A 51309-nucleotide genomic window follows, 5' to 3' on the forward strand; every position below is an offset into this window, starting at 1 on the left:
GTCGCCTTGGTAGGCCGTTACCCCACCAACTAGCTAATCAGACGCGGGCCGATCTTCCGGCAGTAAACCTTTCCCCAAAAGGGCGTATCCGGTATTAGCCCTAGTTTCCCAGGGTTATTCCGAACCAGAAGGCACGTTCCCACGCGTTACTCACCCGTCCGCCGCTGACACCCGAAGATGCCCGCTCGACTTGCATGTGTTAAGCCTGCCGCCAGCGTTCGCTCTGAGCCAGGATCAAACTCTCACGTTGAAGAGATTGATCTAAGCTGATCACAACTACTTGACAGAGGCTCACAATCATCCCGGCATCACTGCCCGGATGTGTGAGCTTCCGAAGCGTTAGACAGCTCGCTTCTCTCGTTGATCCGGCTCTCGCCGGACCCGCAAGGACAAGCGCCGTCCACGCTTCTCTTTCCCGTATTCACTTGTCAAAGAACGGCGCCTGCTTACACAAGTGCCATTTGAAGATCAACAAAAAACTACTCGGCGCTCGCCGACCGTTGCTTGCAGTCTTCAGTGGAAGTCCGTCCGAGCGGCCCGCCCTGGCCGGGCACCGCGTCGGGAGGCGCCGTATAGGGCGCCAGAAATCGGCTGTCAATCGCCCGTCTTCTTCGACCGCCGGACGCTGACGGGCGCGGTCGTCCGCCTGTGCGGACACCGCTCCCGGATCCGGCAGAGCCCCCGCGCGCAGAGACCCGTCGCCGCGCCAGCCTCTCAGCACACCCCTCCGTGATCCGGACGAGGGGCCTCGCTCCGGATCGCGCGTCAGAGCAGGCCGCACGATGAGCGCTCATGGAAACGATCCGTTTCGATAGTTTCCATTTCTGATTGCGCGTGCTTCGCTCAAGATGGATCCATCGGCGCGACGTCGGGGCCCTGCACGGGCCGCGGGGCGCCAGTGTACCCACGGAAGGACCCCGCCATGGCTGTCGAAGCATCCGGTGCCGCGAGCGAACTCGTTCAGGTCGTCTCCCTCCTGGCGGCCGGCGTCATCGCCGTCCCGCTGTTCAAGCGGCTCGGCCTCGGATCGGTCCTCGGCTATCTCCTGGCAGGACTGGCAATCGGGCCCTTCGGGCTCGGCCTGTTCACGGACGCCCACGCCATCCTCCACGTGGCGGAGCTCGGCGTCGTGATGTTCCTCTTCATCATCGGGCTGGAGATGGAGCCGTCCCGGCTCTGGGGCATGCGCCGCGCGATCTTCGGGCTCGGCCTCGCCCAGGTGGGCGCCTGCATCGCCGCTCTCACCCTGGTCGGACTCGCCCTCGGCTTCTCGATCACCGTCGCCTTCGTGGCCGGGACCGGCTTCGTGCTGACTTCCACCGCGATCGTCATGCAGCTCTTGGAGGAGCGCGGCGCGCTCTCGACGCCGAAGGGTCAGCGCATCGTGGCGATCCTGCTGCTGGAGGATCTCGCCATCGTGCCGCTCCTCGCCGCCGTCGCGCTTCTGGCGCCGGGCGGGAGCGCCGCGAGCGCGACGGAGCGCGCGGTCACGGTCGCCATCGCCCTGCTCTCGGTCTGCGCGCTCGTCGCCGCGGGGCGCTGGCTGCTCAACCCGCTGTTCCGCCTCCTCGCCGCCGCCAAGGCGCGCGAGGTCATGACGGCCGCGGCCCTCCTCGTCGTGCTCGGCTCGGCCCTCGCGATGCAGCTCGGCGGCCTCTCGATGGCGATGGGCGCCTTCCTGGCCGGCGTCCTGCTCTCGGAGTCGAGCTTCCGTCACCAACTGGAGGCCGATGTCGAGCCGTTCCGCGGCATCCTGCTCGGCCTGTTCTTCCTCGGGGTCGGGATGTCCCTCGACCTGACGGTGATCGCCGCGAATGCCGGCCTGATCCTGGTGGGCGTCGCCGCCTACATGACCGTGAAGGGCCTGCTCATCTACGGCGTGGCCCGGGTGCTGCGCGCCTCGCACGCCGAGTCGCTGGAACGCGCGGCCCTGATGGCGCAGGGCGGCGAGTTCGCCTTCGTGCTGTACGCGGCCGCCGCGAGCGCGGGCATCATCGACGGCACGACCAACGCCGTCCTGACAGCCACCATCATCCTGTCGATGGCGATCACGCCGCTGATGGTCGTCGCCTTCGATCGTCTCGGTCCCAAGGCCGTCCCGTCCATCGACGGCGTCGAGGCGCCCGAGGACCTCGTGGGCAGCGCCCTGATCGTCGGGTTCGGCCGCTTCGGCCAGATCGCCAGTCAACCGCTCATCGCGCAGGGCTGCTCGGTCTCGATCATCGACACGAACCCGAGCAACATCCGTCTCGCCGAGGGGTTCGGCTTCAAGGTCTTTTACGGTGACGGCACCCGCCTCGACATTCTGCACGCGGCCGGCGCCGCGACGGCGCGGGCGATCCTGATCTGCGTCGACGACACCGCGATGGCCAGACGCGTCGCGGAGATCGCCAAGGCGGAGTTCCCCCTGGTGCCCGTGCTGGCGCGCGCCCGGGATCGCGAACACGCGGTCGAGCTGATCCAGGCGGGCGTGGCCTACCAGATCCGCGAGACGGTCGAGTCGGCTCTGCTCCTCGGCGAGCAGGCGCTCCTGACGACTGGAGCCGAGCCGGAAGCGGCCAGCGCGATCCTGGCGGAGGTCCGGCGCCGCGATGCGGAGCGTCTCGATCTGCAGGTCCTGGGCGGCATCTACGCGGGTCGGGACCTCATTCACGGCAACAAGCCCGGCTCGGCGCACGCGGCCGGCTAGGCCGGTGACCGGTGACCGGGCCTCGGTGCCGTGCCCGCTGAAGGCTTGCTGGTCTCGGCAGACACCCCGGGCGGGCAACCCTTAGCGCGCGAGCGCGTGCCCGGAGCCTTCGGAGGACGGTGCGCGGGTCGACGGCGACGCGCCAGCCACAGGCGGGCATCCGGCCACGGAGGCATTCCGGGTCGCCGCCGCGGGCGAGCCCGGAGCACAGGTACGAGCGCCGCTCCAGCATCGCGGCGCCGGCCGGTGTGCCTGGGGAGGGCGACACGCCGCCGGCTTCCCCACGGCTTCCCCTCTCAACGCGCCAGTTGCGTCCCGAGCCCGTCTGGAACAAAATGTGAACCCTGGGTCAGGCGCGGCGACAGCCGGAGCGGTCAGCGACATGTCATCTCCGAGCTCCGGTCGCACGCTGTTCTTCTTCGAGAAGCCCTCGGCGATGCGCCAGTTGCAGCGCTTCTTCCGCTCGCCGAGCACGGTCTGCGTGGCCGCCGAGGGACACCTGCTGTCGGCCGAGGAGCCGGGCAGCATCCGGCCCGAGTGGAAGCCCTGGCGCTTCGACCTCCTCCCGATCGTCCTTCCCACGATCCCGGTCGGCTACGGCACGAACCGGTCCGGGCAGTCGCACGCACCGAAGATCGCCGCGATCCGGCAGGCGCTGAGCGGCGTGGACCGCGTGATCATCGCCACGGATCCGGGTCGCGAGGGCTCGATGATCGCGTGGGAAGTGCTCGAGCATCTCGGCTGGAACGGCCGGGTCGACCGGCTCAAGCTCGGCGCGCTCGACGAGGTCTCGATCCGACGCGCCTTCGCGGCCCTGGCCAAGGATCCCGCCTCGGGCGAGCGCGACTACGCCGCCTATCTCGAGGCGCTCTGCCGGCAGTACGAGGACTATCATCTCGGCCTGAACGGCACGCGGGCGATCTCGCTGCGCCTGCGCCCGCCCGCCTTCCGGGAGCCCTGGCGCTTCGGCGGCGTCCAGACGCCGACCCTCGCCATACTGGCGGACCTGGAGGAGCGGATCCGGTCCTTCGTGCCGCAGGACTTCTTCAAGGTCGCGCTGCACCTTAGGACCCATGCAGGCGCGGAGATCACCCTCTGGCACGCCCCGAAGGAGCGGATCCTCGATGCGGCTATCGCTGAGACGATCCGGTCCGCCGCGGCGACGTGGTCGGGCCCTCTGGCGGTCGCGCACAGGGATGTCCGGCGCGCGCCGCCCCGGCTGTTCTCGAAGGACACCCTGGCGCGACGCTGCGCCAAGCGGTTCGGCTGGGACCCGCAGCACACGGCCGGCATCGCTCAGGACCTCTACGATCAGGGGTACCTCAGCTACCCGCGCACGGAGTCGGAGCACCTGCCCGAGGGCCAGGCCGGCGATGCCGCCGCGATCATCGCGGCCGTCACGACCGTCCTGACCGACCTGAGCACAGTCGTTCCGCGTGACACTGCGCCGCTGATCCGTCGCGGCCTGAAGGGCCACTACGTCGCGGATCCGGGCGAGCACCACGCCATCGTGCCCCTGCGCAAGGCGCCCGAGCGCGGCCGTCTCAGCACCGATCAGTTCCGCTTGTGGGAACTCGTGGCGAAGGCCTATCTCGCCGCGCACCTGCCCGACGGGGTCGACGCGCGCACGAGCGTCACGGCGGATGTCGCGACACCGCTGGGTGTGAGGCGGTTCGCCGTCTCCGGCAGCGTCGTGCGCGCGCCGGGCTGGCGCGCGCTCTACGGCAGCGAGGCCGAGCTCGAAACGGATGCCGTGCCCGGCAAGACCAAGCGCGAGGCGGACGCCACCGCCACCCGCCTGCCGCTCGTGACCGACGGCGAGGGCGCCTCCGCCGCGACGGCGGAGATCGCCACCGCGAAGACAGAGCCGCCGCGGCGGATCACCCGAGGCGAATTGCCGGTGGTGATGGGCCGGCTGATCGATCAAGTGGACGATCCGGCCGCCAAGCGCGCCCTGGAAAACCCCGCCAACCCGAACGAGCCGAAGGGTCTGGGCACGGCCGCGACGCGCGACACGATCCTGCCCAAGCTCCTGAAGAGCCGCTACATCGCGCTGTCTACCGGCAAGGATCCGGCCATCGAGGTCACCGAGGTCGGCCTGACCTTCGTCCGCGCGGTGCGCAGCGTGTTCCCGGCCTACGGAGATCCGGTCGGGCGCGCCATGTTCGAGGCGGAGCTCGCCGAGATCGGACGGGCGGCCACGCGCGCCGAGGCGGTCGCGCGCGCGACCGCCTTCCGCCAGCGCACCCGCGCCCGCCTCGACGACCTGATCGCCGCGATCGCGCAGGCGCCGACGGTCAGCCTCGATCCGAGCCTGATCCCGGCCGGTCAGGGCGACCAGCGGCCGCCGACGCCGGCCATGGTGGCGTTCGCCGTGAGCCTCGCCGAGCGGAAGGGCGTGACGCTGCCGCGTGGCTGCAGGAGCAGCATCAGCGTCTGCCGCGCGTTCCTCGACACCCATGCCGGGCCGCGTGCCGGTCGGGAGGACGACGCCGGCCCCGCAGACGGCCGGCGGAGCCCGAGCGCGGCGATGGTCGGCTACGCGCGCAGCCTTGCCCAGCAGCGCGGCATCCCGTGCCCGCCGGACGCGGAGACGGACTTCGACGCGTGCCGGCGCTTCCTCGACGCGCACGCCGCGCGGCAAGGGCAGGGGAGGGACGAGGCGAACGCCGGAGGGGCGAAGGCCAAGCGGCCCGCGGAGCGGGAGAAGCGGCGGGGCCGTGTGGCCCGGACGCCGCGACCGGCAGCGGCACGCCGCCGGGCCTGAAGCGCCCCGGCGGGAGTGACCGGATCGCGGCGTTCGTCCGCGACGCCGACTTTGCCCCGTTTCGGTGGCGCCGGCCGCCCGGCCTGGCGCGCGCCTCAGGCGGCCTCGGGGTCCTCGGAGCGCAGCCAGCGCGCGATCGCGGCGACCACGTGGGCCTGCTCGACGGCGGTCAATGCCCGGCCGGCGGGGATCGCGTGCCACTTGGCCAGGCAACCGCGGCAGCAGGTTGCCGTCGCGTGCTGCGCCGTGAAGACGGGATGACCGCGAAAGGGCGTCTGCTTGCCGTCGTTCCTCGGCTCGGCGGACGCGAGGCGTCGCCGCACGAAGTCCCGCGCGTGGTCCAAGACCGTCGGGAGCCCCTTCTCTCGCAGGTAGACCCGATCGGCGATCGCCAGCCGGAAGCGTCGCCGGAACGCGGATTGCGGGAGACGGTCGAACACCTCGTCGAGCGCTCGCATGCGCGCAGATCCCGGTCTACCGATCGCCGGTCGGGCCGGCATGGCTTCGGCCCCGAGCGGTATTCCATGCATCCATCAGACGCCATCGCCGTCGGAACCGCGGGCTGGAGCCTGCCCAAGGCCTACGCGCCGCAGTTCCCAGAGGCGGGCAGCCATCTGGAGCGGTACGGACAGCGCTTTTCCGCGGTCGAGATCAACACCGCCTTCTATCGGCCCCATCGGGCGACGACCTACGCGAGATGGGCTGCGGCGGTGCCGGACGGGTTCCGCTTCGCCGTGAAGGTGCCGCGATCGGTCACGCACGAGCGGCGCCTCATCGGCGTGGATGAGCCCCTCGCGCGCTTCCTCGGGGAGGTCACGGGCCTCGGGACAAAACTCGGGCCGCTGCTGCTCCAGCTCCCACCGAGTCTGGCCTTCGACAGCCCGTCCGCGGCGACCTTCCTATCGGGATTCCGGCGGCGCTTCCCGGGCGACATCGTCTGCGAGCCGCGCCACGCCACGTGGTTCACAGAAGATGTCGACCGCCTGCTCGTCGGCCTCGCGATCGCCCGTGTCGCGGCCGACCCCGCGCCGGTCCGGAACGCCGGCATGCCCGGTGGCTGGCCGGACCTCGTCTACTATCGGCTCCACGGCTCGCCGCGCATGTACTACTCGGCGTACGAACCGCGCGTCCTGTCCCGGATGGCCGAGCGCCTCGGAGCGCACAAGGCCCTCGGCCGACGCGCGTGGTGCATCTTCGACAACACCGCGGAGTTCGCCGCGATCGGTGATGCCCTCGAAATGCTCGCGCGCGTCGAGACCCGACAGGGATCCGATTCATGAAACAACAGACATTGATCTCACAATTCTAGGGAGGACTTTCCCCCGCCGGCACAGCCGGTCTTGTCGGGAGAGGCGGCCCCGACAACGGACGCCGTCGTTCCTGAGCCAAGGTCAGACCCCGCAGTGAACCGAGCCGTGGCGATCCGAACGCGCGATGTGGAACCGCCCGGAGCGTGTGTGCCGAGGAGCCGGTTCAGGCCGATCGACCGACGTAAGCGGAGACATCGGGCTCCTCGGAGCGCCCATCGAACAGCTTCGCGGTGACGCGGCGAACGGCGGGCCTGCTCGCGACGTTTAGGGCCGCGTGAAGGAGACGGATGCCGATCCGCGTGCGCGGGTTCATGAGCTTTGGCGCGAGCTTCGGGACACCCTGCGCCTTCTCGACATAGGGGCGCATGACCCGTTCGTAAGCCGCGAAGGCCGCCGCGACCGTGTCGGTGCGCGCCAGCTCACCGGCCAGCACGCAGGCGCCGGTGACGGCCAGCGTCGTGCCGATGCCCGCGAGGGGCGTCGCGCACCAGGCCGCGTCGCCTGTGAGCACGACGCGTCCGGACGACCAGCGCTTCATCCTCACCTGGCGCAGGACGTCGAGGTAGAAATCGTCCGTCGCGTCCAGGCCCGCCACGACGCGCCCGGCCTGCCACCCGGCGCCGGCGAACCGCGCCCGCAGGAACGCCTTCTGGCGAGCGATATCCCAGTCCTGCTCGCCGCCGGGCGGCTGACGGAGCGTCAGCATCGCGCGCGTCGTGCCGTGCCGGTCCGGCCGCAGCGAGATGCTGCGGCCGCCCGTGGCGTTGAACCAGCGCCACATCCGGTCGTCGTCGGGGATTCTGGGAATCGTGAAGTAGGCGATGGTCAGATCCATCCAGCGCGGCGCGTTCTCTCCGGGAAAGACGAGCTCGCGGGTCGATGAGCCGACGCCCTCCGCCACGATCACCGCGTCGTAGCGTTCCGTCTCGCCGCCCGCGAAGGTGACGGCGACCGCGTCTCCGTCCTTCGCGAGGCGGGCCACACGGTCGCCGAAGCGGTAGCGGGCCCGCTCCCGGGCCGGCTCGTAGAGAAGGCGCGCCAAGTCGCCGCGCAGGATCTCCATCTCGGCGGTCGGGCCATCACCCTCGGCCCCGGCGACGTCGAACCGCGCGGCGACCCGTCCCCGGCCGTCGATCCAGGCCGTGCCCTCCTCGCCGGTGCCGCTGGCGAGGGCGGCCCGTTCCAGACCCATCCGGCGCAGCACCGTGCGACCGACGCCGCGCACATCGACGTTCTGCCCACCGTCCCGGAAGGCGGGCGCGCGCTCGACGACGGTCACGTCGAAGCCGCTGCGGCCGAGCCACCAGGCCACCGTATTGCCGGCGATGCTGGCGCCGGTGATCAGGATGCGACGCGCCATACGGAAACCACTCCCGGGGACCCAACAGCGCCCGGCGCAGCGGGTTGCCGGCGACGAGCGCGGCTCTCCGCGGCGGGACGCTCCCGTCTCGGCGGTGCCGGCGGTGGGATCGCCACCCGGCCGTGCAGCGCCGCGGAGGCGCACCCGCTCCGACCCGCGGCGGCGCCGATCCCCTCGACAGGTCTCGCCGTGTGCCCAACATGAGCGCGACGATCGTGCCGATCGTCCCGCGCGGGACGCGCGCGGAACTCGGTCTGGTCTGCTCAAGGCTGACGTGAGACCGGCGCAGGCAGGGATTTCAGGGCATGACAGGGGGACACGGAAAGTCCATCGGTGGTGTGGGCACTGGCGCGCGGTCGGGTGACGCCGGTGCGGAGACGCGCGGATCCGCTGCTCCGGCGCGCCACGCCGTCGCGCGGGCCGATGGCGGCCTCCCCGGTGATGGCCGCGCGCCCTGCGCGAGCCGGAGAGACCGGACCCGGCGAACACGGCGCGTCGGCGCGCTCTGCGCCCTGATGATCGCGGCGCCGACGGCGACGCGCGCCGAGCCGGTGGCGGCGCTTCTCCGGGACTGGACCACGGCCAACGGCCTCTGCCGCGGCGGCTCCGGCGACGATCCGCGCACGCAGGCGGCCTGCGAACGGCGCGACGGCCTCGATCGCCGGCTCGCCGCCGCGGGCTGGTGCTACGGGCGCCCGGCCGACACCGGCGCCCAGAGAACCTGGCAGCCCTGCGGCGACGGCACGCGACAGCCTGCACAGGCCGGGACGGAGACCCCGCAGGGCGCGGCGCGGCGCGTCCTGCTCGATGTCGCCCGGGGCCCTGCGGAGGCCGGGCGGGGACAGCCGGTGCAGTTCGTCGTGCACGCCCTGAACCGGGTCGGCCCCTGGGCCTTCCTCTTCGCGCGGATGCAGCGGCCCGACGGCCGCCCCCTCCCTCGCGCCGCGGACGATCTGGACTCGAACGACTACGCCGCGCTGCTGCGCCAGGACGGAAACGGCTGGCGGGTCGTCGACTTCGCCGTGGGACCGACCGACGTCGCGTGGGAAGGCTGGGACCGGCGCTACGGGGCGCCGGCCTCCGTCTTCGCGGTCCGCTGAGGTTCGTCCCCGCCGCATGAACGGAGAGACGCCCACGCGCCGACGCCTTCGGCTCTTCGCGGTCCGGCCGATCCGGGCCGTTGTCCCGGCGCCGGTGTCGGCTCCCGCCAGGACCCGGGAGGCCCGGGCATGATGGCCGCGCGGCGCTGGCTAAGCGCGACGGGGCTCGCGCTGCTTCCGACGACTTCCCAGGCCGCCCTGCCGCCGTCCTGGCAACGCGTGCGTGAAGTCCAGGCCGTCGCGGAGGCGGCCGCGCGGGTGCTGGGATCGCGTCCGATCGATGCAGTCGAGCGCGTCGACGGGGAGCGCTACCGCGTCCGGGCGGGTGACTGTCGGGTCACGGTCCGCGTCGTCGTCCGCCCCCGAGCACAGCCGGGACCGCAGACCTTCGACGCGATTCCGGACGCTCCGGACTGCCCCTAGGACCGCCACGGGCTTCATCCCTGCGCCGCGGCGTCGAGCGCCGGAGAGGCCTCGGAGAGGTCGCGGCCGCGCACCCGCGGCGCGGCGCTCGCCCATCAGACAGGCCGGCCCGGCGAGCCGGCGTGCATCGCGCCGATCACGGCGAGCAGACCGAGCAGAACCATGAGCACGGAGTAGTACTGCATCGGGATCCAGAACAGGGTGTGGCGCGGGCGCAGGATCACCGTCTGCCCCGTGCGCGGGTCGAGCAGTTCGCGGCCCGGCCGGCCGTTCAGCCGGGTGCCGAGCCACCAGTTGAAGCCGGCCGCCACCACCCACACCAGGATGACGCCCGTGGGCGTCGGGACGCCAAGGCGGGCGAGCGCCGGATCGAGCAGCACGCTGCCGATTAGGCCCGCCGCCGCGATCAGCGCCGTCAGCATTCCCCAGCCGGACCAGATGATCATTCCCGGACATCCCCTGTCTTGGCGAACGGTCCCGCCTCGCGGGACGCGGTTCCTCCGGCAGGCGCCGGCACGATGTTGCGATGGGCGGCCCAGTCGCGTTTTCGCCGGGTCGCGGGGATTGTCCGACGCCGAGACTGGTATCGACCGGCATCCCGCGCGGACCGTCGGTCGCCCTCCCGGCCGCGATAGCCGCGGTGCAGATCGGCGGTCATCGGGGTCCGGGCGCGGGTCGGGTCGACGGCGAGGCTCATGCGATCGGCGGATCAACTCACGTCAGGCATCGTCGCGGGCGACACCTCGCACGGCCCGGTCCCGCCGGCAAGCTGACCCCTGACCGAGGGGCGGGATCACCGGAACGGCTGCACGGCCGTCTAGACGTTCATCGACGACCCTCTCGTCGCCGCTGACCAGATCCGTCGACGACCGGAGCGTCGGCGGCCCTGCCTCGCAATGCGCGAATACCGGCGATCTACCTGGAGCCGGACAATCCGAAAAGGATCGCCGCGCCCGCGACAAGGAGCGGCGCCCAGAAATGGACCAGGCCGCCGCCGCTCCAGACCGAGAAGGTCTCCCGGCACCCCGTCGTGTTCATCGCACATCCCAGGGGGACGAAGTACATGAACCACACGAAGGTCGCGATGACGAGAAGTGTCCCGAAAATCAGCGCGGCGCCCCGCATCGACAATATCCTCATGCGCGCCTGGTCCGGGCGCGCTCCGCTACGGCCCGGGGCCACGATCGGATCCCACCCTGCCAGGACCGACGTCTCCTGTCGCTCCATGACGGGCGCGTCCGCGAGGTTCGCGTGAGAGCCGCGACAGGGATCTCGCGGGATCCGCGCCGGCGCGCACCGCGAGGCCGGGGCCACGCGCCCGTGACCGGCCGCGGCCGGAAGAGAGGCGCGCCGCGGATCCGGCCGGTCCGCTACCGGTGAGATGCCGCGGAGGCGGACGCCGGGTTGGGAAGGGGGCGAGCCCGGAGCGCCCGCGGCGGCCGTCCGGGCCTGGCGCTACCGCGGACCGCCGCCACGCCGCCGCGCGATCTCGTGTCCCGCGCTGTCGAGGGCGCCCGACGGCGCGAGGCCGTCGTTCGGAACGGCCTGCATGCCATCGTGCGCGGTGCGCGAGGTCGGTCGCGCGAGACCGTGATCGCCGGCGGCCTGCTTCATCGCCAGCGCCCTGCGGGAGCTCGTGATCAGGCGACCGCGCGCCCGGGCGTTCCGCCTGCGCTCGCTCTCCTTGCTGGCGCGCTTCACCGCGGCTGCCAGCACCGCGGCCTTCCGGCGGGTCCCGGTATTGTCGGTCGCGGCGCGCGCCCCGGACGGGGCGGCCTTGCCGCGCAGCTCGCGGCGCTGCCGGCGGGAGATATCCCGCGCACGGTCGCGGCTTGCCCGAAGACGCGCGACCAGCTCCGCCAAGCCGCCGTCATCGGCCTCACCGAGCCTGGGGTGATGCGAGCGCGCGACGAGATCGGCCTCGTCCACGCTCAAGAGACGGGCTTCGTGACGGCTCGATCGGGACATGGGCACTCCTGTGCTGAATGAGGGGTGGCAACAGCGGACGGGCGGATGGCGGGCGGCGATCAGTCGGGGCCGCCCAGGGTCGGTGTCCGGCGCAGCGCCGTCTCGCGCAGGGACCGGTCGGCGTAGGTGCCCTGCACTGCCGCGCGACCGCCGTGGGCGAACAGGTCGAGCATCAGGGCGCTGTGGATGAAGCCGAGATGGCTGAAGGCCTGGGGAAAGTTCCCCAGGAAGGCGCCGTCCGGCGCGACCTCCTCGGCGTAGAGGCCGACGTCGTTCTGGAGGGCGCGCAGGGCGTTGAAGCGCAGCCGCGCCTCCGCGTCCCGGCCAAGCCAGAGCAGCGCGTCGACCAGCCAGAAGGCGCAGAGCAGGAAGGTGCCCTCGTGGCCGGGCAGGCCGTCGTCGTTCCGGTAGCGGTAGACGAGGTGGCCGTGCCCGAGGCGCTCGATGATGACTTCCACGGTCCGGGCGAAGGCGGCCTCGTCGACCGGGAAGCCGACCAGGGGCGCCATCAGCAGGGCGGCGTCGACGTCGTCACCGCCGAGATATTGCGGGTAGTAGCCGTCCCGGTGGATCCCCGGGCCGTTCACGCAGGCGACGATGCGGTCGCGCTCCCGGCACCACGTCTCGCGCGGGCCGAACAGGCGGATCGCCCGGTCCAGGGCGACCCAGTTCATGATCGCCGCGTGGAGGTAGCGCTGCTCGGGCTTGCGCGGCTCCCAGAGACCCGCGTCGGGCCGGTGCCAGTGCGCGGCGGAGATGTCGGCCAGCCGGGCGCCGTGCCCGAGCATCGCCTCCGGGAGCGTGCCGCCCAGGCGTGTGTAGAGGTAGAGCAGGTCGAGCACCTGCCCGTACGCGTCGGCCTGATGCTGCGCGGCGGCCTCGTTGCCGGCCCGCACCGGCGCGCTGCCCCGCCAGCCCTCGAAATGCGCGATCGTGGTCTCGGCGAGGTCGGCCTCGCCCGAGACGCTGTAGAGCGGCCGCAGCCGCCCCTCCGCCCGCGCGCAGAGGTCGGACACGAACCCGAAGAAGGCCTCGGCCTCGCGCAGCATGCCGAACTTCTTCAGGACGTAGAAGGACAGGCATGCGTCGCGGATCCAGCAGAAACGGTAATCCCAGTTGCGGATCCCTCCGATCTCCTCGGGGAGGGAGGTCGTGGCCGCCGCGACCATCGCGCCGGTGGGCGCGTATGTCAGCGCCTTGAGCACGAGCGCCGACCGGATCAGCTCATCGGCGAGCGGTCCCGTGTAGGCGGCGTCCTGCGTCCACAGCACCCAAGCCTTGCGCGTCCGCTCCATCAGGGCGCGCGCGTCCGGCGGGGCGTCCGGCAGGGCATCGCCGTAGATGCTGAAGCTCCGCGCCTGCCCGCCCTCGAGGACGAACCGCGCGGCGGCCCCGGCGCCGTCCCGCACGAGTTGGACATCCGCGACGAGGCCCGGGCATCCCGGTGCCGTCACCCGGCCGCCCGCGATCTCCGGCGGCGCGAAGGACTCGGCGAAGCCCGCCAGCGGCCGGTAGGCGACCACCATCGGGACACGGCCCGACACGCCGCTGACGAGCCGGACCAGGAGCGGCCGGTGCGGGCCGCCCTCCGGCCCGACCATGAAGTCGTGCAGGGTCACGAAGCCGTCCGGGGTGTTGAAGGTGGTCTCCAAGATGTTGCTGCGGCTCAGGTACTGCCGCGCCGTCTCGTACCGCCCCTCGGGGCGGATGGAGAAATGGCCGCCGCGCCGGCGGTCGAGCAGCCGGGAGAAGGCCGGGTCGGCGTCGAAGCGCTCCAGGCAGGCCCAGTCGATCGATCCGTCGCGGGCGACGAGCGCGCACCCCTCGCAGTTGCTCAGGAGGGCGTAGGCTTCGATCGGCTGATAGGGGCGCTCGCCCGCGTCGGTCATGGAGTCTCCTGGGTGTTGCGCTTCGACGCGCCGGCTGATGTCGGGCGAGGGCGGGCGAGAATCACGGTCCGGCCTGGTCAGGCGCAGAGCCGGAAGGCCGGCTCCAGCAGCCCCCGCGCGCCCACGTCGATCAGGATCGTCCGGCCATGCTCCGGATCCTCGGCGCGGTCCGCCACGTCCATGCCCTCGTAGGCGGACGTGACCAGCAGGCGGTCGAGATCGCGTCCCGCGAAGGTCGGACAGGTCGGCTGCCGCATCGGCACCGACACGGTGCGGACCCGCTCGCCCGCGGGGCTGTAGGCGTCGAGGCAGCCGGCGCCGAAGCGCGCCGTCCAGATCAGGCCCTCGGCATCCACGGCGGCGCCGTCGATCGCGCCCTCGCCGCCGCGGTGGTCGAAATGGATCTCGACCGGTCCCCGCGGCAGCCCGGTCCTCGGATCGAGCGGGACGCGGTGAAGCACGCCGACGTCGGTATCGACGAAGTAGCCGGTGGCGCCGTCCGGCGAGAAGCTGATGCCGTTGGGGATCGTCAGGCCGCCGAAGAGGCGGTGCACCTTCGTGCCGGCCACGTGATAGATCGAGCCGCGCCCCTTGGTGGCGTCGCGGTCCATCGTGCCGATCCACAGCGCGCCGCTCGGATGGACGCGGCCGTCGTTGGACCGGTTGTCGTGCAGATCCTCCTCGAGGGGGCAGAGCATCCGGATGTCTCCGTCCCGGATCGACCGGACGTAGAGACCGTCCTCCGCCGAGAGCAGCTGGTGGGCGCCGTCGATCGCCGCGATGTCGCTGACCTGGACGGGCAGGACGTGGACGAGCGCCTTCTGGGCGCTCGCGATCGGCTTCTCGAACAGGCGCGCTTCCAAGATATCGACCCACCACGCCGTCCCGGTGCGCGGATCGTAGCTCGGTCCTTCACCGAGGTGGCAGCGCACCTGGCTGAGAATTCGGATGTCGTGCGGAGGACGCAAATGCTCGTTCCCGTTCGTGTCGGTCGATGTTCGAGGCGGACCTGTCGCGACGGCGTCAGCACTTGTCGCAGACGCTGCCGAGGACCGCGTCGAGGTCCTTCTGCCGTCGCGTCCGCTCGCGCGGATCGTGCAGCGGCGCGGCCCCCGCGCCGGGCGGCACCGTCTGCCCCACCGACGAGCGGTACGGCGCGTTGATCGTGGTCTCAGGGCCGCCGCCCGTCCCCGTGAACGCGGCTGCCAGCGCCGCATGGATGCAGATGAACGGCGCGATCATGCCGATGATCGCTCCACGGGTCATCGCTTGTCCGACAGTCATGGCGAGCCTCCCGATTCAATCTCCGATCCGATCTGCCTGCGCGGTGATGCGCGCCTCGTCCGCGGGGCGAGAGCCGACGACCGACGGGAGATCCACGATCGACCACGCTGCCATCGGTGCGCGGGTGCTCCCCGCCGGCCCGCGACCTGCGCACCTCGCCGACCAAGAGCAGCGACGCCCTCTCCATGTAATCGTCGTTTAATCCGCAGTCTCGGCAAAATCACCAACCGTGACTTCACGCATCATTTCGTGCCGCGATGGCAAAGTAGATGGTGACATGCAATCGCGGAGTGCCCTCACGCACGCATCGGCGCGGATTAAACGCGGCGCGCAGTTCAGCGATGGATGTCGGGAAGAATCATCCGTCACTCAGACAGATGCGCGCGGTCCCCGTCACGCCCTGCCGGCCAGCTCTTCGGGCGGGCACACGAGCCCGGCGCCCACGGCGATCCAGACGAGGTGTGCATCCGTTCGGGCACCGAGCTTGGCGCGGATCCCGGACAGGTTGTTGTGCACCGTCTTCAGGCTCAAGCAGAGGGCCTCGGCCACGGCCTGCGCCGTCATCCCCCCCGCGGTCAGGCTCAGGATCTCGACTTCCCGCGGGCTCAGCGCGTCGACGGCCGAGCGCCCGCCCGCCACCTCGTCCTGGGCGATGGCGTGGGCGATGTCGGCGCTCATCGCCCGCTCGCCGCGCAGCACGGCCGCCACCGCCGCCAGCAACGCGCGCGGCGGGCTCGCCTTGGTGACGTAGCCGCACGCCCCCGCGGCGAAGGCTCGGCGCGCGACGACGGCTCCGGTGCGCATGCTGAAGACCAGGATGCGGGCCGCCCCGTCCCACTGGCGGATGTGCCGGATGGCCTCGATGCCGCTCGGCCCCGGGAGCGACAGGTCGAGGATCACGAGATCCGGCCCGTGCGCCTTGTACTGGCGGTAGGCCTCCGCCGCGCTCGCCGCCTCCGCCGTCACGACGAGTCCCGGCTGTCGCTCGATCAGGCGGCGATAGCCCTCGCGCACCACCGGATGGTCGTCGACGAGCAGGATGGACGTGGGCATGAGACGCCTCAGACCGCGGTCGGGACGGTCGCGCAGGCGCGGATCCCGCTGCCGGTGCCGGTCAGCGTGAAGCTGCCGCCGAGGGCGGCGAGCCGCGCGCGGATGCCGACGAGGCCGCGGCCCGTGCCGGAGGCCGTGCGCGAGACATCGCCCTTGCCGTCGTCGTCCAGCGTGAGCGTCACCGTCCGCGTTCCGGTCTCCGTCCGGACGACCCGCAGGAAGATCCGGCTCGGACGCCCGTGGCGGAGGGCGTTGGTCAGGAGCTCCTGCGCGATGCGGTAGAGGCTCGCCGACACGGTCACGGGCATGTCGGCGAGGTCGCCGGCCACGTCGAGATGGAGGGCCGGGCCGGACCTGAGCTGCGCCCGCCAATCCGCCACGAGGCCCCGCAGCGCGTCCTCCAGCCCGGTCTCGGCGAGGTCGGGCAGTTCGAGGCGCGCCAGCGCCCCGCGCAGGCTCTCCCGCATGGTGGCGAGGACGGCCTCGATGCCGCGCGCGTCCGCGCGCAGATCCTCGCGGTCGTCGGGCGCGGCGAGTTCGATCGCGGCCGCCCGGGCGCCCGCGGCGGCGAGGCACTGGCCGAAGGCGTCGTGCAGGTCCCGCGCGATCGCCTGCCGCTCCTCTTCCTGCACCGTGACGAGCCGCTGCATCAGCTCCGCGCGCGCGGCCTCCGCGCGGGCGAGCCGGTCGGCGAGGTCATCGCAGGCGCGTGCGATCCGGTCGAACTCGGCGGCGGCGAAGCGCGGCAGCGGCGACCGGGTCCGGGCCGCGTCGAGCCTCGCCAGCCCGCGCACGATCTGCCCGGCGGGCGCGACGAGGCGCGTGACCGCGAGCCAGTTGAGGAGCAGTGTCGCCGCCGTCAGAGCGAGCGCGAGCCCGCCCGCGAGACGCACCCGCTGCCAGACGCGGGCCGCCGCGGCGATCGGATCGGGCCAGGCGGTGACGCTGCCGATCGTGCGCTCGCGGAAGACGATCGCGCGGATCGTCGGCGCGGCCGCGGCGTCCCCCGTAACCGCCTCCCGGAACCACGCGGGGGCGGCGTCGAGGCCATCCCAGTCGCCGCAGACGCGCCGGGGCAACTCGACGCCGAGCTGGATGTCGGCGCAGATCCCCGGGAGGATGGTGAGGAGGGCCGGTGCGGGTTGCGGCGGCGCGGCGGGCATCGCGACCGGACCGGCGCTGCCGAGACCCGGCTGACGCGCGAGCTGCGCGGCGATCCGCTCCGCCGAGGTCGCGGCCTCCCGCTGCAGGCTCGCCTGGGCCGCGAAGCCGGTCCAGGCGACCGCTCCGGTCAGGCACAGGAGGGCGACCACGAGGAGGCGTAGGCCGAGATGCGCGGGCAGGCTCATGGGGGCGAAACGGCCGGGCTCGAAGCGACGCGGCGATTTGGCACCGGGAACGTCCCGGCGCGCAAGCCGCGCCGAGCCAGCGCGGGAAGAATGCCCGGTCGCGGGCGGGAGGACGTCCCTGGCCCGCGCCCCGCACGCCCCGCAGGATGGCGGCGTCCCGTATCCCGCGGAGCCCGCCATGGCCTCTCACCTGTCCCGCCGCAGCCTGCTCGCCGCCGCCGCCCTGCTGCCGCTCGGCCTGCACCGCCCCGGCGCGGCCGCGACCGGAACCCCGCCCTACCGGGTCGGCGCCTTCACCGTGACGCCCCTGCGCGACGGGCTGTTCCCGCTGGAGCCGCGCATGATGCCCGCGGCCGAGAGCCCGGCCGGACGGGCTCTGTTGCAGGGTGCCGGTCTTCCTGGGGACGGTCCGTCGCCGGAGCCGGTCAACGCCTTCCTGATCCGGCGCGGCGCGCGCCACTGGCTGCTCGACGCGGGCTGCGGCACCGTCTTCGGACCGGACTTCAACCGGGTGACCGCCGCGCTGGCGGCGGAGGGCGTGCGGCCCGACCAGGTCGAGACCATCTGGCTGAGCCATCTCCACGCCGACCATGCGGGCGGTCTCCTGACGCCGGGCCGCCTGGCGCGGTTCGCGAACGCCGAGCTCGTGGTGCAGGAGCGCGAGGTCGCCTACTGGTCGGATGCGGGAGCGCGGGCCGCCGCGCCCGACGCCCTGCGGCCGATGTTCGAGACGGCGCAGGCCGTGCTCGCCGCCTACCCCGATCGGATCCGCCGCCTCTCGGGCGAGGCCGAGCTCGCCCCCGGCATCCGCGCGATGCCGCTCCCGGGCCATACGCCGGGTCACATGGGCGTGCTGATCGCGGACGGCGCGGACCGGTTGCTGATCTGGGGCGACGTCATCCACTCGCGGCTCCTGCAGATGCCGCACCCGGACTGGACCGTCATCTGGGACACGGATCCGGCGGAGGCGATCGCGACCCGCCGGCGCATCCTCGACCGCGCGGCGGCGGAGGGCCTGAGCGTGACCGGGATGCACCTCGCCGCCCGCGGGCGGATCGAGCGGGACGGGGCGGGCTACGCGCTGATCTAGAGGATCCGGTTCGTGCCGCCGGGTCCGGCTGAGCCCGCGATGCGGTGGGACGACGCCGTCAGCCGCGGCCCCAGTCCCGCAGGTCCCGGACGAACAGGTCCGGCGCCTCCATGGCGGCGAAATGGCCGCCGCGGGGCATCGTCTGCCAGCGCGAGACCGCGTAGCCGCGCTCCAGCCACTCTCGCGGCGGCGCGGGCGTGCGCGGATCCGGGTAGGCCGCGAAGGCCGTCGGCACCGTGACGCGCCGCCCCGGCGGCATCCGGCGCACGCCCTCCTGCTGCGCGCCGGCGTAGAACCACGTCGCCGTCGCGAAGGAATCGGTGAGGATGTAGAGCAGGGCGTTGGTCAGGAGCTGATCGTTCGTGAAGACCTGCGCGAAGGGCCGCTCCCGCAGGTCGGCCCAGTCGTGGAATCGCTCGACCAGCCACGCCAGCTGCGCCACCGGCTCGTCCGCCATGGCGTAGCCGAGCGAGAGCGGCCTGGTGCCCTGCAGCTGCGCGTAGGCCCCGAGCGCCTGCTGGGTGGCTCCGGCCTGCTTCTGCCAAGCCCGCTCCGCCGCGCTCTCCGGCTCGGCATCGGGCTGCACCAGCAGGTAGTTCAGGTGGATCGCCTCCAGCGACGCGGCGTGGTCGAGACCGAGCCAGGCCGCGACCCCGGCGCCCCAGTCGCCGCCCTGAACCCGGTAGCGCGGGTAGCCCAGAGTCTCGCGCATCAGGCGGTCGAACAGCCGCGCCGTGCTGCGCGCGCCGATCGGCGCGGCGGGTTTGCCCGAGAAGCCGAAGCCGGGCAGCGCCGGGATCACGAGGTCGAACGCGTCCTCCGGCCGCCCGCCGTGGCGCGACGGGAAGGCCAGGGGCTCGATCACCGACCAGAACTCGTAGATCGAACCCGGCCAGCCGTGGATCAGCAGCAGCGGGCGCCGGCCTTCCGCCTCGCCGACGACGTGGACGGCGTGCAGGTCGAGATCCTCGACGCGGCCCAGGATCTGCGGGAAGCGGTTGAGCTCGGCCGCGGCCGCGGCCTCGTCGAAGCCGTCGAGCCAGTGGGCGCACAGGTCGGCCAGGACGTCCGGATCGCAGCCGTAGCGCCAGCCGGCCCCCGTCGGCAGGCGCGGCATGCGGTAGGCCCGCACGCGCTCCCGCACCCAGGCCAGCCGGTTCGCGTCCCAGGCGACGGTGAAGTCTCGCATGATGCCTCCGCTCGGCTCCGCGTCCCGGGAGCGTGCCGAACCCGGCCGTCCCGTTCGCGCGACGTTGATCCGGGTCAACGCGGCCGGGCCGGGACGGTCGCGCCGGGATCGCCCCGGCCGGCACGATGGCTGTTGGCGGCGCGATCGCGCGAGGGCTCTCAGCGCCCGGCGGCCGGCTTCGGTGCCCGTCCGGGACGCGGACCCGACCGGAGCGCCGCAGGCAGGGTGCGTCAGCCGGGCGAGACGCGTCGCGACGTCAGTGCCCGCCGCGCCAGGAACCCGGCCGCGCTCATGGCGAGGATCGCGGCCGCGTAGAGGTCGGCGGTCGTCACGTAGCCGATCCGGCGCACGAGATACCCGGCACAGATCACCGGGAGGCTGAACGCCAGGTAGCTCTCGACGTAGTAGCTCGCGAGGAGCTCCGCCCGCTCGCTCGGCTTCGCCAGCGGGACGATCGTCCCGAGGGCGCCGAGGAAGCTCGTCCCGAAGCCGGCCCCGCCGACCAGGGTCCCGCCGATCAGGACCGGCACGCTCCCGCCGTGCATGCCGGCGAGCACGATGACGAGGCCAGCGGTCATGGCGAGCGTCCCGATCGTCAGGTTGGCCGCGGCGTCCCGGCCGCGCCGCTGGAGGACCGCGAGGGCGCCGGCGACCATCAGGGCCGCGACCATGACGCCGCTCGTCAACGGGGTCCGGCTGCCCGTCGCGGCGACGACCAGCGAGGGAACGATGGAGAGGTAGAAGCCCCCGAGCATCCAGGTCGCGATGTTGGTCGGCGTGATCGCGGCCAGCGGCCGCCTGGCCTGCGGCGGAACCACGACGCGCGGCCTCAGGGCCCGCAGGGCGCCCGCGCGGCGCTCGCCGGTCTCGGGCGTGAGCCAGAGGAGAGCGGCCTGCGCGGCGAACACCGCGCCCAGGATCGCGTAGACGAGGTGGAGAGGGTGCGGGCCGTACTGCACGAGGGCGCTGGTTCCGAGCGCGCCCGCCGCCATCCCGATCAGCGGCATGATCGCGTTCACGAGTTGGGCCCGCGCCCGGTCGACGTCGACGAGCGCGGCGCCCAGCGAACTCGCCGCGATGCCGGTCGCCACGCCCTGGACGAAGCGCGCCGCGATGAGTCCCCACGCCCCGCTGGCCGTCGTGAACAGGGCCATCGCCACCAGCTCGAGGAGCAGCGCGCCGAAGATCACCGGCCGTCGGCCCAGATGGTCCGAGATCGACCCGGCGACGAGGAGCGCCTTGAGGAGCGCCAGCGCGTAGACGGCGAACACCGCGGTCGTGAGCACGGGGGAGAGCGCGTAGGTCTCCTGGTAGAACCGGTACAGCGGCGTCGGAGCGGCGGACGCGGCGAGGAAGGTGCCGAGCACCGCCGCGTGGAAGAACAGCGTGCCGCTGCCCGCGACAGCCACAACTTTCAGCTTGCGGTCCCTGGTCATTGGCGAACCTAAAGGCTAATCCGTTGCGTTTGATGCGTAGGCCCTCCGCGCCACAAACGCAATATCTTTGCGTTTGTGGCGCCCCAGATGGCAGAGTGCAGGATGACGACGAGGCAAGGGCCGCGTCCGGGCGGCCGCAGCGCGCGGGTGCAGACCTCGGTTCAGGCGGCCGTGCGCGCGCTCCTGACCACGACGGACCGTTCGGAAATCACGGTGCCCCTGGTGGCCGCCGCGGCCGGCGTGACGCCGTCGACGATCTACCGCCGGTGGGGCACGCTCGCCGAGCTCTTGGCCGATGTCGCGGTCGAGCGGCTCCGTCCCGACGGCGAGCCGGCCGATACCGGGAGCGGCCGGACCGATCTCGAGGCGTGGGCGGAGCAGTACGCGGACGAGATGTCGTCCGCACCGGGGCGGGAGATGATCCGGGACGTCCTGGCGGCGGCGGACGCGAACTGTGCCCAGCGATGCTGCAGCTTCACCCGCGATCAGATCGCGATCATCGCGGATCGGGCCGTGGCCCGCGGCGAGGCCTTCCCGGACCCCGAGGCGGTGCTGGACGGGGTCGTCTCTCCGATCCTCTACCGGATCCTGTTCGGGACCGCGCTGGACCGGGAGCGGATCCTCGAGCTGGTCGACCGCACCCTGACGGCGCGCGAAGCGACCTGACCCGAGGCGCCGACCCCGTACACCGACCTCGCGGAGGAGGCCGGGCTCCTGACCTCAGCCGCCAGGGGGCGCGACGAGCGGCCTGTCAGAGCGGCTCCCCGGGCTGGGCGCGCGTCCGGTCCTTTCCGCGGGTCGCTATCGCGGGTTGCGCCAGCGACGCGCCCGCGTAGCCCGCGGGCGCGACGGCGAGGATCGGTCGCCAGGTCGAGGACCACGCGCGCAGCGGCTCCGGATCGCCGCGGAAGGCGAGGTCGAGAAAGGCCAGCGTCCCGGCGGCGGTCGCCGCCTTGACCTGCGGGTTCAGGTTCAGACCGCCCGTGAGAGGACGGTCGGTGAAGATGCTGTGCGAGCCGCCCTGGAAGACCGCCAAGGACTTCCGGGGCGTCGCGATCGCCTCGTACACGGCGAGGCGGTCGCTGAACGGCGAGGTGCGACCGGGCAGCTGGATGACATCCTCGGTCGCCGTCACGTGCAGGGTCGGGATCTCGACGGCGCCCAGGACGGCCCGCAGGTCGCGCTCGCCGTAGAAGGGCGGCGCCGAGATCACGATCCCGGCCGCGATCCGCGGATCCCGCGCCTGAAGGGCGTGCCCGTCACGGACGACGCGCGCACCCGCGGCGATCAGAGTCGTGTTGGCGCCGTAGGAATGGCCGGCCGCCACGATCCGGCGCGGGTCGATCCGGTCTCCGAAGGCGCCCCCGTCCTGAACGAGGAGGCGGTCCAGGGCGAAGCGCAGGTCGCGCGCCCGGGCGATCGCCTCCCGTTCCTGCGCCGCCCGCTCGATCCGGTCGAGCAGGGCCAGGGGATTGCCGGTCCAGACGGAGCTGTCGCTGCCGACGTGCTGCAGGTGCAGGCTCGCGATCCCGTGGGACGACCAGTGCCGTCCGAGATAGCTGTAGCCGGTTCGGGACTGTCCGAGACCGTGCGAGAACACGACCAGCGGGACGCGGCGCCGGAGCGACGACGTGTTCGGCCAGTACAGGCGTACCGGCACCGGTCGCTGGCGCGCGCCGTCGACCCAGTCGAAGTCGACGATCCGGACGTCCTCGACGACGGGCTCCGCCGCGGCCGGCCGCGTCACACCCGCGGCCAGGGTTCCCAGCAGCATGGCGCCGACCTGCCGACGGTTGGGCAACGGCCGTGCCGCTGTCGGATCGGAAGACTCGAGCATGGGGAGGGCTTTCGCGAGAGGAGGGGAGCCAGGAGGGTTCGCAGAGCCGCGCATCGCCGGCCGCAGCCCGATCACGACGCGTCCTCGCCCCCCGGCGCGCGCCAACCGAATTCCGTTCGCCGACGGAGGCCCCGACGGCGAACGAGGCTGCCGATATCGGCAGGAAGGGGCGGGCGCCCGGCCGGACTCCGCACCGCGTCCCGAGACCGCGCATCAAAATCGCACTTGGTGTAAAAAATATAATTGCACCGCGTGCAACTTTGCAAGTGCGGAATCGCATGTCACAACGCCGGCATGGGGATCCCGCCACCGAAGCCCGGCAGCCTGCGCGCGCGAAAACGGCAGGAGACATTGGAACGGATCGCCGAGACCGGCCTGCGGCTGTTCAGCCGGCACGGCTACGAGGCGACGACCCTGGACGCGATCGCCGAGGCGGCCGGCATCTCGCGTCGAACCTTCTTCTACTACTTCAAGTCAAAGGAAGAGATCCTGCTGGACTGGCAGATGCGCGGCTTCGGCGCGGCGCTGCGTAAGGCCGTCCTGGCCCAGCCGGAGGGCAAGGTCCCGGTGGAGGTCGTCCGGGACGCCCTGCTGACGCTGTCGACGGGCTTCCGGACCCGGGAGTTCATCAGCATCGACCGGGTCATGCGCTCCAGCGAGACCCTGAAGGCCCGCAAGCAGGCGGCCTACGGCCTGCACGAGCAGGCCCTGCACGCCGCGCTGATCGAGCGCTGGCCGGATCCCGTCCGCAGCGCCCCGCTGCGCCTCGTCGCCATGGCGTCGCTCGGTGCGATGCGCTTGGCGATCGAGGCCTGGATCCAGGCGGGCGGCGACCGTCCCGTGGACGCCTTCCTGCGGGCGGCCTTCGCCGGTCTCACGGCCGAGTTCTGCACACCGTCCCGATAGTCCCGCCGCGATCGGCACGCCGCCGCGGCCCCGCGGTGACGGGCGCGACGCCGTCACCGCCCATCGGCCGGCAGCGCGACGAAGGGATCGCAGGCGGGAACGCCGAGCGGCGCGAAGTGCCGCACGTTCCGGGTCAGGACCGTCCAGCCGTTGCAGCGCGCGGTGGCGGCGATCGCGAGATCCGCGAAGCCGGGCGCGTGCCCCTGTCCGCGCGCCAGATCGGACAACCCGCCGATGTGGCGCGCGACGGCGAGGTCGATCGGGAGGACCTTGGCGGCGTACAGGTGCAGCAAGGTCTCCAGCCACGCCGCGAGGCGCTCGGCCTTGCGCGCGGCACCGTCCCTGCGGCTCTTCGCGATGCCGTCCTCGATCTCGGCGATCGTGACGACCGAGAGATGGAGCCCCGCGCTGTTGCGGTCCATCCAGTCGATCAGTGCGACGGCCGGAACGGCCTTGGTCGGCGCGCCGGCCGAGAGCACGTTGGTGTCGACGAGGTACACCGCCTCACAGCTCGGCGCTTCTGAGTCCGCCGGACGGGGGGGCGAGGTCGTCCGCCGCGACGGGCGCGGCCATGAGCAGGCGGCCGAACGACGGGACGCAGGACAGCCGCTGCCAGTCCTCGAAGCTGAGCAGCACGGCCTCGGGGCGGCCGTGGCGGGTGATGATCGAGGGCGCGCCCTGCTTCGCTTGGTCGATGACGGCCGACAGCGTCGCCTTGGCATCCCGAAGCTGGATCTCCTGCATGGCGCTCTCCGTGACCACTGTAGTCATAATGGGTGTCCAAGTTCCGATCTGCAAGGACCGCCCGCGGCCCGTCGTCGGCACCCGGCCCCGGCGGCTCGCCGAAGCCGACCCGTGTCCGGCACGCAACAGTTGATTGCTGACCAGATTATGCCCCTTGCGGTTGCGGCGCTTTAGGACCAACGTATGTTAGTGACAACTGAATACGGGTGCTCGGGTGGCAGCTTCTAAGCCTCTAGACGGGCAAACAGCCTCGGAAACCTTCCAGACGGCGCTGGACGCGCTCGACGTCGTCGGCCGCTGGGAATGGGACGCGGGCGTCGATCGGGTGCGGGCCGACGCCTTCGTCGCCCTGGTGTACAACGTCGATCCGGCCGAGGCCGAGGAAGGCGTCCCGCTCGGTCGCTACATGAGCAGCATCCACGCGGACGATCGCGAGCGGATCGATGATCTGATTCGGCGCAGCGCCCGCGAGGGGACACCGTACCTCGCCGAGCATCGGGTGACCTCGGCGGACGGTCGGACGCGCTGGGTCCTGGTGCGCGGGCGCTTCACCGGCGATCATGTCGGGCGGCTCCAGGGCGGCAGCGGCATTCTCCTCGACATCACCCGGATGCGGATGTTCGAGGACATGGCCGACGAGGCCGTGCCGCGTGTGGAGACGTCGCCCCTCGAGCTGGCAGCGGATCACGCCATCGCGGCGATGTACGCGATCAGCGAGTTGCGGGACGCGGAGCTCAAGGTGCAGGCCGAAGCGCTGCTGATGACGCTGGGCCGCAGGCTCGCCGTCCAACAGGTCCAAGACCGGCAACGCCAGATGAACTGATCGCGGCGTCCCGAGCAAGATACAGCATGGGGCGGAGCGTCGACCGATCCTGTCCGGGAGCGGGAGACTGGGCCAGACACGCGCGCTATGCTGGCGGATCGGCAGATCAGCGCGGCACGGATGATCCGGCGTTCCAGAACGACAGTCATCGTCCTCGGCGTCATCGCCGGGGCCGCCGTCGCTGCTCTGCTCATCCATCTCCTCCTCGGCCTGCTCTCCCTCGACATCGCGGTCGCCAAGACCAGCACCGAGGACCGGGAGGCCGCGCAGGCCCTCACGCAGCTCTTCGAGACCCAGCATCCGCGGGTGCGCATCCGGACGATCTTCGAGCCCGATCGCCTCGGCGCCTCGGCGGCCCTCGACAAGGGCGAGACCCAGCTCGCCCTGGTGCGCAGCGACGCCGCGCCGAAGGACGGGCAGACCCTGGTCATCCTGCGCCGCGACGCGGTGGTCTTCGTCGCGCCCGGGGGCAGCCCCGTCGACAGCGTGGCCAAGCTGCGGGGCAGCACCGTCGGTCTCCTCGACGGGCGTAAGCTCGACCCGCTCCTGCTCGACTTGATCCTGACGCATTTCGGCGTGCCCCCGAGCAGCGTGCATCGCCGGATCCTGACGATCGACCAGCTGACAGAGGCCGCCCGCAGCCGCCAGATCGGTTCGGTGTTCGTGGTGGCTCCGGTCGGGAGCGCGCTGTGGCTGCCCCTGTTCACGGCGCTGCGCAAAGGCTCCGGGGCGGCGAAGCTGTTCGAGGTCGACGAGGCGGCGGCGATCGCCAAGGAGCACCCCGTGCTCGACACGATCGACGTGCCCAAGGGCGCGTTCCTCGGCTCCCTGCCGGCACCGGGCGACGACATCACCACGCTGTCCGTCAGCCACCGGCTCGTGGCCCGCGGCGCCATGCCGGACTGGCTCGCCGGCGAGATCACCCGCGAGGTTCTCACCGGCAAGCCGCGGCTCGTCGCGCTCGACGACGATCTGGCCGGCATCGAGGCCCCCGACACCGACGACAAGGTCCAGGCGCTCCCGATCCACCCGGGCGCGACGGCGTACCTGACCGGGAACCAGCCCAGCCTGAGCGATCAGGCGCAGAACGCGGCCTACTGGGTCGGGCTCATGATCAGCGCGCTGGCCTCCCTCGGCGCGGCGGGCATCGGCCTGTATCGGCGCTTCCGGCCGCTGCAGCCGCCCACCCGGGTCATGCGCCTCTTGGAGATCTGGCTGTCCGTGTCGAGCGCCGATCCGGTCGAGCTCGATCATCTGGAGCGGGAGGCCGACGCGCTCGCGGCGGAGACGATCCGGATGGAGGCCCACAGGCGGACGGAGAGCGTCGAGATCCGCCTCGTCGCCCTGCTCGTCGCGCATGTCCGCGAGGCCGTCCAGCGCCGGCGGCGGCACGTGGCGCAACGGATGACCTAGCGCCAGGCGATCCCGGCACCGGCCCCCGGCGGCGGCCGATCCCGGCCCGGTCGCGGCCTCACGCGAGCAGGTCGCGATGCGTCCGATGCCCGCGCAGCCACGCCCGGGCGTAGCCGCACAGGGGCACGATCCGATCGCCCTCGGCGCGCGCGTGCGCCGCGACGCCTTCCATGAGCCGGCCGGCCGCCCCGGTGCCGCGCAGGACCGGCGGCGCGTAGACGTGGCTGATGACGAGCTGGCCGGGCTCCCGCCGATAGGTCGCGAAGACGACGTCACCGCCGACCTGCAGCTCGAAGCGGCCTCGCTCGACATTGTCGCGCAGCATCTCGGTCCTCCTCGTCCCCCGGCTTTGCGCGGCTCCGATCGGGAAGCACCGCGTCGAACCCGGCGCCCTGCAGGATCCCGCGCCGCCACGGACGGCCTCCCGAAGGCCCGCGCTCCCGCGACGGTTATATGGGGCGCGTGTCCTCGTCGCGGACGCGGGTCAGAACCGACGCGTCGGCATCGCCGCCGACGACGTGGACATGGCGCGCGAGCGCCGCAGCACGACGAGGCCCGCCGGACGACGCGGCCGGCGCGGCCGGCACGGCGGTCCGCTCCTCGCGGCGCGGATGCGGCGCGGATTAAGCGCGGCCCGCGATCGTCTAACTCTGGACATCCCGAGACCACCTAGACCGCCCGGCTCACGCCGCGGCGGTCATTTCGTGCCGGCATCGTCGGCGGACCGGCCCCTCCGGCCCTCCGAGCCGCTCTCAGCGCGGCCCGCCGCGCCGTGTCGGACCGATCTGCGGGCTCCCCGCGGGGAGGCCGGTCCACGTCGGCTTCCCACAGCTCAGGCGCGATCCGGGCGGTTTGCCCGCCGATGCGCGCGCGCCCGGACCGCGATCGGATATTTCGGCACGTCGACCCGCAGTATTCAATAAGAAAAACATAACATCATGAGCTAACCCTCGATATTTTGCGATATTACGGAACTCAGACAGCTTTCTGTGCTTGCCCAATGGTAGTTTTCGGGAGAACATCATGACCTCAATCCGGATCTTCGTCCTCGTCTCGTCGCTCCTTCTCGGGACGGCCGGCGCGGCAACGGCACAGGGCGCCGCCGGAGGATCGACGTCCGGGCCAGCGCCATCCGGGTCGGGCGGGCAGCGGATGCAGCACGGCGATCAGATGAAGAGCGGAGAGAGGGGCGGGGGCTCGGGCAACACCGGCGTTCCGGGCGCCTCGCCGGCCGACGACGGAAACAAGACGCAGGATTCCCGTACCACGAAGACGAGAGACCGCTGAGAGACCGCGGGTCCGCGACCGCCCGTCCGGAGGCACGGGCCCGGCCGGAACGGCCGGAGCGGTCTCGTCACGCCGCGCACACCGTCGCGCGGCGCTCTCACTTCCGATCCGCAGCCCCGCGCGACGTGTCCGTTCGAGGACGCGATCCGGAGACGCGACGGCACGGCCGCCAGCGCCGGAAGGCCCGGAACGGATAGCCGGCCGGGCCCGGCCGACGCCCGCTCATCCGAGGGCGTCGGCCGCGATCACCGGCGCGGATCGGGCGCCGCGCGCCGAGAACCGGCGTTTCCGATCCCGGTTAGCTTTCGTGAGGGGAAGCCAGTCACGGAGGCGTGGGTGCCGCGCTATTTCTTCGATATCCACGACGGTCAGTTGCAACGCGACGAGGACGGGACCGAGTGCGCCGATTTCGACGCTGCGCGCAGAGAAGCGATGATCTCCCTCCCGGACGTCGCGCGATGGGAGATCCCGAGCGACGGGGACAGGCAAACCTACACCGTGGTCGTCCGGGATGCGGCCGGCGCCCCGATCTACACGGCGACGCTGACGTTCACCGGCCTGAGGCTCAGCGAGGCGGCCGGGTAGGTTCAGCCCGCCGCGCGCATCCGGCGCGCTCCGACATCGGCCCAACTCACCGGCGCCGGACGTCCCGCGTGGACACGGCCGACGCCGGTCAGGGGATGTCGGCCGGCTTGACGTCGATCCGGTCGAACCGGCCGAGGCGGTAGATGAGGAACGACAGGAGCCAAGCCGCCGCGAAGAGGCCGACGATGCCGAAGCCGAGCACGCCGAAATGGTCGTTGATCGCGGCGATCCGCTCCCAGAGCCAGCCCTGGAGGTTGAGCTTGTCCGCCAGGAGGTTCAGCGCCTCCAGCGTGCCGACCACCAGCGCGACCACCACCGACACCAGGGTGATGGTGAGATTGTAGAACAGCTTGCGCATGGGCTGGACATAGGCCCAGCTGTAGGCGCCGAGCATCAGCACGCCGTCGGTCGCGTCGACCAGCGTCATGCCGGCGGTGAACAGCGCCGGGAAGACCAGGATCGTCCAGAGATCGATGCCCTGGCTCGCCTGGGCGGCCGAGAGCCCGAACAGGCTCACTTCCGTGGCGGTATCGAAGCCGAGCGCGAAGAGCAGGCCCAGCGGGTACATGTGCCAGGAGCGCGTCACGAGGCGGAACAGCGGCCGCAGGATCCGGGCGAGGACGCCCTGGTTGGCGAGCAGCATGTCGAGGTCGGCCTCGACGTAGCGGCCGGTGCGCCGCACCTGCCGGAACGCGCGCCAGACCCCCGCGAGGACGACGAGATTGACCAGGCCGATGAGGATCAGGAAGGCGGCCGAGACGCCTGTGCCGATCAGGCCGCCGAGTTCCCGGTAGCCTTCCGAGGCCGTGATCAGGCTGGTGGCGGCCAGCGCCACCGCGGCCGCGGCCACCACCACGACGGTGGAATGGCCGAGGGCGAACCAGAAGCCGACCGAGACCGGCCGCTGGCCCGCCTGCATCAGCTTGCGCGTGACGTTGTCGATGGCGGCGATGTGGTCGGGGTCGACCGCGTGGCGCAGCCCGAAGACGTAGGCCAGCAGCGCGGTCGAGAGCAGGGCCGGCTGCCCCGCGAACAGGCTGTAGGCCCAGGACCAGGCGGCGACGTTGGCCGCGATCAGGACGAGGTAGAGCAGAACGATGCGGCGCCGCACGACGCGGGGCGCCGTGCCATCGGACGGGACGATCGCTTCCATCAAAGCCTTACCCACCCGAATACCGTCCCCTCGGCCCCGTTGCCCGGGCCTGTCGCGTCGCTGCTGCCGTGCAGCACGGAATCCGACATAGCGCAGAAGCGGTCGGCCTGCGGAGTCCCGCAGGCGCGTCCTCTCGCCGGCGCGACGATCCCGGCGGCTGCCTGGACGGGGGCCGCGGGCCCGCCATCAGAACCGCACCGTCACCGAGCCCGTGATCCGCCGGGGCGAGCCCGGATAGACCCGGAACACGTTCAGCGAACTCTCGTAGTACGCGGTGTCGAAGATGTTCTCGACGTTGAGCGCGATCCGGGCATTGTCGAAGCGGTAGTAGGCGAGCGCGTCGACCGCGACGTAGGCCGGCAGGGTGAAGCCGGAGCCGGCCGCGTCGCCGGCGCGCGCGCCCACGCCCCGCACGCCGCCTCCGATACCGAAGCCGCGCCACGCACCCTCCGGCTCGTAGACCGCGAGGAGGCTGCCGGAATGGCGCGGCACGTTGATGAGCGGGGCTCCGACCGGGAGCACGTTGTCCTTGGTCACCCGGGCGTCGGCGTAGACGTAGCCGGCCAGGAGCTTCAGCTCGGGCGTGATCTGCCCCTGGGCCGTCAGCTCGAACCCCTGGCTGCCGACGGCCCCGGCGGCGAGGGAGAAGCCGGTATTGGCGGGATCGGGCGTGAGCACGTTCTCCCGCTCCACCCGGAAGGCGGCGGCGGTGAGGAGCAGGCTGCCGCCGAACAGCTCGGACTTGGCGCCGACCTCGTAGCCGAGGCCGGTCTCGGGCGGCAGGGCCGTGCCGCGGGTCACGGCGGCGGCGTCCGGGCCGATGTTCGGCCGGAAGCTCGTGCCGACGTTGGTGTAGAGGGCGAGTTCCGGGATCGGCCGGTAGACGAGGCCCGCCCGGGGCGACGCGGCGACCCGCGACTGGTCGACCTGACTGCGGACGGCGCGCTCGCGGAAGCTCTGCTCGAAGATGTCGAGGCGCACACCGACGAGCGCCCGCCATTCGGGGCTCAGGACGATCTCGTCCTGCGCGTAGAGGCCGGTGTTGGTGATCCGCTCCAGGTTGTTGCGCGGGATGGTGATCGGCGGCAGCGCCTGCCCGTAGACCGGGGCGTAGATGTCCAGGGCGAACGGGCTCGTGCGGAAGTTCGAGCGGAAGTACTGCGGGCGGCTGTCGGTGCTCTCCCGGTCCATGCCGAGCAGTAGCGTGTGGCCGATGCCGGCGGTATCGAAGCGCCCGACGAGGTCGGCCTGCCCGACGGCCACGTCCCAGCGGTAGTCGCGCACGTTGCGGTCGCGCGAGACCGTGCGGTTGTCGGCAGCGATGGCGCGGATCTCCGCCGACTCGCCCGCGAGATCGCCCGTGTTGAAGTAGGTCGCGAGGCGAAGCTGCCAGTTCTCGTCGAACCGGTGGTCGACGCGGACCTGCAGCGTGTTGTTGTTCTGATAGGTGCTCTGCCCGGGCTCGCCGAGGAAGCGGGAGACGGGCAGGAACCCGAGTTGCCGGTTCAGCGCGATGACGCCCCGGTCGAAGACGATCCGGTTCTTCACGAACTCGGTCTCGACCGTGATCCGCGTGTCCGGGGTGACCTGCCAGCTCACCACCGGCGCGACGAGGAGCCGGTCGCTGTCCACGAAGTCGCGGAAGCTGCCCGCACCCTGGGCGGCGAGGTTGAAGCGGTAGAGCACCGTGCCGTCCGCGCTCAGCGCACCGCCGGCATCGATCGTGCCCCGGGTCAGGCCGAACGAGTCGACCTGGTTGCCGAACTCGACGAACCGCTCGGCGGTCGGCTGCTTGGTGATCAGGTTGACCAGCCCGCCGGGGTCGCTGCGCCCGAACAGGGCCGCTCCCGGCCCCTTGAGCACCTCGATGCGCTCGATGTTCTGGGCGTCGGGCGGCGGCGGTGTCCCGCGGTTGAGGGGAAAGCCGTTCTTGTAGATCTCGGAGGTGGTCACGCCGCGGATGGCGTAGCTGAAGATCGACAGGCCACCGAAATTGTTCTGGCGGGCGACGCCGGGCAGGTAGTCGAAGACCCGGTCGACGCGGGTGGCGGCGATGTCGGTGATCGTCTCGCGCGGCGCCACCGACACGGCCACGGGCACGTCGATCTGCGGTGTGGCCGTGCGCGTCGCGCTGACCGCCGCGCCGGCGCCGTAGCCCGGTGTCGGACCGATCAGGCCGATGCTGCCGCGCCCGGACGCCGTCGTGCGGGCGGCGCCCTCGCCGACATGCTCGACCGACAGTTCCTCCAGGGTCACGCTCTCCTGCGCGCGGACCTCCCCGACCGGCACGCCGGCGGACAGCATGGCCGCCAGGGCCAGGCGCGGGCTACCGCGCCGCGCCCCGGCAGGGCGGGCGCATCCCCGGCGCGGCCTGGGACTCTCGCGGAACGACAATCGTCCAGAACTCGCCACCACACACTCGCTGCTGCCGGCGCGCGGCCACGCGGAGGCGGGCGGCGTCACGCCCGGACGGGCGGCACCGCGCGCTCCGCTGGGGCACCGCGCCCGAGGAACGTCGTCGCGCCGAAGGCCGCCTCCCGTGACGCGCGTCATCGCCGCCGCCGGACCGTCCCGGTGCGCGGCACCGGCGGCCGCGGGGAACGGGCGCGCCCAGTCGACAGGTGCGGGGCAGATCCGGACGCACCGCGCAGCGCGCACCGGATTACCACCCCGGCTCCGGACCGTGCCCGGATAACCTTGGCAGGAAAATACTTGCCGCGGCGACCGGCCGGGTCAACGCCCCGGCAACCGAATGTAATAATGTTGCGACGACAGTGGCGGAACGGCCACAGCACCGTGGCGCCCCGGCGGCGGGCGGGGCCGGGGCGGCCTGATCGGGTACGCCGCTCCCGTCAGGGTCTCACATCCGGCCTGGGATCCGGCACGAACCCGTCGCGGTTCGGCATGCGGACGGCGGCCAGGGTGGCGGCATCGAGCACGGCGCTATCCGGGACGAGCCCGTTCAGGTACAGGACGTAGCCCGAGACCGCGTAGACGTCGGCGGCGCTGAGCGATTGCGGGGCGTTCATCGGCATCGCCCGCCGGATGTAGTCGAACAGGGTCGGCGCGTAGGGCCAGAAGCTGCCGACGGTCTTGAGCGGTTTCGCCGAGGCGAGCGTGCCCTGGCCGCCGGCCAGCCGCTCGCCGGTCCCGCCCTCGCCCCGGCTGCCGTGACACGAGGCGCATTGGGTCTCGAAGACCTCTCGGCCGTGGGCGACGCTGCCGTGTCCGGGCGGCAGCTTCCGGCCGTCCCGGTCGACGTCGATGTTCCAGGCGGCGATCTCGGCCTCCGTGGCCGGACGCCCGATCCCGAGGCGCTCCGTCGCCCGTGCCGGCCCGGCGCAGGCGAGCGCCAGGGCGATCCCCGCGGCGGCGCGGGCTTCACGCATAGCCATTGGCCACCTCGCCGTCCGCGGCGATGCGCCAGGGCACGACCGCGTTGTTGTGGTAGAAGGATTTGAGGCCGCGCACCGCCGTCAGGTCCTCGAAGCTCGGCTGCACGTAGCCGGTCTCGTCGATCGCCCGGCTCGCGATGGTCGTCGGCGTCCCGTCCCAGCGCCAGGGCAGGCGGAACCGCGTCAGCGCCCGGTTGAGCACCGGCTCCTGCAGGGCGGCGTCGCGCCAGCTCCCGCCCCCGTCGGTCGAGACCTGCACGCCGCGGATCCGCCCGCGCCCGCTCCAGGCGAGGCCGGTGATCTCGTGGAAACCGGGGGCGATCCGCTGCGTGCCCGAGGGCCGCGTGATGATCGACTTGGCCTCCATGACGAAGGTGAATTGCCGCGCCGTGCCGTCCGGCATCAGGTCGGTGTACTTCGACGTCTCCTCGCGGGAATAGGCCGGCTCCGCCGTGACGTTGAGCCGGCGCAGCCACTTCACGCTCATGTTGCCCTCGTAGCCGGGCAGCAGCACCCGGAGCGGGTAGCCCTGCTGGGGGCGCAGCCGCTCGCCGTTCTGGCTGTAGACCAGCAGGGCGTCGTCGAGGCACTTCGCGATCGGGATGCTGCGGGTCAGCGCGGCGGCGTCCGCGCCCTCGGCCACGACCCACCGCGCGTCCGGCTTGAGCCCGGCCTCCGCCAGGACCGTCGCGAGGCGCACGCCGGTCCATTCGGCGCAGCTGACGAGGCCGACGAGGTCCGACGCCGTCTTGCCCTTGATCGCCTCGAAGCCCGGATTGCCCGAGCATTCGAGGAAGTAGATGTGCGACTCCGACGGGAAGCGGCGGATGTCGTCCATCGTCAGGATGAGCGGCGTCTCGACGAGTCCGTGGATCATCAGCCGGTGCTGGGCGGGATCGATGTCCGGAATGCCGCCGTGGTGGCGCTCGTAGAACAGGCCGTTGGGCGTCAGGATGCCGTCGAGATCCTGCAGCGGCGTTCGGCTCGACGCCGAGATGTACTGCTTCAGACCCTTCGGGACGTTGCGGATGACGCCCTCCTCGAAGCGCGAGGGCCGGCCGTAAGTCTGGCTGCCGACATCGGCGCCCGGGACCTTCATCCATTCGGGAACGGCCGGAGGCGCCGCCTCGTCCGATCGGGCCGGCCCGCCCGCGAGGACGGCCGCGGCCGCCGCCGCGCCTTGTGCGAGGAAGCGGCGCCGCGCCGGCGGCGATTCGTCGTCCTGGCTCATCGCATGGCACTCCGCCTCGCCCCGCCCGCCGGGGCAGGCCCAGAGTCTCACGCAACGGCGCTCCCTCCTAGTCCCGTCGGAACGGGGCCCGTCTCGTGGTGCGCCCGCAGGCGTCGCAGGGCCTCGAGATCGAAGACCTCGTCCGCGCGCCCGTAGCCGCCATCCATGACCTCGTCGACCAGGACCATGGTGTGCGGGCGCGCGGTCTCCCCGAAGAAGGAGACCAGCAGATCCGTCGTGCGGTGGATCAGATCCGCCTTCTGCGGACCGGTCATCATGCCCTGCGGGATCTTGAAATTGGCGAACGGCATCGATCGTCTCCAGGCTGAACTGATGAAACACGGGTCGCGCCCGCGCGCGGCGGAGCGGATGTCCTCGCGGATCTCCGCGCGCACCTCATTCCTGCGCCGCGCGGGCCGCGCGAGCGGCCTCGTTCAGGGTCGCGACGGCCGCGTCGAAGCGGTGCTCGGCCTCGGCGTTGCGCTGGAAGGCGACGCGCTGCACCAGGATCTCGGCCGGCGTCGGCTGTTGCTGGAACAGGGTTATCACCTCGTCGATGAAGTCGGCCAGCGGCAGGTAGCCCGCGCGGGTGGCCTGGCCGGGCGTGAGATCCGTCTGGACCGCCGGCGGCACCAGCTCGATCACCTCGACCCGGCCCTTGAGAACCTCGCGCAGCGAGACCGTGTAGCTGTGGATCGCCGCCTTCGTCGCCGAGTAGGTCGGTGTGGTCGTCAGGGGCACGAAGGCCAGCCCGGACGACACATTGATCAGCGCCGCGTCCGGCCGTGTGACCAGATGCGCGACGAGGGCATCCGTCAGACGGATCGGGCCGAGCAGGTTGGTGGTGATCGTCGCCTCCGCGTCGGAGAGGTCGCGCGCCTGATCCAGCGCCTCGAACCGCATGATGCCGGCGTTGTTGATCACCACGTTCAGGGCCGGGTGCTCGGCCGTGACGCGCCGGGCGAACGCCGCGATGTCTCCGGCATCCGCGATGTCGAGGGGCATCGCGTGCAGGCCCGGGCGGCCGGCCGTGACCCGTTCCAGTGCCTCCACGCGGCGACCAGCGACGATGACGGTGTTGCCCAGATCGTGGAAGCGATGGGCGAGCGCGGCTCCGATCCCGGACCCGCCGCCCGTGATGAGGATCGTGTTGCCGGAGGTTTTCATGATGGCGACCCCGTTGTTGTCGCCGCAGAGAGTATGGTTGACACTCTCCGCCCTGAAGTAGGCACCGAAAAGATTTGTACGCACCGAAAGGAGAGTGTCGAATGCGCAGGGCTGCCCCTGACCCCGCGATCGAGGCGAAGCGGCGCGGGACACCCCCGCAGGACGTCGATCCGGCGATCGAGGCCCTGGTGAACGACATCATCGGCCAAGTGGCCGACAAGTGGACCATGCTGATCCTCGAGGCGCTGGAGGAGCACGGCACCCTCCGGTTCACGCAGCTCGGCCGGGCCGTGGGCCGGATCAGCCAGAAGATGCTGACGCAGACCGTCCGCCAGATGGAGCGGGACGGTCTCGTCCGGCGGACGGTGCATCCGGTGATCCCGCCGCGCGTGGACTACACGCTGACGCCGCTGGGCCGGAGCCTGGGCGCCGCGTTCTGCGGCGTGTGGATCTGGGCCGAGACGCACCACGCCGAGATCGAGCGGGCCCGGCGGGCGTTCGCCGCGGCGGCCGAAGCTCCGGATCTTCCCGCCGACGCCGAGGCACCGTGAGGACAGAGGGCCTCCCGATCGCGGTCTGACCGCGCAGGACGGAGGGGCGTGCGGCCTTGGCGGGCTCGCCCGCGCGGGGCTGCCCCGCGCCTATTAACTGTCGAGCGGAAGAGCGATGTCGTCCTTCTCCAATGGTCTCGCCAAGCTTGGCGTTTCAGTCTAGCGTCTAAACTGAATTCGGCGGCAAGGCGGGCGCATCATGCAATCCACCCCTCCGTACGGTGAGCCGCCGCTCCCGATCAGTCCCGGCGCGATCGCCGACGGCCCGAAGGTCCCCGGCGCGGCGCGGCGCCGTTCCGTGGTCGCGGGCGCCATCGGCAACACGCTCGAATGGTACGATTTCGCCACCTACGGGTATTTCAGTGCCGTCATCGGCCGGAACTTCTTCCCGTCCGACAGCCCGACGACGTCGCTACTGTCGGCCTTCGCGGTGTTCGCCGCCGCCTTCTTCATGCGCCCGATCGGCGGCGTCGTGTTCGGCCACATCGGCGACCGCTACGGCCGGAAGACGGCACTCCTGCTGTCGGCGGGCCTAATGGCCGTCTCGACCTTCCTGATGGGCTGCCTGCCCACCTACGCGTCGGCCGGACTCCTCGCGCCCGTCCTGCTCGTGGTGCTGCGGCTCGGCCAGGGTCTCTCCGTCGGCGGCGAGTACACCTCCTCGGCCATCTTCCTGTCCGAGACCGCCGCGCCGGCGCGCCGCGGCCTGACCGGCAGCCTCGCCTGCATCGGGGCCGCCGGAGGCATCCTGCTCGGCTCCATTGCCGGGACGCTCGTCACCGGCCTGCTCACGCCGGAGGACGTGCACCAGTGGGGCTGGCGCCTGCCGTTCCTCTTCGGGATCGTGCTCGGCGTCTTCATCTTCGCCCTGCGTCGCCATATCGACGACGATCACGTCGAGACCGTGTTTCGCGAAGATCGGGCACCGACGGACCAGCGCTCACCGCTGCGCACGGCCGTCGCGATCGACGGCTCCGCCATGCTGCGCGCCTTCGCGATGAATCTCGGCTTGGCGTGCGGCTTCTACGTGGTGTTCGTCTACCTCGTGACGTTCATGCACACCGTGTCGGGCCTCCCGCAACACACGGCGTTTCTCATCAACTCCCTCGCCATGGTGGTTCAAGCCGTGTGCATCCCGATCGCCGGAGCCCTGTCCGACCGCTTCGGGCGCAAGCGTGTTCTGGTCCTGACCGGGGCGGGCCTGACAATCCTGTCATGGCCGCTCTTCATGCTGCTGACCACCGGCGACACGCTTCTGATCGTCCTGAGCCAGGTCGCGTTCGCGATCCTGATCGCCGGCAACGCCGCCGTCGTGCCGACGGCGTTCGTCGAGATGTTCCAGCACCGCTCGCGCTGCACGGCCCTGGCGATCAGCTTCAACGCCTCGATGGCGCTGGTCGGGGGCACCGCCCCGATGGCCGCGACGTGGATCGTCCACCACCTGGCCTGGCCCACGGGGCCGGGCCTCTACGTCGCCGTGCTGTCGGCCATCTCGCTCGCCGCAGTCCTCACGATGCGCGATCGGACCGGAGAATCGCTCGCGTGAGAGGATCGGCGCGCGGGGGGCGACACGCGGAGGCCGAAGTCACGTTGCGGCTCTCACAGAGCCGACGCCCCCTTCGGTCGTCGCTCGTCTCGACGGTGCCGGGCGTCCGATCGGCGGCGATCCGGGCGGCGCGGTCAATAGGTCACCCTCACTAGTGGAAGCCGAGAGCGGCTCAGCTAAAATCGACTGAGGGAGACAGAAGAGAGCCTGTCCAGCAATGATCGGGTGAGCACTGCGGAGATCTCTTCTTGCTCGACGCGGTCATCGCCATGACCGGCAGACGGGCATCGGCGCTCCCGAGGGACCTGGAGCATGGGATTCGACGTGACACGACCTCTCTGGCGCTCAGTTTCATCCCGCCTCGTCGTCGTGTCCTTCTCAGTCCTGATGATCGCGCCGGCGGCGCGGGCGGCCAGCACTCTGGAGGCGGCTCTCCGCGCGGTGCCCGATTCCGTCCTGGCGACGCCTGACCCGATGCCGATCGTCTTCATGGACGTCCAGGCGCTGTCCAGGGCCGCCGGCGGTGCGCTGAGCGACGCCGGCCTGCGGCGCATGGCCTTCGCGCAGAGCATCCGCCCGCTGAACGCCCTCAGCTACGGCGGCGCGCAGACATGGACCGAGAAGGCCGGCATCCCGTTCGAGGACATCTCCTATTTCGCGGCCTTCGGCCAGCCTCCGGCGCGCGTGACGCACTGGGGTCTGGCGACGCAGGCGGCAGCCGACACCCTGGTCGCCAAGCTGAAGGACAGGAACTTCCGGCCGGTCTCGACCGCACCGCGCATTCTCGCCAACGGTGAGCCGCGCGCCCTGAATCTCAGGGCCCGGCAGCCGACCGATCCCTGGTCCGGCCCGATGGGCGAGACCAGCGCGGTCCTGGCGATCGATCGCGTCGTCGCGCAGGCGTCCGCGGCCGCGGATCTGGAGACACGCGTCGGGGGCGGCCGGAGCGCGGCGGATCACGAGGCGGTCGCCACAGCGCTGACGGGTCTGGCCGCCGCGGATGAGCGCGACCCGGGCGCGATCCTTCAAGCGGCCGTCGTGACGCCGCTGATGGGGATCACCCCCGACGATCCTGCCGCCCTCCTGTCGGCGACGACCGATCTGGCCGCGCAGAGGAAGGCGATCGAGGATCAGCGCGAGCGCGGACGGGACGGCGTCCCGGCTTATGCCGGCGGTATCGTGGCGGACTATCAAGGGAAGAACGGTCCGGCCCTGCTCGTATCCCTCGCCTATCCCGATTGCCGGACGGCCGACAGGGCCGTCTCCGCTTTGAAGGCGCGTTGGCGAGCCGGCATGGCCCCTGCGGCCTCCGTCGACGGCCGCTCGGTCGAGAGCCCGCAGCGCGGCTGTGCCGCCGTCCTCCGCGTCGATCGTGCCGCGGGTGCGAACACCCCGTTCGGGGAGTTCCTCGGGACCTCCCTGCAGCGCGGCTTCAATGTCCTGCAGATCGGATCGCAGCGATGACCGGGCTCCGACGCGCCGGACCGGAGCGCGACCGTCCCGGCCGGCGCGGTCGAGGCGCGGTCGAGACGCGGCTTTCCTAGGCCTCGGCCGCTCTGGGCGCGGCCGGGTCGCCGGTCGCTCCGAGTTCGGCGGCGAACTTGCCGAAGAACTCGTCGGCGAGCTTGCGCGCGGTCGCCTGCATGAGCCGGCCACCCAGCGTCGCGATCTTGCCGCCGACCTCGGCCTTGGCGGTGTAGGTCAGGAGCGTCTCGCCGCCCTCCGCCGCGAGGCTGACGGCGGCGCGGCCCTTGGCGAAGCCCGCCATGCCGCCGTTGCCCTGGCCGACGAGGCTGTAGCCCTCGGGTGGGCGCAAGTCCTCGAGGCGGACCGTGCCCGCGAAGGTCGCCGAGACCGGCCCGACCTTGAGGGCGACCTTGGCCGTCATCTCCTCCGGGGAGGCCTGCACCAGCTCCTTGCAGCCGGGGATGCAGCGGGCCAGCACCTCCGGATCGTTCAGCGCCGCCCAGACGGCCTCCCGCGCGACCGGGATCCGATACGCGCCAGCGATGTCCATCCTGGTCTCCTCCTGACACTGCGCCGCCCACCGGCCGGTGCGGGCGCTCAGACCGCGCAGTAGCGCGCCTGGATCTCGGGATCGTCCCGCAGCGCGGCCGCGGGGGCGTGGTAGACGACGGCGCCGCCGTCGACGATGTAGACGCGGTCGGACACGTCGAGGGCGAGCTCGACGTTCTGCTCCACGAGCAGGATCGTGGTGCCGGCCCGCTTCATCGCGACGAACTGCGCGAACATCTCCTCGACCAGGATCGGCATGATCCCCTCCGAGGGCTCGTCGAGGAGCACCATCACGGGCTCGGCCATGAGCGCCCGGGCGATGGCGAGCATCTGCTGCTCGCCGCCCGACATCGTGACCGCCTCCTGCTTCAGGCGCTGCTTCAGCCGCGGGAAGGTCTCGGCGATGACCTCGATCCGCCGCGCCTCGTCGCGGCGCGTCGCGCGCGCCCCCCGTCCTGCCCCCCTGGCGGCCAGGATGCCGAGGCGCAGGTTCTCCTCCACGGTCAGCCCCGGCACGATGCGCCGCTCCTCCGGCACGTAGGCGAGGCCCCGGTGGAAGCGCTCGTGGGGCGGCCGGTGGAGGATGTCGGCGCCCGCGAAGGTCACGCGGCCCTCGCGCTTCGCCACGAGGCCCATGATCGCCTTCAGCGTGGTGGTCTTGCCGGCGCCGTTGCGGCCGACCAGCGTGACGATCTCGCCGGGGCGCACCTCCAGCGAGAGACCCTGCAGGATGTGGGAGTGGCCGTACCACGCCCGCAGGTCCTCGACCGCCAGGAGCGGCTGCGTGACGGCGGCGCTCATGCGGTCCCGCCCGTGATCTTGCCCGCCGTGTTGCCCAGGTAGACGCGGCGCACCTCCGGATGCGCCCGGATGTCGTCGGGGCTGCCCTCGGCCAGGAGCTGGCCCTGGTGGAGGACGACGAGGCGCCGGCACAGGCCCATGACGAGCTTCATCTTGTGCTCGACGAGGATCAGCGTCCGGGTCTCGGCGAGGCGCTGCACGAGGTCCATCATCTCGCGCGTCTCCTCGGGGCTCATCCCGGCGGTCGGCTCGTCGAGGAGGAGGAGGCTCGGCTCGGCGGCCAGCGCCACCGCGATCTCCAGGGCCCGCTGCTCGCCGTGGGCGAGTTCGCGCGCGAGGCGGTCCATCCGGGCGCCGAGCCCGACCTCGCCGAGGAGTTCCTCGGCCCGCTCCGCCAGCTCGGGATAGGCCGCGCGGTCCCGGAAGAACGCGAAGCGGACCCGCCGGGCCTGGGCGGCCACCCGCACGTTCTCGCGCACCGTGAGGTGCGGGAAGACGTTGGTGATCTGGAACGACTTGGCGATGCCCATCCGGGCGAAGGCGTGCGGGGCCGCGCCGGTGATGTCGCGCCCGCGGAACAGCACGCGGCCCTCGCTCGGCGGGAAGGCGCCCGAGATCAGGTTGAAGAAGGTCGACTTGCCCGCCCCGTTCGGCCCGATGATCGCGGTGATGCCGCCCTCCGGGAACGCGACCGTCACGTCCGACAGGGCGCGGAAATGCCCGAACCGCTTACCGAGGCCCTCCGTGGCGAGGATCGGCGGGGCCGCCACGGGCGCCGTGGCGGGCGCGGCGACGACCGGGGCGGCGCTCACCATCCGGCCCTCCTCAGGCGCGCCAGCACCTCGCCCCAGATGCCGAGCGGCAGGAACAGCACGAAGGCGATGAAGACGGCGCCGACGAAGAGCTGCCAGTGGCTCGTCACGGTGGCGAGCCCGTCCTGCAGGAGCGCGAAGGTCGCGGCGCCGACGAAGGGCCCGAAGAAGGTCCCCATGCCGCCGAGCAGCGCCATCATCACGGCCTGGCCGGAGGTCGAATAGTGCATCGTCTCGATCGGCACGATCGAGAGGTGGATCGCCTGGAGACCGCCCGCGAGGCCGCACAGGGCCCCGGAGATCACGAAGGCCGCGAGCTTCATGCGGCGCACGTCGTAGCCGCAGGCCTGCGCCCGGCCCTCGTTCTCGCGGATCGCCTCGAGGGCGGCCCCGAAGGGCGACGACAGGAGGCGCGAGAACAGCCAGACCGCGACGCCGACCACCGCCAGCGCGGCGTAGTACTTCACCACCGGGTCGAGGAGATTGAGGCTGAAGCCCGGCAGGGTCAGCGCCGGCACGTTGATGCCGCGCAGGCCGTTCTCGCCGCCGGTGAAGGCCTCCGCCTGGTAGAAGGCGTAGTAGACGCACATCGACAGCGCCAGGGTCGTCATCGCGAAGTAGATGCCGCGGGTGCGGATCGCCAGCACGCCCATGACGGCGGCGATGAGTGTCGCGAGCAGCGTGCCGGCGACGAGGGCCAGGGCCGGGTGCAGCCCGTAATGGACGATGGCGATGCCGCAGCCGTAGGCGCCGCCGCCCAGGAAGGCGGCGTGGCCGAAGGACAGGAGCCCGGTATAGCCGAACAGCAGGTTGAACCCGAGGGCGTAGAGCCAGAGCACCAGGATGTTCACGGCGAGGGCCTGGTAGGGCGCGATCCAGGGGAACACGAGGAGGAAGGCGAGCGTCAGGGCGACGCGGTGCCGGCCGCACCACGCCAGCCGGCGGCCGGTCCGGCCGGAGCCCGGCCGGGCCGCCGGCAAGGTAGCCGGAAGGGCGCCTCCCTTCGTGACGGCGGAGGCGGGGGCGCGGGCGCTCATCCGAGGGCTCCGGCCCGGCCGAGGAGGCCCCGGGGCCGCACGAGCAGCACCAGGGCCATGAGGGCGAAGATCGCCATCTTGGTCATGTCGGGGGCGACGAGCGACGTCATCGCCACCACGATGCCGACGATCAGCCCGGCGAGCACGGCCCCGGCCAGCGAGCCCATGCCGCCCACCACCGTGACCACGAAGGCCTCGGCGAGCACCGGGACCCCCATCTCGGGCGTGACGCCCTGCAGCGGCGCGGCGAGGATGCCGGCGAGCCCGGCGAGCGCGCAGCCCAGGGCGAAGACCGCGAGCCAGACCTTGGTGATCTCGATGCCGAGCACCTGCACGATCTGCGGGTCGCGGGCGCCGGCCCGGATCACGAGGCCGAAGGGCGTGCGCTCGATGAACAGCCACAGGGCGCCCACCACCGCCAGCGCGAAGCCGATCAGGAACAGGCGGTAGAGGGGGAAGTAGCCGATGCCGATGTCGACCGCGCCGCGCAGCTCGGGCGGCGCCCCGAAGGGCAGGCCCGTCAGCCCAAAGGCGATGCGCACGCTCTCGACCATCACGTACGACAGGCCGAAGGTGAGGAGCAGCGGGTCGTCGATGCCGCGCCCGTAGAGGGGGCGCACGAGCACGCGCTCCACGGCGAGCCCGAGGAGCCCCATCGCCAGCGGCGCCGCGACGAGACTGAGCCAGAAGCTGCCGGTGAAGCCGTACAGGAAAACGCCGACATAGGCGCCGACCATGAAGAACGCGCCGTGGGCGAAGTTGACGACGTTCATGAGCCCGAAGATCAGCGACAGGCCGATGCCGACGAGCACGTAGATCGCTCCCAGCGCGATGCCGGTCACGAGCTGGAGGGCGAGGAGATCGAGGGGGAAGCCGCCGATCGTGATGGCGCTCAAGGCCGCGCCCTCCCGCGGGTTCGCACGGAGCGCCTCACGCCTTGTGCCCGAGTTCGTCGCAGCCGCGCAGGAAGCGCTCGTCGGGCCCCTCCGTGCCGAGGATCGTGAAGACGTCGTCCGGAGTCTTCATGTCCTTCGACTTCGCCTCGACGATCAGGACCGACTGCACCGACTGGTGGTCGCATTTCCGGAAGCTCTGCGGACCCTTGTAGAAGTCGGCCTTAAGGGCCTCCATGGCGGCCACGACCTTGTCGGTCTCGACCGACCCGGCGGCCTTCACGCCCTCCAGCACCGAGCGGACGCCGGCATAGCCCAGCGCCCCGTAATCCGACGGCACGGCGCCGTTGTAGGCGGCGCGGAACCGGTCGTTGAACGCCTTGGCGGAGGGCACGCTGTCCTCCAGGCGCCAGTAGTAGGAGGTGCCGCCGATCACGCCGTCGAAGGCGTCGCCGCCGGCCTTGCGGGCGGTGAAGAGCAGGACCGGCGCGACGAGCTTGGTGGTGCGCTTCAGGCCGAACTCGGTCGCCTGCTGGATCGAGACGACCTGGTCCCGGCCGAAATTGCACAGGCAGAGCACGTCGGGCTTGAGCGCGGCGATCCGGGGCAGGAAGGCCGAGTAGTCGGAGGCGCCGATCGGGTGGCGGATGTCGGCCACGACCTCGATGCCCGAGGCCTCGCCGGCGCGCTTGAACCCGCGCATCATCTCGTGGCCGTACGCGTAGTCGGCGCTGAGGAAGGCGACGCGCTTGCCCGACTTCGGGAAGACGTAGCGGCCGACCGCGCCCGCGGTCATGTGCGGGTTCAGGGCCTCGTGGAAGGTCGTGCGGCCGAAATCCTTGGCCTCGTTGATCGCGTCGGACTGGCTGATCGAGTTGTAGATCACGCCGCGCTCGCGGGCGACGTTGTTGATCGACAGGGTCACGGCCGCCGAGAGGCCGCCGACCAGGAAGTTGACCTTGTCCTTCTCGATCAGTTCGAGGGTCCGGGTCGCCGCCTCGCCGGGGTTGAGCTTGTCGTCGCGCACGAGGAGCTCGGCCGTGCGGCCCTGGAAGCCGCCGGCCTCGTTGAACGCCTTGACGGCGAGCTGGGCAGCGCGGACCTGGTCGTTCGCCTCGGCCCCGAAGGCGCCGGTGAGCGGCACCGGGAAGCCGATCCGGATCGGGCCTCCGGTCGAACCGCCTTGCGCGATCGCGGAGCGCAGGAGCGCCGGGGCGGCGAGCGCCAGCGCGGATGCGGCGGCGCTGCCCTGGAGCAGCCGGCGCCTGTCGAAGCCCGTTCCCATTCCCGTCCCTCCGTCGGCGTTTCCTGATCGGGACCGGTCTCTTCGGCGGACCGTGCCCCGTGATGGTCGATGTGTCGTCGTGGTCGATGTGTCCTGACCGGAGAAGGCCATCCGTCCTTGCGAGCGCAGCGAAGCAATCCAGGGAGCCGCCACGTTCGGCAGCGTCCCGCTGCCCTGGATTGCTTCGCTGCGCTCGCAAAGACGGCGAAGCCTATCCGGTTTATCCGTCCTGTGATCAGATCAGTCCCAGCGCCTCCAGCACGACCTCGGGCGTCACCGGCTGGCGCGCGACCCGGGCGTTCAGCGGCGCGAGCGCGTCGTTGATGGCGTTGACGACCGCCGCCGGCGCGCCGGCGGTGCCGGCCTCGCCCGCGCCCTTGGCGCCGATCTCGGACGACGCGGTGGCCGAGACCACGTGGGCGACGTCGATATCGGGCATCTCGCCGGCCATCGGCACGAGGTAGTCGGCCATCGACCCGTTCAGCAGCTGGCCCTCGCCGTCGTAGAGGCAGTGCTCGAACAGGGCCCCGCCGATCCCCTGGACGATGCCGCCGCGGATCTGCTCGTCGACGAGGAGCGGGTTGAGCACGGTGCCGCAATCCTCGACGCACCAGTGCTTGAGCAGCCGCACGAAGCCCGTCTCGGTGTCGACCTCGACGTAGGAGGCCTGCACGCCGTTGGTGAAGGCGAAGGGGTAGTCCTTGGGCACGTAGTGCCGGGTCGCCACGAATTCGGGCTGCACCCCCGGCGGCAGCGTGTCGGGGCGGAAGTAGACGATGCGGCCGAGCTCCGCGAGCGGCATGCGCTCGGTCCCGGTGCCTGCGTCCACCACGGCGCCGTCGCGGACGTCGAGGCTTTCCGGATCGGCCTGCAGGATCGCGCCCGCCACCGCCAGGACGTTGCCGCACAGCGCCTTGCCGGCCTGCCACGCGGCCTCGCCGCCGATGCCGGCCCCGCGCGAGGCCCAGGTCCCGCCGCCGTAGGGCGTCGCCTGCGTGTCGCCGGAGATCACCCGGACCTTGTCCATCGGCACGCCCGTGGCGGTGGCCACGATCTGCGCGATGATGCCCTCGGTGCCCTGGCCCTGCTCGGTGACGCTGACCGACGCGACGACGCCGCCCTGCGGATCGAGCCGGATCGTGCAGCCGTCCTGGGAGGAGATGCGCGCGCCGCCGACCCCGTAGAAGGCCGCCGACGGGTTGGTGATCTCGATGAAAGCCGCGAGCCCGATGCCCCGGTGGATCCCCCGCCGGCGCAGGTCCGCCTGCTCGGCCCGGAGACCGTCGTAATCCATCATCGCCTTGAGCTTGGCGAGCGCCGCCTGGTGGGACAGCTTCTCCAGCTTGATCCCCGAGACGCCCGCGCAGGGATAGGCGTCGTCCGGGATGACGTTGCGCTCGCGCACGGCCAGGGGGTCGAGGCCGAGCCGGGCGGCGCCGAGATCGACGAGCCCCTCGGCGACCATCGTGGCGATCGGGTGGCCCACCGCCCGGTACTGGCAGGTCGGCGCCTTGTTCTGGAGCACGACGCGGGCGCGAGCCCGGTAGTGCCGGTGCCGGTAGGGGCCGCCGGTCAGGTTGACGACCTGGTTGGCCTCGACCGCGCTGGTGCGCGGGTAGACCGAGTAGGGCCCGATGCCCGTGAGGTCGTCCATGTCGAGGGCGAGGATGTCGCCCTCGGCCGAGAAGGCCATCCGGGCGGTGACCCGGTGGTCGCGGGCATGGATGTCGCTCTGGAAGCTCTCCAGCCGGTCGGCGACGAACTTGACCGGGCGCTTGAGCATCAGCGCCAGCGCGCAGGTCGCCATCTCGTCGGGGTAGATGTGGACCTTGATCCCGAAGGACCCGCCGACATCCTTGCAGATCACCCGCACCGCCCCCTCGGGGAGGGCGAGGTGCTTGCACAGGATGTCCTGCATCATGTGCGGCGCCTGGAAGGAGTGGTGGACGGTGAGCATCCCGTCCGCCGCCGCCCAGTCGGCCAGGATCGCCCGCGGCTCCAGGCACACGCCCGTGTGCCGGCCGAACTGGAAGGTCTCCTCGACCACCAGGGCCGCGTCGCGGAAGGCCGCGTCGACGTCGCCGACGTCGAGGACGCGCTCGAAGGCGAGGTTGTCGCCGAGCTCGGCGTGGATCGCGGGCGTCGCGGGATCGAGCGCCGTCTCCATGTCGACGACGGCGGGGAGCGGGTCGAACTCGACCGTGATCGCCGCGAGCGCGTCCTCGGCCTCGGCCCGGCCGTGCGCGACGACCGCGCAGAACGGCTCGCCGACCCAGGTCACCCGGTCGAGGGCCAGGGCGTGCTGGGGCGCCGAGCGCAGGCCCTTGAAGTGTCCGAGGACGCCGACCCAGGGCGTGCAGATCTCCGCGAGTTCGGGCCCCGTCACCACGGCGATCACGCCGGGCATCGCCCTGGCGTCCGTGGTCTCCAGCGCGACGATGCGGGCGTGGGCGTGGGGGCTGCGCAGGAAGGCGACGTGACCGAGGCGGGCGACGGCCACGTCGTCCACGTAGACGCCCCGTCCCTCGAGCAGGCGCCGCGCGTTCGGCCGCGGGACGGAGCGGCCGATATAGCTGTTCGGCCGGTCGAGGAAGGTGAGGCCGCCCGGATCCGCGCTCATTCGGCGGCCTCCAGGCCGGCATCCCTGCCGGCATCCCGGCGGCCTTGCCCGCGCGCCTCGGCGGTCGACGCGATGGCGTCGACGATGGCGTGGTAGCCGGTGCAGCGGCAGTAATTGCCCGCGATCGCCGCGCGGATCGCCTCGCGCGAGGTGGCCGCGTCCGCGTCGTCCAGGAGCTCGGCGGCCGTCACCAGCATGCCGGGGGTACAGTAGCCGCATTGCAGGGCGTTGCGGGCGTGGAAGGCGTCCTGCAGGTCGCGGATGCGCCCGCTCTCGGTCAGGCCCTCCACGGTCTCGACGGTGGCGCCGTCGGCCTGGACGCCGAGCATCAGGCAGGACCGCACCGCCCGGCCGTCGACCAGGATCGTGCAGGCGCCGCAGACGCCGTGCTCGCAGCCGAGATGCACGCCGGTGAGACCGAAGGACTGGCGCAGCAGGTCGCCGAGATGCATCCGGGCCGGGACATGCGCCCGCACGGCCTCGCCGTTCAGCGTGAAAGCGACCGCGTGCGCGCGGTCGGGGCTCTCAGACGCCATCGGGACCGCCCTCCTGCGCGCTGCCGCCGCGCATCCTCGCCGCCACGCGGCCGAGGATCACGCGGGCGAGGTGGAGCCGCGTCGCGGCCTTGGTCGTCGGGTCGTCCGGCGGGTCGAGCTCACCGGCGAGCGCCGCCTGGGCGCCCGCGAGATCGCCGGCCTCCAGGGCCGCCGCGGCGTCGCGGGCGAGCACCGGCCGGTCGGCCACGCCGAAGAAGGCGAGGCGCAGGTCCGACAGGCCGCCCGCGGACCGACGCCCGGTCGCCGCGAGGCCGACGAGGGCGTAGTCGCCGTGGCGGCGCGACAGTTCCTCGAAGCCCCAGACCGCGTCGGCCCCCGGCACCGGGAACTCGATCGCCGTGACGATCTCGCCGGGCTCCAGGGCCGTCGTGTAGAGGCCCTGGAAGAAATCATCCGCCAGGACGCGCCGCTCGGCCCCGGGCCCGCGCACCACGATCGAGGCGCCCGCGGCGAGGCAGCAGGCGGGCCACTCGGTGGCCGGGTCGGCCAGCGCCACCGAGCCGCCGATCGTGCCGCGGTTGCGGATCGCCGGATGGGCGATGTGGGGCAGGGCGGCGGCGAGCAGCGGCAGGCGCTCGCGCACGAGTGCCGCGGTCCCGACGTCGCGGTGACGCGTCATCGCGCCGATCCGAACAATGCCGCCGGCCTCGCCGCCGGCCTCCGAGACACCGGTGAGTTCGGGGATCGCGTTGAGGTCGACCAGCAGGCCGGGCGCCGAGAGCCGCATGTTGAGGGCCGTGACGAGGCTCTGGCCGCCCGCCAGCGGAACGGCGTCCTCCCCGTGCTCGGCGAGCAGGGCCAGCGCCGCGTCGAGCGAGGCCGGACGCGCGTAGGCGAAGTCGGGCGCCTTCAAGCGCTGGTCCTCCTCCCGATGGGCTTGCCCATGACCGCCCCGATGGGACAGGCTGGAGGCCCTTATTGATCGTTCGCTCAATAGAAGGCGAAACCGAGATGGCGTCAAGCAGGCCGGCGGACAGTGACGGTCGCGTGCCGACCGGCCGGCGGCTGACGCCGGAGGCCCGCGAGCGCCAGATCGTCGAGGGCGCGGTCGCCTACTTCGCCGAGGTCGGCCTCGACGGGCACACCCGGGAGCTCGCCCGCCGGCTGGGCATCACGCAGCCGCTGCTGTTCCGCTATTTCCCGACCAAGGCGGCGCTCATCGAGCGCATCTACGAGGAGGTCTATCTCAGGCGCTGGGATCCCGGCTGGGAGGCGACGGTGCGCGACACCGCGCTCCCCGTCCTCGAGCGCTTCCGGCGCTTCGAGATCGACTACCAGCGCCGCATCGACGACTACGCGTGGCTGCGGATCTTCGTGTCGGCCGGCCTCAAGGGGTTCGATCTGCCGAGCCGCTACCTCGGCATGGTCCGCGCGCGCATCTTCGCGCCGCTGCTCGCCGGGATGCGCGCCGAGTCGAACCTGCCGGACCCGGAGGTTCAGCCGCTCGCCGCGGACGAGTTCGAGCTCCTGTTCGGCATCCACGGCGCGCTGGTCTACGTCGGCCTGCGCTCGCGGGTCTACGGCATGGACGGCACGGCGGACCGCGACGCGGTCCGGGCCGCCATGCTCGACGCCGCGCTTCCAGGGCTGCTCGCCACCCACCGCCGGGTGGTGACGGCGGCGCGGTCGTCCGACGCGCTGTAGGGCCGTCCCCGGGATACCCGGATCACGGGAGGCGCCGGTCCGGCCCGCCCGCGTCACCGGAGCGGGCGGCCGCGGCGATGACTTTCGCGGGAACTGCGTTAGCCTCGCGGGCCGGAGGAACGCCATGACCCAGGGAACGGAACCGGCGGCGCTGCCGCCCCACTTGGCACAGGAATACGCGGCGGCGCGGGACAACGGCTGCGTCGGCACCCGGCTGCTCTCGGAGGATGACCGCTCCCGGGTCTGGACCATCGTCCTGGCGCCCGGCGCCCGGATCGGCTTCCACACGCACGTGCTCGACTATTTCTGGACCGCGGTGACGGCGGGGCGGGCCCGCTCGCATTACGGCGACGGGCGGGTCGCGGAGGTCGATTACCGCGCGGGCGACATCCAGCACCTGTCGTTCGGGCCGGGCGAGTCGATGACCCACGACCTCGCCAATATCGGCGACACGGAGCTGATCTTCACCACCGTCGAGTTCCTGGACAGCGCGAACCCGCCCCTCGCGCTCCCGGCCGCCGTGCGCGCGGAGGCGACCCGCCGCGCGGCCTAAGCGCGGGGGACATCGGGCGGGACCGCCGTCCCGGCCATCACCGCCTCGGGGCTGCGGAACCGCTCCGCCGCCGCCCGCTCGGCCGCGCCGCGCTGCTGCGCCTGCAGGTACGCGCCGAGATCGCGTCCCCGCGCCACGACGGCCGCGCCGTAGGCGCGTCGGCGCGCCTCGAAGGCCGTGAGCGCGGCGTCCACGTCGCCGCCGGCCGCGTCCAGGGCGTCCGCGAGGGCGGCGGCGTCCTCCATGGCCTTGGTCGCGCCCATCCCGACATGGGGCCGGGCCACGAAGGCGGCGTCGCCGATCAGGGCGACGCCGCGGGCCGGGATCATGGTCGGCGTCTCGATGTCCAGGATCGCCTGCAGGAACGGCTGCTCGGCGCGCAGCATGACCTCGGCGAAGGGGGGCGCCAGGATCCGCGCCGCGTCGGCGCGCATCGACTCCAGCACCGCGGCCTTGATGCGGCCCGGCGGGATGGAGAGGGCGTGGCGGACGCCGCCGGTATCGGTCAGCAGCGCGGCGAGCGCGGCCTCCTCGGTCGGCCTGTACCAGACCGCGTTGAAGCACAGCCCGGCGGCCTCGTCCGCGCGCCCGGGCACGGGATAGCCGAGGATCTGCTCGCCCGGAGGCAGGCAGAACGCGAAATGGCCGCCGATCGCCTCCTGGGTCGCCGGCGCGAGGGCCGCCGCGTCGACGACGGCGCGCCACGCCACGTAACCGGCGTAGCGCGGCGCGACACCGCTCAGGAACCGGGACCGCACCGTCGAGAACTGCCCGTCGGCGCCGACGAGGAGATCCGCGGAGATCCGGCGGCCGTCCTCGAAGAAGGCGACGACGCGCGCGCCGTCGGATTCGACCGCGGCGAGCGCCGCGCCGTAGCGGACGCTGTCCGGGGGCGCGGCGTCCAGGAGCAGGCCGTAGAGCCGTCCCCAGCTCGCCAGCACCTGCGGCAGGCTCCGCTCCGCGATCACGGTCCCGTCCCGGTCGAGGACCCGGCGGCCCTCGACGGTGACGCCGAGATCGCCCGCCCCGGCCGGAGCACCGCAGCGCGCCAGCACCGCCCGGAGGCCGGGATGCGTGACGATCCCCGCCCCGCGGCCCGTGAGCGCGGCCGCCGACCGCTCGAACACCGTGACGGCGTGGCCGCTCCGCGCGAGCAGGCACGCCGTGGTCAGCCCGGCGATCGAGCCGCCGATGACGGCCACGTCCAGTCGCTTCATGCAGCCCTCGAACCGGGACGGCGGTCCCGACCGCGCCCAGCATGGACGCGCCCGGCCGGCCGGCCAAGATCGAAATCGCCGCGGGGCGCCGCGCTAGGTCGCGGACTCATTAAGCTCGCAGCCAGACCCGCACGGCTGCGAGCTTGACGCTGGCGAGGAAGTTGTCGGGATCCTTGTCGTAGCGCGTGGCGACGGCGCGGAAGTGCTTGATCTTGCTGAAGAAGCGCTCGACCAGATTGCGGTACTTGTACAGGAACGGGCTGAAGGCCAACACCTTCTTGCGGTTGGGCATCGGCCTGACGTTCGCCCACGCGCCCTGCTCAGCCATC

The 51309-nt window shown here is 72.1% G+C and carries 50 protein-coding genes and 1 rRNA gene; 17 read left to right on the forward strand and 34 right to left on the reverse strand.

Features of this window, described 5'->3' with window-relative positions:
- Window positions 1-250: ribosomal RNA gene (locus tag BM314_RS27300) — 16S ribosomal RNA — on the reverse strand; the annotation flags it as partial.
- 672 nt (window positions 251-922) lie between these two features.
- Here BM314_RS27300 and BM314_RS27305 point away from each other — a divergent pair.
- Complete coding sequence (locus BM314_RS27305) at window positions 923-2689, forward strand: monovalent cation:proton antiporter-2 (CPA2) family protein (RefSeq protein WP_091981576.1); 1767 nt, start codon at window positions 923-925, stop codon at window positions 2687-2689.
- 382 nt (window positions 2690-3071) lie between these two features.
- Window positions 3072-5456: a type IA DNA topoisomerase gene (locus BM314_RS27310; RefSeq protein WP_091981577.1), complete on the forward strand. Its 2385-nt coding sequence runs from the start codon at window positions 3072-3074 to the stop codon at window positions 5454-5456.
- Window positions 5457-5551: 95 nt separating this feature from the next.
- Here the strand turns inward: BM314_RS27310 and BM314_RS27315 are convergent, their stop codons facing one another.
- On the reverse strand, window positions 5552-5914 hold the full coding sequence (locus BM314_RS27315) for a DUF4186 domain-containing protein (protein ID WP_042669993.1): 363 nt from the start codon (window positions 5912-5914) through the stop codon (window positions 5552-5554).
- Window positions 5915-5980: 66 nt separating this feature from the next.
- Between BM314_RS27315 and BM314_RS27320 the strand changes: the two genes are divergently transcribed.
- Complete coding sequence (locus BM314_RS27320) at window positions 5981-6736, forward strand: DUF72 domain-containing protein (RefSeq protein ID WP_091981579.1); 756 nt, start codon at window positions 5981-5983, stop codon at window positions 6734-6736.
- 193 nt (window positions 6737-6929) lie between these two features.
- Here the strand turns inward: BM314_RS27320 and BM314_RS27325 are convergent, their stop codons facing one another.
- Complete coding sequence (locus BM314_RS27325) at window positions 6930-8126, reverse strand: FAD-dependent monooxygenase (RefSeq protein ID WP_091981582.1); 1197 nt, start codon at window positions 8124-8126, stop codon at window positions 6930-6932.
- Between the two features lie 515 nt (window positions 8127-8641).
- Between BM314_RS27325 and BM314_RS27330 the strand changes: the two genes are divergently transcribed.
- Window positions 8642-9226 (forward strand): hypothetical protein, encoded by a 585-nt coding sequence (locus BM314_RS27330; RefSeq protein WP_091981584.1) that lies wholly within the window; start codon window positions 8642-8644, stop codon window positions 9224-9226.
- Window positions 9227-9355: 129 nt separating this feature from the next.
- Window positions 9356-9649 carry a hypothetical protein gene (locus tag BM314_RS27335; protein WP_091981587.1) on the forward strand — a complete coding sequence of 98 codons (294 nt, stop codon included), beginning with the start codon at window positions 9356-9358 and terminating at the stop codon, window positions 9647-9649.
- Window positions 9650-9744: 95 nt separating this feature from the next.
- Here BM314_RS27335 and BM314_RS27340 read toward each other — a convergent pair whose 3' ends face one another.
- From BM314_RS27340 to BM314_RS27375, 8 genes are all read right to left on the reverse strand, one after another.
- Entirely contained in the window at window positions 9745-10095 is a 351-nt protein-coding gene (locus BM314_RS27340) for a hypothetical protein (protein WP_056531099.1), read from the reverse strand.
- A 469-nt stretch (window positions 10096-10564) separates the two neighbouring features.
- On the reverse strand, window positions 10565-10774 hold the full coding sequence (locus BM314_RS27345) for a hypothetical protein (RefSeq protein ID WP_026605124.1): 210 nt from the start codon (window positions 10772-10774) through the stop codon (window positions 10565-10567).
- 330 nt (window positions 10775-11104) lie between these two features.
- Window positions 11105-11617, reverse strand: coding sequence for a hypothetical protein (locus BM314_RS27350; protein WP_091981589.1), 513 nt, complete (start codon window positions 11615-11617; stop codon window positions 11105-11107).
- A gap of 59 nt (window positions 11618-11676) precedes the next feature.
- On the reverse strand, window positions 11677-13506 hold the full coding sequence (locus BM314_RS27355; protein ID WP_091981592.1) for a glycoside hydrolase family 15 protein: 1830 nt from the start codon (window positions 13504-13506) through the stop codon (window positions 11677-11679).
- 77 nt (window positions 13507-13583) lie between these two features.
- On the reverse strand, window positions 13584-14474 hold the full coding sequence (locus BM314_RS27360; RefSeq protein ID WP_056531092.1) for an SMP-30/gluconolactonase/LRE family protein: 891 nt from the start codon (window positions 14472-14474) through the stop codon (window positions 13584-13586).
- Window positions 14475-14529: 55 nt separating this feature from the next.
- On the reverse strand, window positions 14530-14772 hold the full coding sequence (locus BM314_RS27365) for a hypothetical protein (RefSeq protein WP_091981594.1): 243 nt from the start codon (window positions 14770-14772) through the stop codon (window positions 14530-14532).
- A 411-nt stretch (window positions 14773-15183) separates the two neighbouring features.
- On the reverse strand, window positions 15184-15843 hold the full coding sequence (locus BM314_RS27370) for a response regulator transcription factor (RefSeq protein WP_020094410.1): 660 nt from the start codon (window positions 15841-15843) through the stop codon (window positions 15184-15186).
- An 8-nt stretch (window positions 15844-15851) separates the two neighbouring features.
- Window positions 15852-17192: a sensor histidine kinase gene (locus tag BM314_RS27375; protein WP_091981597.1), complete on the reverse strand. Its 1341-nt coding sequence runs from the start codon at window positions 17190-17192 to the stop codon at window positions 15852-15854.
- 178 nt (window positions 17193-17370) lie between these two features.
- Between BM314_RS27375 and BM314_RS27380 the strand changes: the two genes are divergently transcribed.
- Window positions 17371-18282: an MBL fold metallo-hydrolase gene (locus BM314_RS27380; protein ID WP_091981599.1), complete on the forward strand. Its 912-nt coding sequence runs from the start codon at window positions 17371-17373 to the stop codon at window positions 18280-18282.
- 58 nt (window positions 18283-18340) lie between these two features.
- Here BM314_RS27380 and BM314_RS27385 read toward each other — a convergent pair whose 3' ends face one another.
- Window positions 18341-19471, reverse strand: coding sequence for an epoxide hydrolase family protein (locus BM314_RS27385; RefSeq protein ID WP_091981602.1), 1131 nt, complete (start codon window positions 19469-19471; stop codon window positions 18341-18343).
- A gap of 230 nt (window positions 19472-19701) precedes the next feature.
- Window positions 19702-20907 (reverse strand): MFS transporter, encoded by a 1206-nt coding sequence (locus BM314_RS27390; RefSeq protein WP_091981604.1) that lies wholly within the window; start codon window positions 20905-20907, stop codon window positions 19702-19704.
- Window positions 20908-21009: 102 nt separating this feature from the next.
- Here BM314_RS27390 and BM314_RS27395 point away from each other — a divergent pair, with 102 nt between their 5' ends.
- Window positions 21010-21573, forward strand: a complete 564-nt coding sequence (locus BM314_RS27395; protein ID WP_026605129.1) for a TetR/AcrR family transcriptional regulator — start codon at window positions 21010-21012, stop codon at window positions 21571-21573.
- A gap of 85 nt (window positions 21574-21658) precedes the next feature.
- Here BM314_RS27395 and BM314_RS31325 read toward each other — a convergent pair whose 3' ends face one another.
- A complete protein-coding gene (locus BM314_RS31325; RefSeq protein WP_280141973.1) occupies window positions 21659-22681 on the reverse strand; it encodes an alpha/beta hydrolase family protein in 1023 nt (340 codons plus the stop codon).
- A gap of 357 nt (window positions 22682-23038) precedes the next feature.
- Between BM314_RS31325 and BM314_RS27405 the strand changes: the two genes are divergently transcribed.
- Entirely contained in the window at window positions 23039-23650 is a 612-nt protein-coding gene (locus tag BM314_RS27405) for a TetR/AcrR family transcriptional regulator (RefSeq protein ID WP_091981610.1), read from the forward strand.
- Window positions 23651-23703: 53 nt separating this feature from the next.
- On the opposite strand, the gene BM314_RS27410 is transcribed toward BM314_RS27405, so the two are convergent.
- The gene (locus tag BM314_RS27410) at window positions 23704-24150 is read right to left on the reverse strand and encodes a type II toxin-antitoxin system VapC family toxin (RefSeq protein ID WP_020094418.1); all 447 of its coding nucleotides are present in this window, start codon (window positions 24148-24150) and stop codon (window positions 23704-23706) included.
- 4 nt (window positions 24151-24154) lie between these two features.
- On the reverse strand, window positions 24155-24394 hold the full coding sequence (locus BM314_RS27415; RefSeq protein WP_091981612.1) for a type II toxin-antitoxin system Phd/YefM family antitoxin: 240 nt from the start codon (window positions 24392-24394) through the stop codon (window positions 24155-24157).
- 325 nt (window positions 24395-24719) lie between these two features.
- Here BM314_RS27415 and BM314_RS27420 point away from each other — a divergent pair, with 325 nt between their 5' ends.
- A complete protein-coding gene (locus tag BM314_RS27420) occupies window positions 24720-25217 on the forward strand; it encodes a PAS domain-containing protein (RefSeq protein WP_348272751.1) in 498 nt (165 codons plus the stop codon).
- 120 nt (window positions 25218-25337) lie between these two features.
- Complete coding sequence (locus BM314_RS27425; RefSeq protein WP_234083187.1) at window positions 25338-26630, forward strand: TAXI family TRAP transporter solute-binding subunit; 1293 nt, start codon at window positions 25338-25340, stop codon at window positions 26628-26630.
- A 58-nt stretch (window positions 26631-26688) separates the two neighbouring features.
- Here BM314_RS27425 and BM314_RS27430 read toward each other — a convergent pair whose 3' ends face one another.
- A complete protein-coding gene (locus BM314_RS27430) occupies window positions 26689-26955 on the reverse strand; it encodes a GNAT family N-acetyltransferase (protein ID WP_020094422.1) in 267 nt (88 codons plus the stop codon).
- 698 nt (window positions 26956-27653) lie between these two features.
- Between BM314_RS27430 and BM314_RS27435 the strand changes: the two genes are divergently transcribed.
- Window positions 27654-27917 (forward strand): hypothetical protein, encoded by a 264-nt coding sequence (locus tag BM314_RS27435; RefSeq protein ID WP_091981619.1) that lies wholly within the window; start codon window positions 27654-27656, stop codon window positions 27915-27917.
- A 336-nt stretch (window positions 27918-28253) separates the two neighbouring features.
- Entirely contained in the window at window positions 28254-28502 is a 249-nt protein-coding gene (locus BM314_RS27440) for a DUF6894 family protein (protein WP_026605132.1), read from the forward strand.
- 88 nt (window positions 28503-28590) lie between these two features.
- Here BM314_RS27440 and BM314_RS27445 read toward each other — a convergent pair whose 3' ends face one another.
- The 6 genes from BM314_RS27445 to BM314_RS27470 all read right to left on the reverse strand — a co-directional run bounded on the left by BM314_RS27445 (window position 28591) and on the right by BM314_RS27470 (window position 35448).
- Window positions 28591-29655 carry a HoxN/HupN/NixA family nickel/cobalt transporter gene (locus BM314_RS27445; RefSeq protein WP_091981621.1) on the reverse strand — a complete coding sequence of 355 codons (1065 nt, stop codon included), beginning with the start codon at window positions 29653-29655 and terminating at the stop codon, window positions 28591-28593.
- Between the two features lie 186 nt (window positions 29656-29841).
- Entirely contained in the window at window positions 29842-31959 is a 2118-nt protein-coding gene (locus tag BM314_RS27450; protein WP_170868193.1) for a TonB-dependent siderophore receptor, read from the reverse strand.
- A gap of 548 nt (window positions 31960-32507) precedes the next feature.
- The gene (locus BM314_RS27455) at window positions 32508-33050 is read right to left on the reverse strand and encodes a c-type cytochrome (protein WP_244540056.1); all 543 of its coding nucleotides are present in this window, start codon (window positions 33048-33050) and stop codon (window positions 32508-32510) included.
- Window positions 33037-34281, reverse strand: a complete 1245-nt coding sequence (gene soxC / locus BM314_RS27460) for a sulfite dehydrogenase (RefSeq protein ID WP_091981625.1) — start codon at window positions 34279-34281, stop codon at window positions 33037-33039. The genes BM314_RS27455 and soxC overlap by 14 nt, the downstream gene beginning before the upstream one ends.
- Before the next feature lie 47 nt (window positions 34282-34328).
- Window positions 34329-34592, reverse strand: a complete 264-nt coding sequence (locus tag BM314_RS27465; RefSeq protein WP_091981627.1) for a tautomerase family protein — start codon at window positions 34590-34592, stop codon at window positions 34329-34331.
- Window positions 34593-34677: 85 nt separating this feature from the next.
- A complete protein-coding gene (locus BM314_RS27470; RefSeq protein ID WP_091981629.1) occupies window positions 34678-35448 on the reverse strand; it encodes an SDR family oxidoreductase in 771 nt (256 codons plus the stop codon).
- 101 nt (window positions 35449-35549) lie between these two features.
- Between BM314_RS27470 and BM314_RS27475 the strand changes: the two genes are divergently transcribed.
- From BM314_RS27475 to BM314_RS27485, 3 genes are all read left to right on the forward strand, one after another.
- Window positions 35550-35999, forward strand: a complete 450-nt coding sequence (locus BM314_RS27475) for a winged helix-turn-helix transcriptional regulator (protein WP_091981632.1) — start codon at window positions 35550-35552, stop codon at window positions 35997-35999.
- A gap of 199 nt (window positions 36000-36198) precedes the next feature.
- Entirely contained in the window at window positions 36199-37545 is a 1347-nt protein-coding gene (locus BM314_RS27480; RefSeq protein WP_091981633.1) for an MFS transporter, read from the forward strand.
- A 324-nt stretch (window positions 37546-37869) separates the two neighbouring features.
- Entirely contained in the window at window positions 37870-39009 is a 1140-nt protein-coding gene (locus BM314_RS27485) for a hypothetical protein (RefSeq protein ID WP_244540057.1), read from the forward strand.
- 76 nt (window positions 39010-39085) lie between these two features.
- Here BM314_RS27485 and BM314_RS27490 read toward each other — a convergent pair whose 3' ends face one another.
- The 9 genes from BM314_RS27490 to BM314_RS27530 form a co-directional block, all read right to left on the reverse strand.
- Window positions 39086-39562 (reverse strand): SRPBCC family protein, encoded by a 477-nt coding sequence (locus BM314_RS27490; RefSeq protein WP_091981639.1) that lies wholly within the window; start codon window positions 39560-39562, stop codon window positions 39086-39088.
- A gap of 47 nt (window positions 39563-39609) precedes the next feature.
- The gene (locus tag BM314_RS27495; RefSeq protein ID WP_056527151.1) at window positions 39610-40362 is read right to left on the reverse strand and encodes an ABC transporter ATP-binding protein; all 753 of its coding nucleotides are present in this window, start codon (window positions 40360-40362) and stop codon (window positions 39610-39612) included.
- Window positions 40359-41177, reverse strand: coding sequence for an ABC transporter ATP-binding protein (locus BM314_RS27500; protein ID WP_091981642.1), 819 nt, complete (start codon window positions 41175-41177; stop codon window positions 40359-40361). The genes BM314_RS27495 and BM314_RS27500 overlap by 4 nt, the downstream gene beginning before the upstream one ends.
- Complete coding sequence (locus BM314_RS27505) at window positions 41171-42211, reverse strand: branched-chain amino acid ABC transporter permease (protein WP_091981644.1); 1041 nt, start codon at window positions 42209-42211, stop codon at window positions 41171-41173. The genes BM314_RS27500 and BM314_RS27505 overlap by 7 nt, the downstream gene beginning before the upstream one ends.
- The gene (locus BM314_RS27510) at window positions 42208-43107 is read right to left on the reverse strand and encodes a branched-chain amino acid ABC transporter permease (RefSeq protein WP_056527142.1); all 900 of its coding nucleotides are present in this window, start codon (window positions 43105-43107) and stop codon (window positions 42208-42210) included. The genes BM314_RS27505 and BM314_RS27510 overlap by 4 nt, the downstream gene beginning before the upstream one ends.
- Before the next feature lie 34 nt (window positions 43108-43141).
- Entirely contained in the window at window positions 43142-44389 is a 1248-nt protein-coding gene (locus tag BM314_RS27515; protein ID WP_091981647.1) for an ABC transporter substrate-binding protein, read from the reverse strand.
- A 235-nt stretch (window positions 44390-44624) separates the two neighbouring features.
- Entirely contained in the window at window positions 44625-47009 is a 2385-nt protein-coding gene (locus tag BM314_RS27520) for a xanthine dehydrogenase family protein molybdopterin-binding subunit (RefSeq protein ID WP_091981650.1), read from the reverse strand.
- Entirely contained in the window at window positions 47006-47545 is a 540-nt protein-coding gene (locus tag BM314_RS27525) for a (2Fe-2S)-binding protein (protein WP_091981651.1), read from the reverse strand. Before BM314_RS27525 ends, BM314_RS27520 begins: the two co-directional genes overlap by 4 nt.
- Window positions 47535-48419, reverse strand: a complete 885-nt coding sequence (locus BM314_RS27530; protein ID WP_091981654.1) for an FAD binding domain-containing protein — start codon at window positions 48417-48419, stop codon at window positions 47535-47537. Before BM314_RS27530 ends, BM314_RS27525 begins: the two co-directional genes overlap by 11 nt.
- Window positions 48420-48553: 134 nt before the next feature.
- Between BM314_RS27530 and BM314_RS27535 the strand changes: the two genes are divergently transcribed.
- Window positions 48554-49210: a TetR/AcrR family transcriptional regulator gene (locus BM314_RS27535; RefSeq protein ID WP_244540058.1), complete on the forward strand. Its 657-nt coding sequence runs from the start codon at window positions 48554-48556 to the stop codon at window positions 49208-49210.
- 124 nt (window positions 49211-49334) lie between these two features.
- Window positions 49335-49763, forward strand: a complete 429-nt coding sequence (locus BM314_RS27540) for a cupin domain-containing protein (protein ID WP_020094444.1) — start codon at window positions 49335-49337, stop codon at window positions 49761-49763.
- Here BM314_RS27540 and BM314_RS27545 read toward each other — a convergent pair.
- Window positions 49760-50980 carry an FAD binding domain-containing protein gene (locus tag BM314_RS27545; RefSeq protein ID WP_091981655.1) on the reverse strand — a complete coding sequence of 407 codons (1221 nt, stop codon included), beginning with the start codon at window positions 50978-50980 and terminating at the stop codon, window positions 49760-49762. The genes BM314_RS27540 and BM314_RS27545 overlap by 4 nt on opposite strands.
- Before the next feature lie 109 nt (window positions 50981-51089).
- A partial coding sequence (locus BM314_RS27550) for a transposase (protein WP_139237891.1) occupies window positions 51090-51309 on the reverse strand: 220 nt, incomplete at its 5' end.

The organism is Methylobacterium sp. 13MFTsu3.1M2 (assembly GCF_900112625.1).
Taxonomy (GTDB): Bacteria; Pseudomonadota; Alphaproteobacteria; order Rhizobiales; family Beijerinckiaceae; genus Methylobacterium.

Coding starts and splice junctions, on each gene's coding strand:
- BM314_RS27385 (WP_091981602.1), bottom strand. CDS start 19,471: ATGCGAGACTTCACCGTCGCCTGGGACGCGAACCGGCTGGCCTGGGTG.
- BM314_RS27380 (WP_091981599.1), top strand. CDS start 17,371: ATGGCCTCTCACCTGTCCCGCCGCAGCCTGCTCGCCGCCGCCGCCCTG.
- BM314_RS27355 (WP_091981592.1), bottom strand. CDS start 13,506: ATGACCGACGCGGGCGAGCGCCCCTATCAGCCGATCGAAGCCTACGCC.
- BM314_RS27505 (WP_091981644.1), bottom strand. CDS start 42,211: ATGAGCGCCCGCGCCCCCGCCTCCGCCGTCACGAAGGGAGGCGCCCTT.
- BM314_RS27465 (WP_091981627.1), bottom strand. CDS start 34,592: ATGCCGTTCGCCAATTTCAAGATCCCGCAGGGCATGATGACCGGTCCG.
- BM314_RS27340 (WP_056531099.1), bottom strand. CDS start 10,095: ATGATCATCTGGTCCGGCTGGGGAATGCTGACGGCGCTGATCGCGGCG.
- BM314_RS27545 (WP_091981655.1), bottom strand. CDS start 50,980: ATGAAGCGACTGGACGTGGCCGTCATCGGCGGCTCGATCGCCGGGCTG.
- BM314_RS27310 (WP_091981577.1), top strand. CDS start 3,072: ATGTCATCTCCGAGCTCCGGTCGCACGCTGTTCTTCTTCGAGAAGCCC.
- BM314_RS27525 (WP_091981651.1), bottom strand. CDS start 47,545: ATGGCGTCTGAGAGCCCCGACCGCGCGCACGCGGTCGCTTTCACGCTG.
- BM314_RS27520 (WP_091981650.1), bottom strand. CDS start 47,009: ATGAGCGCGGATCCGGGCGGCCTCACCTTCCTCGACCGGCCGAACAGC.
- BM314_RS27330 (WP_091981584.1), top strand. CDS start 8,642: ATGATCGCGGCGCCGACGGCGACGCGCGCCGAGCCGGTGGCGGCGCTT.
- BM314_RS27320 (WP_091981579.1), top strand. CDS start 5,981: ATGCATCCATCAGACGCCATCGCCGTCGGAACCGCGGGCTGGAGCCTG.
- BM314_RS27375 (WP_091981597.1), bottom strand. CDS start 17,192: ATGAGCCTGCCCGCGCATCTCGGCCTACGCCTCCTCGTGGTCGCCCTC.
- BM314_RS27450 (WP_170868193.1), bottom strand. CDS start 31,959: ATGCTGTCCGCCGGCGTGCCGGTCGGGGAGGTCCGCGCGCAGGAGAGC.
- BM314_RS27335 (WP_091981587.1), top strand. CDS start 9,356: ATGATGGCCGCGCGGCGCTGGCTAAGCGCGACGGGGCTCGCGCTGCTT.
- BM314_RS27470 (WP_091981629.1), bottom strand. CDS start 35,448: ATGAAAACCTCCGGCAACACGATCCTCATCACGGGCGGCGGGTCCGGG.
- BM314_RS27350 (WP_091981589.1), bottom strand. CDS start 11,617: ATGTCCCGATCGAGCCGTCACGAAGCCCGTCTCTTGAGCGTGGACGAG.
- BM314_RS27445 (WP_091981621.1), bottom strand. CDS start 29,655: ATGGAAGCGATCGTCCCGTCCGATGGCACGGCGCCCCGCGTCGTGCGG.
- BM314_RS27390 (WP_091981604.1), bottom strand. CDS start 20,907: ATGACCAGGGACCGCAAGCTGAAAGTTGTGGCTGTCGCGGGCAGCGGC.
- BM314_RS27480 (WP_091981633.1), top strand. CDS start 36,199: ATGCAATCCACCCCTCCGTACGGTGAGCCGCCGCTCCCGATCAGTCCC.
- BM314_RS27455 (WP_244540056.1), bottom strand. CDS start 33,050: ATGGCTATGCGTGAAGCCCGCGCCGCCGCGGGGATCGCCCTGGCGCTC.
- BM314_RS27435 (WP_091981619.1), top strand. CDS start 27,654: ATGACCTCAATCCGGATCTTCGTCCTCGTCTCGTCGCTCCTTCTCGGG.
- soxC (WP_091981625.1), bottom strand. CDS start 34,281: ATGAGCCAGGACGACGAATCGCCGCCGGCGCGGCGCCGCTTCCTCGCA.
- BM314_RS27540 (WP_020094444.1), top strand. CDS start 49,335: ATGACCCAGGGAACGGAACCGGCGGCGCTGCCGCCCCACTTGGCACAG.
- BM314_RS27495 (WP_056527151.1), bottom strand. CDS start 40,362: ATGAGCGCCGCCGTCACGCAGCCGCTCCTGGCGGTCGAGGACCTGCGG.
- BM314_RS27405 (WP_091981610.1), top strand. CDS start 23,039: ATGGGGATCCCGCCACCGAAGCCCGGCAGCCTGCGCGCGCGAAAACGG.
- BM314_RS27425 (WP_234083187.1), top strand. CDS start 25,338: ATGATCCGGCGTTCCAGAACGACAGTCATCGTCCTCGGCGTCATCGCC.
- BM314_RS27365 (WP_091981594.1), bottom strand. CDS start 14,772: ATGACCCGTGGAGCGATCATCGGCATGATCGCGCCGTTCATCTGCATC.
- BM314_RS27475 (WP_091981632.1), top strand. CDS start 35,550: ATGCGCAGGGCTGCCCCTGACCCCGCGATCGAGGCGAAGCGGCGCGGG.
- BM314_RS27430 (WP_020094422.1), bottom strand. CDS start 26,955: ATGCTGCGCGACAATGTCGAGCGAGGCCGCTTCGAGCTGCAGGTCGGC.
- BM314_RS27515 (WP_091981647.1), bottom strand. CDS start 44,389: ATGGGAACGGGCTTCGACAGGCGCCGGCTGCTCCAGGGCAGCGCCGCC.
- BM314_RS27305 (WP_091981576.1), top strand. CDS start 923: ATGGCTGTCGAAGCATCCGGTGCCGCGAGCGAACTCGTTCAGGTCGTC.
- BM314_RS27415 (WP_091981612.1), bottom strand. CDS start 24,394: ATGCAGGAGATCCAGCTTCGGGATGCCAAGGCGACGCTGTCGGCCGTC.
- BM314_RS27345 (WP_026605124.1), bottom strand. CDS start 10,774: ATGCGGGGCGCCGCGCTGATTTTCGGGACACTTCTCGTCATCGCGACC.
- BM314_RS27315 (WP_042669993.1), bottom strand. CDS start 5,914: ATGCGAGCGCTCGACGAGGTGTTCGACCGTCTCCCGCAATCCGCGTTC.
- BM314_RS31325 (WP_280141973.1), bottom strand. CDS start 22,681: ATGCTGCTGGGAACCCTGGCCGCGGGTGTGACGCGGCCGGCCGCGGCG.
- BM314_RS27500 (WP_091981642.1), bottom strand. CDS start 41,177: ATGGTGAGCGCCGCCCCGGTCGTCGCCGCGCCCGCCACGGCGCCCGTG.
- BM314_RS27395 (WP_026605129.1), top strand. CDS start 21,010: ATGACGACGAGGCAAGGGCCGCGTCCGGGCGGCCGCAGCGCGCGGGTG.
- BM314_RS27490 (WP_091981639.1), bottom strand. CDS start 39,562: ATGGACATCGCTGGCGCGTATCGGATCCCGGTCGCGCGGGAGGCCGTC.
- BM314_RS27325 (WP_091981582.1), bottom strand. CDS start 8,126: ATGGCGCGTCGCATCCTGATCACCGGCGCCAGCATCGCCGGCAATACG.
- BM314_RS27370 (WP_020094410.1), bottom strand. CDS start 15,843: ATGCCCACGTCCATCCTGCTCGTCGACGACCATCCGGTGGTGCGCGAG.